The sequence below is a fragment of the Mycobacterium sp. MS1601 genome, from assembly GCF_001984215.1.
In the GTDB taxonomy this organism is placed as follows: Bacteria; Actinomycetota; Actinomycetes; order Mycobacteriales; family Mycobacteriaceae; genus Mycobacterium.
Map to the genome: position 1 here is coordinate 5,182,721 of NZ_CP019420.1, position 57,671 is coordinate 5,240,391.

Genomic DNA, 57,671 nt, shown 5'->3' on the forward strand with positions numbered 1-57,671 from the left:
ACAACGGATGCCCCCAGGACACCGAGTGGGCGATCAGCAACGGACAGACCTACCTGGTGCAGGCTCGTCCCATCACCACACTGCGCCAGGCGTCCACCCTGACACCCGACGATCACGCCGTACTGGTACGCGGACTGGCGGCCGCACCGGGGCTCGGTTCTGGACCGGTCACAGTGCTCGCGGATCCCGGCGAGGGCGACCGCCTTCGTGACGGGGACGTCCTGGTTGCCCAGATGACCAATCCGGACTGGCTCCCGACCATCCGCCGGGCCGCGGGACTGGTGACCGACACCGGCGGCATGACCTGCCACGCCGCCATCGTGGCCAGGGAGCTGGGGGTGCCGTGCGTGGTAGGCGCACGTAGTGCGACCACTGACCTGCATGACGGCCTGACGGTGACTGTCGACGGCACCCGGGGACGCGTCCTCGCGGGGAAGATCGAGGTGGCGGACCCGGCCGGCGTCGGTGCGGTGGTGGATCGGTACGGGCCGCAACCACATGTCGCGGAGGTGACGGCCACCAGGGTGTACGTCAACCTGGCGATGCCGGACACCGCTGAGGCTGCCGCGGCGCTGGACTGTGACGGCGTGGGGCTGCTGCGTGCGGAATTCATGCTGACGCAGGCTTTGAGCGGCAGGCACCCCCGTGCTCTGATCGCGAGCGGCAAGCAGGCTTCACTGGTGGACGCGATGGTCGCGTCACTGAGTCGGATCGCCGCGGCCTTCTCGCCCCGCCCGGTGATATACCGCGCCACCGACTTTCGTACCAACGAGTTCCGCAATCTCGCCGGTGGCGACTCCTACGAGCCGCTGGAACACAATCCGATGATTGGCTACCGGGGGTGTTACCGCTATGTCAGCGACCCGAGCTTGTTCGATCTGGAGCTGCAGGTCCTGGCGCGGGTTCGAGAACAGTTCCCGAATCTTCAACTCATGATTCCGTTTGTGCGGACCAAATGGGAGTTGGAACGGTGCTTGGATCTGGTGGACGCCAGTCCGCTCGGCCGACAGCGCGGTCTGCACCGCTGGGTGATGGCCGAAGTGCCCTCGGTGGTGCACTGGTTGCCGGAATACATCGGCCTCGGTATCGACGGCGTGTCGATCGGCAGCAACGACCTGACGCAGCTGCTGTTGGGCGTAGACCGGGATTCCGAGATCTGTGCGGAGTTGTTCGACGAATCCGATCCGGCGGTTCTCCATGCTATCCGCCGGATCATCCACACCGCCAACAAGTTCGGGATCACGTCCTCCTTGTGCGGGCAGGCGCCGTCGACCGATCCCGCCTTTGCCGAGTACCTCGTGCGAATGGGCATCACTTCGGTATCTGTCAATCCGGACGCCGTGGATGGCGCTCGACGCGCGATCGGCGCCGCGGAACGGCGGGTGCTCCTGGATGCGGCCCGGTGAACCCAGCGTGACGACGCAGGTCCTGCCACACAAGGTGAGCCCGGAGCAGGTGTGCGTCGCTTCGATCCCGGAGTTGCTGACGTCATTGAACGCGTCGAGGGCGGGCTTGTCCGGCCGAGAGGCTGCCGACCGACGAGCGAAGTGGGGGCCGAACGCCGTTCGCACACACGGCGTCAGTGCCCTGCGGGTTCTTCTCCGTCAACTCGACAACGCTGTCTTGGGTTTGCTGGCCGCTACCGCGGTGGTCTCGTACTTCCTCGGGGATCGCACTCAAGCGTTGATCATCGGCGTCATCCTGGCCGTCAGTGTCGGACTGGGTTTTGTCAACGAATACCGGGCCGAGCGCGCCACTGCGGCACTCCATTCGCGGATCCGCCATACCGCAACAGCGCTGCGCGACAACATGATGACGGAAGTCGATGTGGTCGACCTGGTGCCCGGTGACGTGATACGACTGGAACTCGGGGAGTTGGTTCCCGCCGATGTTCGGCTGCTGGAAGTCAACGGTTTCGAGTGCAACGAGAGCATTCTCACCGGTGAATCCGGTAGCACCGAGAAAACCGTGGGCACGGTGGCGGGGGCCGCCCTGGCTGATGCGGCGAACCTGGCGTTCATGGGCACCGTGGTGACTGCCGGTGATGCCACTGCCCTGGTGTACGCCACCGGCGCCGACGCGCAATTCGGGCGCATCGCGGCCGGGCTCGGCGAGCGCGAACCGGAAACCGAGTTCCAGCTGGGCCTGCGTCGATTCTCGTATCTTCTGCTGTGGGTCGCGCTGACGCTCACGGGCGTCATCATCGTCATCAACCTCCTGTTACGCCGGCCGGTGATCGAGTCCGCGTTGTTCGGCCTCGCCATTGCCGTGGGCATCACGCCTCAATTGCTGCCCGCTGTCGTCAGCACCAGTCTGGCGGCCGGCTCTCGCCGGCTGGCCAGCCTGAAGGTGCTGGTCAAGCGGCTCATATGCATCGAAGATCTCGGTGACATCGACATACTGGTCACGGACAAGACGGGCACATTGACCGAGGGTCGTATCGAACTCGTCGACGCCGTCGATCCCGGGGGCGTCCACGCTGACCCGGTGTTGCGTCTCGGCATGCTGGCAACCGAGATCGACCCGGCAGTCGGCGGCAGGTGCGCCAATGAACTCGACGCCGCTCTGTGGAGCGGTAGGCCACCGGTCACCGGTGTCACACGCGTTGCTTTGCTGCCTTTTGACCATTCCCGCAGATCCACCACCGCACTGGTGGACGACGGCACCGATCGCGTTCTCGTGTGCAAGGGTGCCCCCGAACAGATCATGGACAGATGTGTGCGGGTGCCGGACACCGCGCGCAGGACGCTGGCCGCTCTCTTCGCCGAAGGTCGGCGCGTGGTCGCCGTGGCCACCAGAGCCGCCGACGGGATGTCCACCGTGACGGTCTCCGATGAAGCGGGCTTGTCGCTGCGGGGCTTCCTGGTGTTCGCTGACAGGCCGAAAGCCGCTGCCCGTCAGTCGCTTCGCGAGCTTGCCGCGTTGGGCATCGAGGTCAAGGTGGCCACCGGCGACAATGCCGCTGTCGCCGAGAAGGTCTGTACCGAGCTCGGTTTGGTGTCCAAGGGGTCGGTTACCGGTGCGGACCTCGCGGACATGACTGCCGAGCAACTCGACACCGCTGTCGCCGAGCTCACGATCTTCGCCCGTGTCTCGCCCGAACAGAAGGCCCGGGTGATCTCGAGCTTGCGGCGGCACGGCCGCTCGGTGGCTTTCCTCGGTGATGGAGTCAACGACGCACTGGCATTGCATTCGGCCGATGTCGGTATCTCGGTCGACAGCGCCACCGACGTGGCCAAGGACGCCGCCGACGTGGTGCTCATGGACAAGGACCTGGGTGTGCTTGCCGCAGGTGTCAGCGAAGGGCGCCGGATATTCGCGAACACGATCAAGTACGTGCTGATGGGTACGTCGAGCAACTTCGGGAACATGTTCAGCGCAGCGGCAGCTTCGGCCGTACTCAGCTTTCTGCCGATGTTGCCAAGCCAGATCCTGCTCAACAACCTGCTCTACGACACGTCGCAACTGGCCATTCCATCAGACCGAGTGGACGACGAACAGCTACACGCCCCGTCACACTGGAACATCGGCTTCATCAGGCGCTTCATGCTGACTTTCGGCCCCATCAGTTCGCTTTTCGACTTCATGACCTTCGGTCTGATGTTGGGTGTCCTGCACGCCGGTGCCACCGAATTCCGCACGGGCTGGTTCGTGGAATCTCTGGCCACCCAGACGCTGATCATTTTCGCGGTGCGGACCAGACGGGTGCCCTTTCTGCGCAGCAGACCGAGTGTGCCATTGATCTTGGCGACGCTGGCCGTCATCATGGTTGGCGTCGCGGTGACCGTCACACCCCTGAACCGTCACCTCGGATTCACTCCATTGCCGTGGCAGTTCTTCGCTGCTCTGGTGGCGTTGACCGCTGTTTATCTCATCCTTGTCGAAGTAACCAAGTCGGTCTTCTACGCCGAACCCCTCGGTGCCCCCTCCGTGCGTCGCACCCGCGGCCATGTTCATCGCATCCATCGGCGTGCCGCGCGGTTCAGCTCGCGGGGCCGTGCCAGATGGACGAACTGAGCGTTCAGGGGGGACTGCCCACCGGGTAGCGATGGTCTCGTTGGTCATCTGCTCATGCTGAGGCGCCGTGCCCGCGGTCACCCAGGGTCCAGTGAACCTGGAAGCCAACGGCTTAGGGCACGTTCGAGCCGCCGGTTGCCGGGTGGTGTCCCGATACCGGTTCGCACAGTACCCATCGGGGTATCGCTTGGCCGACGCCGGGCGGGTGACCACCGGCACCCGCCAGACGGGACCAACGACCCTGACCGCGCCGGCGCTCGCCCCATAACGTCTTACTCATCAAAACCGGCAGTGACGCCAGGCAGGTGTTGTCGTGGTAGACCCACGACGACGGTGGTGTTGAGAGTTTTCGTCACCACTTGCGAGTCGTCGTGCCATCCCGAGTGATCGGAGACAGATGATGACAAGAGCAGACACTCGCTACGGCATTCTCGTCGGAGTCGACGGTTCTGAAGAGTCCGATGCCGCCGTCCGCTGGGCCGCCACGGAGGCTGCGAAACTCGGTGTCGCGATCACTTTGATGCATGCAGTCGAACCGATCGTGATCAGTTGGCCCATGGCTTCATTTCCCGAGACGATCGCCGAAGCCCAACGTGAAGCTGCAGCGACCGTGATCGGCCGGGCCACCGAGGTTCTCTCGGCTACCGGTGAGAACGTGGAGGTCCGCACCGACATGCAATTCTCCGGCGCGGTTCCGGCCCTGGCCGATGCGTCGAAGGATGCTCTGATGGTCGTCGTCGGCAGCCGGGGGATGGGCGCCATCGGGCGAGCGGTGCTCGGATCGGTCAGCGCCGGGTTGGTGCACTATGGGTTCGGTCCCGTTGTGGTGGTGCACGTCCAGGACGGGCACTTGCCAGACGAAGCAGCCCCGATAGTCCTGGGCATTGACGGATCGCCGGCCTCCGAAGCGGCCACCGAGATTGCCTTTGCCGAAGCGGACCGACGCAGGGCGGAGTTGGTGGCTGTACATGTCTGGAGCGATGTCGGAGTGCTGCCGGTGATCGGTTTGGACTGGCGGGAGTTCGAACAGCGCGGGGAAGAGGTGCTGGGTGAGCGGCTGGCGGGCTGGCAAGAGCAGTACCCCGACGTCACGGTCAGGAGGCGGGTCCTGTGCGACAAGCCCGCTCACTGGCTGCTCGAGGAGGGGCGAGACGCGCAGCTGATCGTCGTCGGCAGCCATGGCAGGGGAGGCTTCTCCGGAATGCTGCTGGGATCTGTGAGTTCAGCGGTGGCGCATTCTGCGCACGTTCCGGTGATGGTGGTGCGACCTCGATGACTCGGGACGTCAAGATGACCACGCCCCACGACGCCGACGACATGGCGATGTGCCCCAACGGTCATGTAAATCCCGCAGACTGGGATGTCTGTGGCGAGTGCGGGGAATCGCTGGAGCCAACTCGGGGTCTGCTCGGCTGGTTGCACAGTCCTGCGTTCTGGGTCGCGTTGGTGGCCTCGGCGGTGGCCCTAGTCGGCGCGGGGGTATTACTGGGGCACAGCGCTTCTGGCCCCGGTCAGCACGTCGATGACGCGGCCGCCAAACGAGCGGCCGTCCAACAGTGGTGGACCTCGGCCCGTTCGGATGTCGACGAACTGGAGTCTGCGCTGGACGACTCGCAGCGTGCGGTGCGGCAGTGGGACTCTTCTGCGTTCAACGACGCCTGTCAGCGCATGCACGATGCGGCGGCAGTGGGTGTGCCGCAACACCTCCCCACCCCTGACCCCCAAATCTCTGCCGAACTCGACGCAGCTGCCGAGGATGCCCACAGTGCGTCACACATGTGTCTGGCTGCCCTGGCTCAGACCCGCAACAACTATGACGGCGAATTCATCGCTGCGACCGAGCAAGCCGAGACACACGTCAAAGAGGCAAAGGCGCTCATCGACCTCGGCTTGACGGCATAGAGCACACACGGAGGTCACATGGTCACCATGAAGATACTCGATTCGATCAAACGAATCATCGCTGCGGACACCTACATTCGTCGCCGCGAGGAGACGGCGAAGGATTCAGAGCCCCGAGTTCTGCCGCGGGAGACCGGCCAGGGTCCGCAGCCCACCCTGGGCCCCTGAAAGGGGCGAGTGCTGGTCGCCGGACCCTCACCGGCCCCGCCGACGGCACCCACCGTGATGCGGGCAGAGTGCGAACGTCGACCGGCCTTGCGCGTCGGTGGCCACCGCCGTCGTGTTCCGCCTTGTGCCGTAGAGCCACGTCCACAATGTGCTCGAACACCTCCCCGAGGATGTTCGAGCGTTGTCGAGACCAGAACCTGTGTGCCCCGCATGGTCGGACGGTATGTGCGCAGGACCTAAGGCTCCGCCACGTCGAGCCGTCTTCCCCTACCGTCGATTTCCCTCTTGCTGGTGTCATCTGAGTGGGCGGCGGCATCAGGCCGCAGCCGACATTCGCGGACAGAACGTGGAGGCAAAGACCGTGAAACACATAGCGAGGACAACTGATCGCACGCGAGTGATTGCCCGAGTGCTCGGACCATATCTGATAGTGGTGACGCTGGCGGCGGTGGCGAGAAGCCAACAGATGCCGGCGCTGATGTCGGACTTGACGACGAGCTCTGCCTTGTTGTGGGTGACAGGCGCGTTCGTTCTGCTCATCGGTCTGACTGTGATTGCCGCACACACCAGTTGGCGCGGTGCGCCGGCCGCCATAGTCTCGGCCATCGGTTGGCTCACCGTCGTCAAGGGGGCGCTCCTCGTGACGTTTCCCCAGGTGTCGGTGTCCATAACGGAGACGTTGATGGGGCGTAACGGTTGGTGGCAGGCATCGATGCTGGTGACGGCGGCGGTTGGGGTTTATCTGACATACATCGGGTGGGTGCCACGCGGCGCCGGATTGCCGGCGTCGGAGGCCAAGACAGCTCCGAGGGATCTGCCTCGTGCGGCATGAACCGCCATCGGATCGAGCCAGGATCGGGGAGACCGATGTAGTGAGTCACCACCGGATGGGCATCCAGCGATGAGTGGCTGCACTTCATCTCCGTGACGGTGCGAGGGTCGTCACCCCCAGTAGTTGGCCCCGCTTCGAACGCGCCGATGGCGACGTCTGCATCTCCGCTTTCGGTCACGTTTCGATGCCCAATCATCGAGATGGCAGGGATGTGCGGTGAAGAATCACAAGTACCGCTCGCGCTCGCTGAGTTCCCCGGTCAGCCGCGTCACCGCCGTACGATCTCGGAGCGGGAGATGCCATACCTCGTTCCAGGTGACCTTTGGCGCCACTGCGTACGGCGATCGTGCAGGGCCAATGCCCCGCACAGCAGTGACTTTGGCCCCTCCGCCCGAGCGGGCGGTCTCATTCATCATCGACGTGTAGACAGACGAACGTCGCTCTCGCTCCTCGGAGGGGCTGCCATGGACACCGTGCATTTCACCGTCAAGAACACGTTGCTGCTGCGAGCTTGCGGTCGTAATCCGCTGGTGCGGAACAGTGATCGCGTGGAAGCGATCTCCACCCTATTCCTGGTGGCCATCCTGGTTCTGTTTGTGCCTGTTGCCGGCGCGATCGGCACCGCCGTACACGACAGCCAGACGACATATCGCACCGATGCCCTGGCGACACGGCAGGAGAGGTCTGCGTTGGTCACGGACAACAGCGTCAATGTGACAGCTCCTTCCGACACGGGATCGTTGACGCCGGTGCGTTGGTCGGTGGGAGACGAGATCCACGAAGACGTGGTGCGGTCCAAAGAGTGGTATCAGCGCGGCGACGAGATGACGATCTGGGTGGACCACCGCGGCGTCCGCGTGCCGGCGCCGCCCACTCCGGCGGACGCCGCTCTGGCTGCGGTGATGGCGGCTGTCGCCACGTGGCTGGGCGTCGCAGCGGCAGCAGCGCTGGGACGCGCGATGATGCAACGTCGCCTGGACCACAAGCGATACACGGAGTGGGACAACGAGCTTCACCAACTCGCCGACGGCGACGGGAAGCACCCGCGGCACACATGATCGCCGCCGAGAGACCTCATCGCTTCCTTGAGCGCTCCACTCGAATTGGCTGCCAGGTCATGCGACCAGGCGACGGCAGGCGAATCCGTTGGGGTGGGACCAGTGTCACGCATCAGACAGGACCAACGCCTCTGCCCGGGTCAGCTGCGCCGCAATAACGTCAGTACATCGACAGGTGAAGTGAGCCGGAGGCTACAGAGATGACCAGAGAAACTCGCTACGGCATTCTCGTCGGTGTCGACGGCTCCGAGGAGTCCGACGCAGCCGTTTGTTGGGCGGCCGCCGAAGCTACCCGTCTCGACCTGCCCATCACCTTGATGCATGCGGTGGTTCCGATCGTCATGAGTTGGCCGGTGGCTCCTCTTCCCCCGACACGCTGATCGACGCTGAACGCGAGGCGGCGGAGCAGGTCATCGCGCGGGCGCGCGCCGTCGTGGCAGCCGCCGACGAGACACTGAAAGTGCGTTCGGAAGTGGTGTTCGCGGCGGCCGTGCCGGTGTTGGCCGATGCGTCCAAGGACGCATCGATGGTGGTGGTCGGAAGCCGCGGGATGGGAGCGTTCGGGCGGGCCGTGCTGGGTTCGGTCAGTTCGGGACTGGTGCATCTCGGGCACGGCCCGATTGCGGTGGTCCACGCGCCGGATGGTCGCGTGCCGGATCCGGCCGCTCCGGTCATCCTCGGCGTCGACGGGTCACCCGCCTCCGAGGCGGCTATCCCGCTGGCCTTCGCTGAAGCCGACCGGCGCAGAACAGAACTGGTGGCGGTGCATTCGTGGAGCGATGGGGGTTGCTGCCCATGCTCGGCCTCGATTGGCGAGAGTACGAGCAGCGCGGCGAGGAGTTGTTGGGGGAAAGACTCGCCGGTTGGCAGGAGCAGTTCCCCGATGTCTCGGTTCGGCGCCGTGTGGTGCGCGACAAGCCCGCGCGGTGGCTGATGGAGGAGGCGCAATACGCGCAACTCATCGTTGTGGGAAGCCATGGCCGCGGCGGCTTCTCCGGGATGTTGCTGGGTTCGGTCAGTTCGGCGGTGGTGCATTCGGCACAGATCCCGGTGATCGTGGTCCGTCCGTGAGAGCGCGAGAGCGCGGGGTGTCACGCGATTCCGCCATGCGGCAGAACGCGTTTCAAGGACGGCAAAGCGACTGGCCGCCGCGGGATCGGCGAACGCGGCATGCCCCCAACCGCCCACGGACAGCGCTGTAATGCGGCGCCAAGCCCAACGCTGCGCGTAGCCTTCGCAGAATCGCGGCTGCCAACAGGTGGAATGTGGCCGTGACTACCCACAGCGCAGTCGGCCGGAAGGTGCTCGATCGGTAGCGGCCACGTAGACCCGCCACCATGTCGTCACGCTGATCGCTTACATGGGGTCCGGCTGCTCGGTTGTCTGCTGCTCGGGCTCAGGCCGGGTCTCGCTGGGGGCCCGCCATCCCGGTGGAGGCGCGCCGTAGGGGGAGTGACGGTGATGCAGATACACGCGTGGTCGATCATCACCGTGGTCACGGGATGGATTCATCACGTTCCTTGTCTCAATGGGTGAGCGGGGCTCCGTTCGGGCCCGCTTTGCCTGCCACACAGGCGATATCTCTGAAGTTACGCCGTGGGGAGCCCGAGCGCTGGAGGCTTTGGTCCCGAAGTTGGTTACTGCAGGCCGGCCGGGCACCCGGCGAGCGCCGCGATCACCTCTTCTGGAACTCAGAATCGTTTGGCGGCCGGGCAGATGAGGACAGGAACGGGACTGTGGTGCAAGAGATTGAGTGCGGTCGACCCCAGGAGCGTGGCCGCCAGGGCGTTGCTGCGATGAGTGGCGACCACCAGCAGTTGGCAGTCGGCGGCGTGGTCGAGCAACAGTTGACTCGGCTTGGCGCGCTCTACGACACAGTGGACATCGACTTCGGGAAACCGGACGGACCATGGGCGCAGAGCGGCGCAGAGTGCCTCGGTTTCGCTGCGTTGCAGGGCGTCCCAGTCGATCAGATAGGGCACTTCGACGCTATCGGCAGGCAGGCGAGGGTTCCAGGCATGGACTGCGGTCACCGGGGCGCCGAAGTCGTGCGCGTACTCGAAGGCGGCCCCGAGCGCGGCATCGTCGGCGCCACCGAGAGCGACACCCACCACCACTTCAGCAGTGGTCGGGGTCGCGACATTGCGCCACGCCACCACGGGGCAGTCCGACCGGGTCGCTGCGGTCAAAGTGGTGGAGCCGAGCAGCAGCGCTGCGGAACGACCGACGTCTTCGCTGCCCACCACGACCAACCGGGCGTGTCGACTGCGCCGGATCAACGCGACGTCGGCCGGCTCGGACACCTCCTCGGTGTCGACCGCCACATCGGGAAACTCCCGCACCACAGCCTGAGCTGCCGTGTCCAGGATCGTCGTCGCAACAGCGCACCGGTCTAGGTCTGCCGGCTCGGCCTGGGAGTACACCAGGTGCAATGAGGTCTGGTGGGCACGCGCGAGGTGCGCCGCCCACCGTGCTGCCCCGCCGCTGCTCTCCGATCCGTTGACGCCCACCACGACCGGCAGTGATTCGTGTGTGCCTGCGTCCGGTGATCCGGAATCCTGTGTCACGAGGCGCTCTCCACGAGTCAGCCTTCGGCGTGGTGCGTGGGGGCCAGCAGCACCTTCAACGCACCGGTGTCGGCTGACTGGCTGAACACGTCATAGGCGAGGTCGAACTCGTCGAAGCCGAACCGATGGGTGATCATCGGGGTGGTGTCAATCTGGTGTGCTGCTACCAGCCCGACCAACGTCGGCGTCGAGTGTGTGTCGACCAGCCCGGTGGTGATGGTCAGATTCTTGCTCCAGATGTCCTCCAGGTGCAGGGTGCCCGGTGCTCCGTGCACGCCGATATTTGCGACGTGGCCGTTCGGGCGAACCAGCCGCACCGCTTGTTCGAAGGTCTCAGGGACGCCGACGGCTTCCATCGCGACGTCGGCGCCGAGACCGGCGGTGAGACCGTCGATGACCGAGCGGGCATCCTGTGCCGTGGCATCGACGACGATGTCGGCGCCCAGCTTGAGGGCAGCGTCCAAACGTGCTGCGGCGACGTCGATCACCACGACATGTGCGGGGCTGTACAGGCGGGAGGTGAGGATGGCTGCCAGTCCGATGGGGCCTGCTCCGATGATCGCCACCACGTCGCCGGGGCGGACCGTACCGTTGAGCACTCCCACCTCGTAGGACGTGGGCAGGATATCGGCGAGCATGACCATCTGTTCGTCGCTGACTCCTGGCGGGATCTTGTGAGTGCTGTTGTCGGCGAACGGAACACGGACGAACTCCGCCTGGGTTCCGTCGATCAGGTGGCCGAGGATCCAGCCGCCGCCGCCGAGACACTGGCCGTAGTGACCGTCGCGGCAATAGCGGCAGCTGCCGCAGGCACTGATGCAGGACACCAGCACACGGTCACCCACGGCCAGATTCTCCACCGCTGCTCCGATTTCGGTCACGGTGCCCACCGCCTCGTGACCGAGCACCCGACCCGGCTGCACCTCGGGAACGTCTCCTTTGAGGATGTGCAGGTCGGTTCCGCAGATGGTGACGGCATCCACGCGGACAACAGCGTCGGTGGCGCGTTGGATCACCGGGTCGGGTACCTCTTCCCAGGACCGCCGGCCGGGACCGTGATAGACGAGTGCGTGCATGAATCCTCTCCTCTCGAAATGTATCTTCAGAAAGCCGCAGAGCAGATGCTCTGAGCGTGGGTCACTGATTCGGCCACTGGGCGTCCCGTATCGACAACGTGCGCACCAGGCCAAGGTTGGTTGGTGATCTGCTCGGCGACACGAGCTGTCGCATCGGAGTCTGTCGGCCCGCGTGCGGTGAGTCTCGACTGGGCCTCGGAAAGGTTGGTCGTGCAACACAGTTGAACCAGTGCCGCGGATGCGCGTTGGGCGAGGTCGAAGGCTCTGCGCCGCTGCCGGGCATCGCGCCAGGTCCCGTCGAGGATCACAGATCTCCCCAGCCCCAGAGCTTGGCCTGCACGCTCGAGGACTTCGGCGTAGACGGCCGAGACATTGGCGGGATCATAGAGTCCCCGATCCACATCGCCCACTTCGCCGGTGATGCGGCCCCGGTGTTGGAGTTCTCGCCGCACCAGGTCGGTCGAGATCACCTGGGCGCCCAGCACATCGCGTAATGCGGAGGCCAAGGTGGACTTGCCGGTGCCGGGACCACCACCGATGAGCACGAGTCTCACGGTGCCCGATCGAAGATGCCTCTGAGCGACATCGATATGCCGATACACGTCGGCGCGGGCAGCGCGCTGACCCTGGGTGACTTTGATGCAGTCCACTTTCGCGCGGACCACTGCTCGGTAGGCGATGTAGAAGTGGGCCAGTGTTGTGGGGGCCGGGTCGGCGGCTGCGCGGCGGTAGCTGTCGAGAAACAGCGCAGCCAACTCGGGCCGGCCGAGGAACTCCAGGTCCATCGCCAGAAACGCGGCGTCGTCGATGCCGTCGACATAACGCAACTGGTCATCGAACTCCAGGCAGTCCAGCGGTACCGGACCGTCCTCGGTGCAGAAGATGTCGTCGGTCGTCAGGTCGCCGTGTCCGTCGATCACCCGATGCTCCGCAACACGAGATGCGAACAGGGGGGCCCGTCCGGCCAGGAACCTCATGGCGAGTCGCCGCAGTTCGCAGATCTGCTCTGCCGTGACGAGTTCTCCGGCAAAGCGGTCCAGGGCTGACAGGTTCTCCTGCCAGCGTCCGGCGATGCCCGTGACCGACGCACAGTTGTCGATCACCGGTGAACGCGCCGCGCCGGCGTGGAACCGAGCCAGTGTTCGTGCCAGCGCGGTGAGATGACGTTCGGTGGGCTCGCCGCGTTCCAGCATGGGGCGCAACCGAATATCCTCGGAGTAGCGTTTCATCACCACCACCGGTTCCGGGGCTGCGCCGTCGGGAGTGTGAAAGTGCCCTACGCCGAGGTAGCTGGTGGGGGCGAGCCGACGGTTGAGGTCCACCTCTCGGGCGCACGCCCGCTCACGTGTCTCCCGCGTGCGGAAATCGAGGAAGTCGGTGACCACTGCCTTCTTCGACTTGTAGGCGCGATCGCCCACGAGAACGACGATGCCGGTGTGCGTCTCGCGCACCTCGACGTCGGCCGACCCGGTTGCCGCGCTGACTGTTGCGCTGACGACTGGCGGCCTGGTCATAAAGAGAATCCTGGTGCTGGCGCCCCCGGCTTCGCTGCGGCCGAACGTCGTGCCGTACGGCCAAAAGGTCCTGCCCCGCACGGGTAGAAAGTCATCAATGTGGATCGAGTGACCAAAGACTCTTTCCGCCTGTTGGCACTCGTGCCGATGCTGCTTGACACAACACGGCTACGCCGAGCAACAACGTCAGAGAGGAGGCCGCCGTGAAGGATCATTCGATACCTTCACCCGCCGTTGTGGTGGGCATCGACGGTTCACGCTCGGCGTTGGCGGCCGCGCTGTGGGCGGTGGACGAGGCGCTGGATCGTGACGTTCCGCTGCGGCTGCTGTATGCCGTCGCGCCTCGCCCGGTCCCGATGAACGCCGATGTGGCTGCGCGCGACCTGGCTACCGCGGAGATCGCGATCCGCGAGGCGTTCATGGCCGTCGAGTCTCTCGACAAGCCGGTCAAGATCGAGGTGGAAATCGTTCAGGATGATCCGATTCACGCTCTGTTGAATGCATCTCGATCGGCAACGATGCTGTGCGTCGGAGATCTCGGCATTGGGCGATCCACCGGACGGCATTACGGTTCTGTCGCCGCAGCGGTGTCGCGATCGACGCACTGCCCCGTGGCCGTCATCCGGCGAGACGACGCCGATCACCGCGGATGCGTGATTGCCGAAGTTGACGAATCCACGTCCTTCGCGGCAGTTTTGGACTTGGCCGTGAGCGAGGCGCGGATGCGGAAGTGCCCGTTGCGTGTTCTCACCGGGTCGCAACCCCGCTTCACCGACGTCGCCGATGCTCCAGATGCGGCCGAAGCCACCAGAGACGCCCAGACCCGACTCGACAAGCAACTCGACTGGTGGCGGCGACGCTACCCGGACCTCGACGCCGTGGCGGTCGCCACCCGCGGTTCCACATTGAACTACCTGGCTCAGCAAGACGATTCAATTCAATTGCTGGTAGTCGGGCCGGGGAATGGCCACCGACGGCCGGAAGCTGCGAAAGCCGATGCGCACAGTGCTTTGCGAGATGGCCGATGTTCGGTTCTCATCTCTGGTCGCCATGGCGCGCTGTGAGTGATACTGACTTCAGGGTTCGGCCTGCGACCGGAAATCGCGACGTCCACGAAAGGCCCGATATGGTGACCGTATTCCTTGTCGACGATCACGAAGTGGTGCGACGCGGACTCGTCGATCTCCTCAGCATGGAGCCCGACCTCGAAGTGATCGGACAGGCCGGCTCGGTGTCCGAAGCGCTGAGGCGGATTCCGGCACTCAAACCTGATGTTGCCGTGCTCGATGTGCGACTGCCCGACGGCAACGGTATCGAGTTGTGCCGCGAGCTGTTGTCGCGGATGCCGAATCTGCATTGCCTGATGCTGACATCGTTCACCTCCGACGAGGCGATGCTGGATGCGATCCTGGCGGGTGCCAGCGGATATGTGGTCAAGGACATCAAGGGTATGGAGCTGGCACATGCGGTCAAGGAGGTCGGCGCCGGGAAATCCTTGCTCGACACCAGGGCCGCCGCGGCCCTGATGGCCAAGTTGCGCGGAGCCGCCGAGCAGGCGGACCCACTGTCCGGGCTCAGCGATCAGGAGCGGGTGTTGCTCGACCTGCTCGGTGAAGGCTTGACCAACAAGCAGATTGCTGCCCGGATGTTCCTCGCCGAGAAGACGGTGAAGAACTACGTGTCCCGGCTGCTCACGAAACTCGGAATGGAGCGGCGCACCCAAGCCGCGGTATTCGTATCCAAACTGCACCGCGACGATGGGCCGGACTACACCTGAAGCTTCCTTTCGTTTCTGGGCTGATCAGAGCAGAATAAAGAGCGTGACCGGCACGGGGACCGGGGGTGCAGAACATCTACGCCCGATGGCAGCGACTCTGTCGCAGCTGCGGCTGCGGGAACTGTTGGGCGAAGTGCGCGATCGCATCGACGAGATCGCCGAGAGCCGGGACCGACTCGACGGACTCGTCGACGCCATGCTGACGGTGACATCGGGTCTGGACCTCGACGCAACCTTGCGGACCATCGTCCACACCGCCATCGAACTGATCGACGCCCGATTCGGAGCGCTGGGAGTGCGGGGCCACGACCACGAACTCGTGGAGTTCATCTACGAGGGAATCGGCGAGGATACCCGACGGATGATCGGGCCGCTGCCACAGGGACAGGGCGTCCTCGGCGCCCTCATCAGCGATCCTCGGCCCATCCGGCTCACCAACATCGGTGACCACCCGGCCTCCGTCGGCTTCCCCGCCCATCATCCGCCTATGAGGACTTTCCTGGGCGTTCCGATCCGCATACGGGATGAGGTCTTCGGCAACCTGTACTTGACCGAGAAGGCTTCCGGTCAGCCGTTCAGCGAGGACGACGAGGTGCTCACGCAAGCACTGGCTGCGGCGGCCGGTATCGCGATCGACAACGCGCGCCTGTTCGAACAGTCGCGCAGCCGCCTGGCATGGATCGGGGCCACCCGTGACATCGCCACGCAGTTGCTCGGTGGCGCCGATCCCGCCGGGGTGTTTCGCTTGGTGGCCGACGAGGCACTCAAACTGACCAACGCCGACGTCGTTCTGGTGGCCATACCTGCCGACCCGGAGGCGCCCGCGGCCGACGTCACCGAACTCGTGGTGGTGGAGGCGGTGGGCGACGTGCGTCGTGACGTCACCACTGCGCCCCCCATCCCTGTCGACGGGACTGTCTTCGGCCAGGTATATCGAGAGCGCGCACCACGACTCGTCGACGCGGAACAGGTTACGACGGACGTGTTCGAGGCGGAGGGGCCCGTGCTGTTGCTCCCGATGCGCACCACTGAGACCGTCGCCGGGGTGGCCGCAATCATGCGAGGGCCGGATACCGCCCCGTTCTCAGCAGAACAGCTCGACATGGCAGCCTCGTTCGTCGACCAGGCAGCATTGGCATGGCAACTGGCCAATTCACAGCTCCGGATCCGCGAACTCGACGTGTTGTCCGATCGCGACCGTATTGCCCGGGACCTCCATGACCATGTGATCCAACGCTTGTTCGGGGTCGGGCTCGCTCTGCAGGGCACGATTGCGCGCACCCGTTCTCAGGAAGCCCAGCGTCGCCTCGCCGACTGTGTCGACGACCTGCAAAACGTGATCCAGGAAATTCGCACCACCATCTTCGACCTGCACGGTGGATCGGCGGAGGTGACGCGGCTCCGGCAGCGGCTCGATGAGGCCGTCGCCCAATTCGCCGATGCGGACCTTCGTACGGTTGTCCAGTACACCGGTCCGCTGTCGGTGCTCGATGTCACGCTGGCAGAGCATGCCGAGGCCGTCATCCGTGAGGCCGTCAGCAACGCGGCGCGGCACGCCCGCGCGACCGAGTTGTCCGTTTCGGTGAAGGTCGCAGATGACCTGGTGATCGAGGTCGTCGACAACGGCGTTGGTGTGCCCGCATTGGAAACACTGACCGAGAGTGGCCTAGGCAACCTTCGTCGTCGAGCCGAGATGTGCGGCGGCACGTTCTCGATCTCGGCAGGCAGTGGCGGTGGCACCGTGTTGCGGTGGTCTGCGCCGTTGCCGTGAATACGGGGACGCCGAGCGTCGATTGAGCACGGGTCGCACCGCAAATGACGGTGAGATGCCCTTCTAGTCGTGACTTTCGCCCCTGTCGGCGTGGGCCACTGCCGAGGCAGCGTGATGGTATGAACAGCCGCCGGCCCTCACACCATGTTCTCGACACCCTGTGGCCCGAGTACCGGGCACTGCGACAGCTGAACCCCACGGTCCATCAGGCGCTCGACGAACTACGCGAGCAGGTGATGCTCGAGGGGGCTCTCACGGTGAAGGACAAGGAACTGATTGCGCTGGCCATCGCAGTGGTGCAGGGTGGCGACGCAGTGATCGCGGCGAATGCCAGGAATGCCGTTGCGGCGGGCGTGACCGAAGCAGAGGCTGCCGAGGCGATTGGTGTCGCTGTGATGATGCAGAGCGAACTCGCCACCATGAACGGCGCACGTGCTGTCAGCGCCTTCTCGGAATTCGAGAAGGCCGTGACCCGCGAATGAGGGCCACACGTGGAGACCTCCCAGCATCTCGAGGTGACATGAACGTCCATTTTCCCGACCACGCCACCGTGACCGCTGCCCTGGAGATGGCGAATCGCGCGCCATCGCTGCACAATTCACAACCCTGGCAGTGGCGAGTGGGATTGCGCAGCATCCATCTTCACGCGCAACCGTCGCGACAGCTACCCCATACCGATCCCGACGGTCGTGACCTGCTGGTCAGCTGCGGTGCGACACTTCATCATTGCCAGATCGCGTTTGCCGCACTGGGATGGCGTGCGGTGGTGCACCGGCTACCTGACCCTGGGCAACATCACCATCTGGCTGCCATAGAGCTGCACCGTGCGCTGCCCTCCAACGCCGAGATCGCCCTGGCCGCCGCCATTCAGCAGCGCTACACCGACCGGCGTTCCTACGCCGCCACGACCGTCCGCGCAGCCGATATTGCCCTCATGGGTGCGCGCGCTGCGCGTGTCGGGGTGACGATGCGACGGATGGAACCGACTACGGAATTCCGCGCCCTTCTTGCGCAGGCGGTATGGGCGCATGCCGGCGATTCCGACTACCTCGACGAATTGGCCGCGTGGTCCGGGCGCCACGCTGCGGATGACGGTGTACCCGCGCGCAATGTGCCGCCGTCGAACCCGCGCGCCGCGATCCCCGGACGACTCTTCGCCGACCCACAGCTGAGCTCGGGGGACGGTGAGGACTCGACTCGCGACAGTGGAGTGCTGCTGGCGCTCGGAACCGCCGAGGATGACACCATGGCGCGATTGCGCGCTGGAGAGGCCACCAGCGCCGTCCTGCTCACCGCTACCTCGCAAGGGCTGGTCAGTTGCCTCATCTCCGAACCACTCGAAGTTGCCGAAACGCGACAAGGCGTGCGGCAGTGGGCATTCGACGATCGCGAGTATCCGCAGATGATGATCCGCGTCGGCTGGTTGCCGGCGGGGCTCAGACGATTGCCACCCACCCCACGACGACCGCTGTCCGATGTCGTGGTACGCCTCGACGGTGGCGCGTTCGTGCATCGCTGAGCCGTGCTCTGAGGTCGGACCCTTCGCAGATCCATCGGCGTGCCAAAGCCTCTGCACAGCTGTGACTTTGGGCCCTTCGAAGTCGGGCCGGTTAAGTCCACCATGAATGTGCACCGACAGCAGGATCGAACGTCGCCTGGAGGACCGCCGTGGACACCCTTCACTTCACCCTCCGGAACCCGTGGATGTTGCGTGCGCTCGGCCGAAATCAGCTGGTGTGTGGCAGTGACCGCATTCCAGTGAGCTGGTCAGCCAATGGCCGCCGCCACCAGGGCTCAGTGCGTTCCCAGAACTGGCACCGTACCGGTGGCACAGAGGTAACCGCAGACGGTATACGACGTGGGATCGCGAGTTTGGGCACCTCGCCGGCGACGACAAACGCCCGCATCACCACTGATGCTCACGCCGTCAACGGATCCCCTGATGCTCGGAAAAAAGAAAGGCATGACATGGCTTCGAACACTGCCGGAAGCGAGATCGTGGTCGGGTATGACGGCACGCGAGCATCCCGGTCGGCTCTCGAGTGGGCCACGCGTGAAGCGGGCCTGTGCAACCGCAAGATCACCGTTGTCCACGTGATCCTGACACCCGAGATGGGCGAGTGGATCGATACGGCCATGTCGGAGCGGTACAACGCCGCGCGGCAGGAGCGCGCGAACGCCCTGCTGCAGGAGGCAACTGCACTGGTATCCAGGACGGCGAGCACCGATCGTCCGGTCTCGGTCGGCACTCGGGTAGCAACCGGCTCTGTGCTGGCGACACTTGTCGAGACATCCAAGGACGCCTACATGATTGTCGTCGGCCGTCGTGGTCTGGGCGCGTTGGCTGGGGTAGTCCTGGGCTCGGTTAGTCGAGGCCTGGTCGAACACGCACACTGCCCGGTGGTCGTGGTGCGCAACGAAGAGCAGCCGCCACCCGAAGCGCCGGTGGTGCTGGGAGTGGACGGTTCGCCTACATCGCAGGCTGCCACCGCCTTGGCCTTCGACCAGGCCTCCCGGCGAGGTGTTGATCTGGTTGCCGTGCACACCTGCAGCGACGACAACGTAGACATCGTCGATGTCGGTTGGGCAGATCTGGAGAAGCTGGGAGCTGAGGTGGTTTCGGAGCAGCTGGCAGGCTGGGTCGACCGATATCCCGATGTGTCGGTTCGTCGAATCGTGGCGCGAAACAGCCCTGCGCGATGGATTGTCGAACAAGCGGATTCGGGTCAGCTCGTTGTGGTGGGAAGCCATGGTCGTGGAGGGTTCGCCGGCATGTTGCTCGGATCGGTGAGCAACGCGGTGGTGCAGGCCTCCCGAGTGCCCGTGATTGTCGTCCGGCAATGCTGATCGAGAACGTCCCCGTTCAGCCGGGCGGTTCGTCGACGGTGGTGTTCGACAATGAGATCGACGAGATCATCACCGCGGTCTGCGCCAAATTCCCCGCATGTTCCCGCGCTGAAGTCGAGTCGGTGGTCGTGCAGGCCTACCGGCATCTGGCGGATCGGGCCACCGTGACCGCTCACTTGATTCCACTGACGTTGAACCGCAGCGTGCGGGTGCTGCGCAGAGCGCACCCGTCGCCTCGCTGCACTGATCGCTGAGCGATGCACGTCCGGCCGCAATCACTCTTCCCGGGCTTGATGAATTCCGCGCCCTACCAACGCCGCTGGTTACGTGGGGATCTGATTGCCGGCACGAGTGTGGCCGCGTATCTGATACCTCAAGCGCTCGCATACGCCACCCTGGCGGGATTGAGTCCCGTTGCGGGGTTGTGGGCCGCGTTGCCTCCGCTGCTGATCTATGCCGCGCTGGGTTCGTCGAGGCAACTCTCAGTCGGCCCGGAGTCCACCACGGCGCTCATGACGGCTGCAGTGGTTGCCCCGCTGGCGGCCGGGGATGACGTCCGTTACGCCAGCTGTGCTGCGGTGCTGGCTGTGCTCGTCGGCGCGCTGTGCCTCGGCGCAGCGTTGCTCAGGCTCGGTTTCCTGGCCAACCTCCTGTCGGAACCCGTGCTCGTGGGGTATCTGACTGGTATCGCTGTGATGATGGTGACCAGTCAGCTGGGCCGTCTCACCGGTTCGCAATCACAGGGATTGCACTGGCCCACAGTGGCTCTCAGTGCCACATCTCTAGCGGTCGTGTTTGCCCTCGAGCGCTGGGCCCCGCGTGTTCCGGGTCCGCTGACGGCAGTCGTGGTATCCATACTTCTGGTGGGCGTCCTGTCGTTGACGAGTAGCGGGATTTCGGTGGTCGGTGAACTGCCCATGGAGTGGCCGACAGTGACCTTTCCGGTCCTGGAACGCCAGGACATCGAGGCTCTGGTATTGCCCGCGGTAGGTATCACCATTGTCGCCTTCTCGGACAACGTGCTGACTGCTCGGGCATTCGCCGCCAAGACCGGAGACGAGATCGATACCAACGCCGAGTTGCGCGCACTCGGCGCCTGCAACGTCATTGTCGGTCTGACACAAGGATTCCCGGTGAGTTCCAGCGGCAGCCGGACCGCGCTCGGCGTCGCCTCCGGGTCCGCGACACAACTTTACTCCCTGGTGATGCTCGCGGTTGTGGCCGTGGCAGTGACCATCGGCGGCCAGTTCATCGCGATGATTCCTTCAGCGGCACTTGGCGCGATCGTCGTCTTCGCCGCGATCAAGCTCATCGATATCGACCAGTTTCGCAGGCTGGCCCGATTTCGCCGCAGTGAACTCATCCTTGCAGTGGCCACCACCGTCAGCGTCGCGTCGCTGGGAGTTCTCCAGGGCGTCCTCGTCGCGGTGGCGTTGACCGTACTCGATCTGTTGCGTCGACTGGCCCGTGCACACGACAGTGTGCAGGGCTTTGTGCCTGGGCTGGCCGGAATGCACGACATCGACGACTACCCCGATGCCCGGCAAATCGCGGGGCTAATGGTGTATCGCTACGACGCTCCGCTGTGCTTTGCGAATGCCGAGAACTTCAGGAAGCGGGCCTTGGCGGCCCTGAACACAGGTCCTGAACCGGTGCGATGGTTTGTGCTGAATGCCGAGGCCAATGTCGATGTCGATTTGACCGCGTTGGAGGCGCTGGATCGTGTTCGGGCCGAATGCGAACGCCGCGGCGTCGTCTTCGCGATGGCCCGGGTCAAACAGGACCTGCGGGACGCCCTCACGGCTGCCGGGCTGCTCGACGTGATCGGCGAGGACCGCCTTTTCATGACACTGCCGACTGCGGTCGCGGCATACGAACGCGCACGAGACGGGAACGCTCCGCAGTGACCGGGGCGGACCAGGGTGACCTTCGGCCCGTGATCGGTGGCATCGGCCTCTGTCCCGCTTGCGCACCTCCCGCGAAACTCGGTGTCTGGAACTACCGGAGGAGTTTGTCATGCAGACGCGCGCCGCAGATGTACCGTGCGATTGGCGACCACGGATCTCGTCGCAGCGGAGAGAATCAGCACGGGGCAACACGGCTGTGGTGGTGGGAGTCGACGGCTCCGCCGGTTCCATGGCAGCGGTGCGGTGGGCAGCTGGGGAGGCGGCCGGCCTGAGGCTGCCACTTCGACTCGTCTACGCGATCGATCCGGACGATGCCACCACCGCTCTGCCGACCGGGACCGCCCGATTGCGGAGTTCGGCACAGTCAACCCTCGAGCAGGCAGAGAACGAGGCGCAGCGAGTGGCCCCGCAACTCGATGTCGAATGTTTGATGGTGAACGGTCGGCCCGCGGTCACGCTGGCGGGGCTGGGGCGTCCGGCCATGATCTGTGTCGGGGCGTCGGCTCCCGCGGTTCCCCATCCAGGACATCACGCAAACGTGGTCACCGAGCTGATTCTTGCTGCCGACTGCCCGGTGGTGGTGTTTCAGGATGAGCCGCCCGGTTGCGGTTGGGTGGTAGCCGAGGTGGGCGCCGATCCTGACGCCGACAACATTCTGCGGTTTGCGGTGGGGGAGTCGCTCCGGCGGGGATTTCCCTTGAAGGTGGTGGCTGGTCCATACCGTGAGGGCGAGCTCACCAGCGTCGAGCTGCGCCGGCGAATCGAGCGGAGTCTGTCTCGCTGGCAGACAGCGCATCCCGAGCTGGACGCGCTGGTTGTCACCGAAACCTGGGAACTGGAACAGTATCTGAAGTGGTTTGCACCCACCATTGCGCTATTCATTGCCCCACGCCTGCAGGTCCACCAGATCGGTACCGTACTTCACCCGACCGCGGCAAGGGCGCTCGCTGTGCTGGACTGTCCGGTCGTGATCTACACACCCGGGCCCTAGGGGCACCGACCTGGGAGGTCGAGTATGCGGACGGGGTCGTGACCCCCCCCAGATGTGCAGGCCGTCACAGACACCGCAAGAACTCCGTTAAGGAGCCCGACAGTGGTGTCAAGAAACCGTCAAGGCGCGATTGCGCCGTCCTGGAGCGGGGTTGACTCCTGATGCGCTCACTCGGAAGTGAGCCTTGAAACGGAGTCGGATAGTCATGTCTGTAGTCGTCTACGTCGTGCTGACCATCGCGCTGTTCGCGTTGTTCGGCGGAGCCGTGAGGTTGCTCGAGCGATGAATCTCGCCAACAGCGTCGGCCTGGTGCTGGCTGTCGCAATCGCCCTGTTCCTGATCGCCACCTTGCTGTTCCCGGAGAGGTTCTAGTGAGCGCCACAACCGCCGGGGTGTTGTTCCTTCTCGTCCTGATCGTCGCGCTGGCCGTCGTGCACGTGCCGCTGGGTGACTACATGTACCGCGTTTACACCACCACCAAGGACTTGCGTATCGAAGGCCTGATCTACAGAGTGATCGGCGCTGATCCCAAAGCCGAGCAGACGTGGGCTGCCTACGCGCGCAGCGTGCTCGCGTTCTCGGCAGTGTCCATCTTGTTCCTGTTCTTCTTCCAGCTGCTGCAGGGCAGACTCCCGCTGCACCTCAACGATCCCGCTACGGAGATGACGCCGGGGCTGGCGTGGAACACCGCGGTGAGCTTCGTGACGAACACCAACTGGCAGGCCTACTCCGGTGAGTCCACCCAGGGGCACCTGGTCCAGATGGCCGGCCTGACGGTGCAGAACTTCGTCTCCGCCGCTGTGGGTATGGCCGTGGCCATCACCCTGGTTCGTGGCTTCGCCCGTACCAGAAGTGGTGAGCTGGGCAACTTCTGGGTGGACCTGGTGCGCGGCACGTTGCGTATTCTGTTGCCCCTCTCGTTCATCGCCGCGATCATCCTCATCGCCGGCGGCGCCATCCAGAATTTCGCCCTGCACAGTCAGGTGATCGACACCCTCGCCGGTGCGCAGCAGACCATCCCCGGCGGCCCGGTTGCCAGCCAGGAAGCTATCAAGGAACTCGGTACCAACGGCGGCGGCTTTTTCAACGCCAACTCCGCGCATCCGTTCGAGAACCCCACGGCCTGGACGAACTTTGTCGAGATCTTCCTGCTGTGCCTGATCGCGTTCGCCCTGCCGCGCACCTTCGGCAAGATGGTGGGCAACACCAAGCAGGGCCTGGCGATCGTCGCTGTGATGGCCGTTATCGCCACCCTGAGCGTGACCTTGACGATGCTCTTCCAACTGCAGGCCCACGGCACCGTTCCCACAGCGGTGGGGGCCGCTACCGAAGGCGTGGAAACCCGCTTCGGCGTCGGCAATTCGGCGGTGTTCGCCGCGATGACCACACTGACGTCCACCGGCGCGGTGAACTCGTTCCACGACTCCTACACCAGCCTCGGCGGGTTGATGACGATGTTCAACATGCAGCTCGGTGAAATCGCCCCCGGCGGTGTGGGATCGGGACTGTACGGCATGCTGGTACTGGCGGTCATCACGGTGTTCGTCGCCGGCCTGATGGTGGGGCGCACCCCGGAGTACCTGGGTAAGAAGATCACCCCGCGTGAGATCAAGCTGGCAGCAAGCTATTTCCTGGTCACCCCGCTGCTGGTGCTCACCGGCACCTCGATCGCGTTGGCTTTGCCCGCGCAGCGCGACAGCATGCTCAACACCGGGCCACACGGCCTCTCGGAGGTGCTGTACGCGTTCACCTCGGCATCGAACAACAACGGGTCGGCATTCGCCGGCATCAGTGTGAACACGCAGTGGTTCAACACCGCACTGGGGCTGGCGATGGTCGTCGGTCGATTCCTGCCGTTGGTGCTGGTGCTCGCGCTGGCGGGTTCCCTTGCCAAGCAAGGTCACACGCCGGCTTCGGTGGGCACCCTGCCCACTCACCGTCCGCAGTTCGTCGGCATGGTCACCGGCGTGACCGTAGTCCTGGTCGCCCTGACCTTCCTGCCCATGCTCGCGTTGGGCCCGCTCGCTGAAGGAATACACGTATGACCGTCACCATGGTGACTACGGCGGCTGAAGCCGCCAAGCACAACTCCACCACGAAGTCCGTCAAGGGCGGGTTGCTCGAACCGAAGATGCTGTTGAGCTCGCTACCCGATGCGCTGCGCAAGCTCGACCCCCGCACCATGTGGCGCAATCCGGTGATGTTCATCGTCGAGGTGGGCGCCGTCTGGTCAACCGTCCTTGCGATCCTGGATCCGTCCTGGTTCTCCTGGCTGATCGTCATCTGGCTGTGGCTGACAGTGGTTTTCGCCAACCTCGCCGAAGCCGTGGCTGAAGGTCGCGGAAAGGCGCAGGCGGAGTCGCTGCGCAAGGCCAAGTCCGACACCATGGCGCGCAAGCTGAATCCGGACGGTTCCGAGCAGGCTGTTCCCGCCCCGATGCTCAAGCAGGGCGACTACGTAGTGGTCGAACCCGGTGACGTCATCCCTGGCGACGGGGACGTCGTGGAAGGCATTGCGTCGGTGGATGAATCGGCGATCACCGGTGAGTCCGCGCCTGTCATCCGCGAGTCCGGCGGCGACCGCTCCGCGGTGACCGGCGGTACCACGGTGCTGTCCGATCGGATCGTCGTCAAGATCACCCAGAAGCCCGGTGACAGCTTTGTCGACCGGATGATCGCCCTGGTCGAGGGTGCCAACCGGCAGAAGACACCCAACGAGATTGCCCTGAACATCCTGTTGAGCGCATTGACCATCATCTTCGTCTTCGCCGTCGCAACCCTGCAGCCGCTGGCCATCTTCTCCAAAGCCAACAATCCCGGTGTGCCGGACAGTCTGGCGCTCGACGGCAACGGTGTGACAGGGATCGTCATGGTGGCGCTGCTGGTGTGCCTGATCCCGACCACCATTGGTGCGCTGCTGAGCGCCATCGGCATCGCGGGCATGGACCGACTGGTGCAGCGTAACGTGCTGGCCATGTCCGGCAGGGCCGTCGAGGCGGCCGGTGACGTCAACACCCTACTGCTCGACAAGACCGGCACTATCACCATGGGCAACCGTCAGGCCAGCGATTTCCTGCCGCTTCCCGGCGTCGACCTGGCAACCCTGGCCGACGCTGCACAACTGTCCAGTCTCGCCGACGAGACGCCCGAGGGACGCTCTATCGTGGTGCACGCCAAAGAAGCTCACGGTCTTCGGGCACGCACCCCGGGTGAGTTGTCCGGTGCGCAGTGGGTCGAGTTCACCGCCACCACCCGGATGTCGGGCGTCGATCTGGAGGACGGCCAGTCCCTGCGTAAAGGTGCTGCAGGTTCGGTCGCGGAATGGGTGCGTAGCCTGGGCGGCACGGTGCCAGCTGAGCTCACCGACATCGTCAACGACGTCTCCAATTCCGGTGGCACGCCTCTGGTGGTCGGCCGGGCGCGCAACGGCGGAGCTGATGTGCTTGGTGTCGTCCATCTCAAAGACGTGGTGAAACACGGGATGCGGCAACGCTTCGACGAGATGCGCCGCATGGGCATCCGCACGGTGATGATCACCGGCGACAACCCGATGACCGCCAAGGCCATTGCCGACGAGGCAGGGGTGGACGACTTCCTGGCCGAAGCCACACCGGAGGACAAGCTGGCGCTGATCAAGAAAGAACAAGCCGGCGGCCGACTGGTCGCGATGACCGGTGACGGCACCAATGACGCGCCTGCGCTGGCGCAAGCTGATGTGGGTGTGGCGATGAACACCGGCACCTCGGCAGCCAAAGAGGCGGGCAACATGGTGGATCTGGATTCCGACCCCACCAAGCTGATCGAGATCGTCGAGATCGGCAAGCAGCTACTGATCACCCGTGGCGCGCTGACCACGTTCTCCATCGCCAACGACATCGCCAAGTACTTCGCCATCATTCCGGCGCTGTTCGTGACGCTGTTCCCCGGCCTGGACCTGCTCAACATCATGCGGTTGCACAGCCCGCAGTCGGCGATTCTGTCGGCGGTGATCTTCAACGCGATCGTAATCGTGTTCCTCATCCCGTTGGCACTCAAAGGTGTTCGCTACACCCCGGCCAGTGCGTCCAAGTTGCTGAGCCGCAACCTCCTGGTTTACGGCCTCGGCGGCATCGTCGCACCGTTCGTCGGTATCAAACTCATCGACCTCGTGATCCAGCTCTTCCCCGGGATGTCCTGACATGTCTATCACCAACATCATCCGTCAACACTGGGCGGCGTTACGCGCGCTGCTCCTGCTCACCGTCCTGCTCGGACTGGTGTACCCGCTCCTGGTCTGGGCCGTTGCCCAGGTCCCCGGGCTGAAGGACAACGCCGACGGATCCCTCGTCGAGGTCAACGGCCAGGTGGTCGGCAGCAGTCGCATCGGTCAGATGTTCACTGATGCCAGTGGCAACCCGCTGCCGCAATACTTCCAGTCGCGGCCCTCGGCGTCAGGTGGCGGTTACGACCCGATGGCGACCAGCGCGTCGAACCTCGGACCTGAGGACATGATCGACACCGAGGACCGTTCCAGTTTGCTCACCCTGGTGTGCAGTCGAAGCCTCGCCATCGGAGAGCTCGAGGGGGTCGACGGGACACGGCCGTTCTGCACCAATGACGGTGTGGGCGCGGTGCTCTCGGTGATCGCCCCCCGCGACGCCTCGGGACAGGTGGCCAACCCCACCCAGGTGGTCAGCGTCAACCAGTGGTGCGGCACTACCGCCACCCCGTTCATCACCACCTATGAGGGTGTGCGGGTGGAGTGCAACGACGGCACCCAGGACATCGCGGCGGGTCAGATCGTTCCGGTAGAAGGCACCACGCTCCAGCCGAAGATTCCCGCGGACGCGGTGACAGCCAGCGGCAGCGGCTTGGACCCGGACATCTCACCGGCCTATGCCGAACTACAGGTGCAGCGGGTTGCGCAGGAACGCGGGATGAGCGCCGACGAGGTGCGACAGATCGTCGCGGCGCACACCACCGGCCGATCACTCGGATTCATGGGGGAGCCCGCGGTCAACGTGCTTGGGGTCAATCTGGCCCTCGACGGGCGTGATGGTTAGGCCCGTTGTCATGTCTGCCAGGCGCGCACTCGGTATCTACCGGGTGCGCGTCTTGGTCGGCGAGGTGCCCACCACGTGAGTATCAGCGGACACCGGTCGAAGCGCGGTGAGTTGCGTATTTATTTGGGTGCGGCTCCTGGTGTGGGTAAGACGTTCGCGATGCTCGGTGAAGCGCATCGACGGCTGGAGCGTGGCACTGATGTGGTGGCCCAGATCACCGGCATCGAGCAGAAGGAAACCGTGCCCGATGCGGTGGTGCGCAGCCGCGAAACCTACCTGCAGCAGTCGGTCTCGCTGTTGCGCGACGCCCTGGTCGGTGAGCCTGCTCTCGTCGCGTGTGTCGGCGAAACACCCTGTGTGGATGTCGAATCCGCTGACACCGCCGTCGAGGTCGGCGACGACGAATTCTGGCTGCTGATGTCCGGCCGTAAGCTGGCGGCCCGGGACCTGCGCACACCACTGGCTGCCGCCAAGGCCGCCGTGTCCAGCCTGCGCAGCGAGGAGGTCGACTTCTCCCCGGGCGACACCGCCGAACTGTTGGCCCCGGCGGCGGGCTGACCGTGATCGTCGATCTAGCCGCCGCAGGTGCGCAATGACCCGCACACGGGTACTGGTGATCGACGACGAACCACAGATCCTGCGGGCACTGCGGATCAACCTGTCCGTGCGCGGCTACGACGTCCACACCGCCGCCACCGGAGCCCAAGCCCTACACACCGCCGCCGCGCACCCACCTGACGTGGTGATCCTCGATCTCGGGCTGCCCGACATCTCCGGCATCGACGTCCTAGCCGGACTGCGCGGGTGGCTCACGGCACCGGTGATCGTGCTCTCGGCACGCACCGACTCCTCAGACAAAGTACAAGCACTCGACGCCGGAGCCGACGACTACGTCACCAAACCCTTCGGCATGGACGAATTCCTGGCCCGGTTACGGGCCGCCGTGCGACGGGCCACCACAACCCCGGAGACCGACGAACCAATCATCGAAACCTCCTCCTTCACCGTCGATCTGGCCACCAAAAAAGTCACCCGCAACGGCACCGAAGTCCACCTGACCCCCACCGAATGGGGCATCCTCGAAATGCTGGTACGCCACCGCGGCAAGCTCGTCAGCCGCCAAGAACTCCTCAAAGAAGTCTGGGGCCCGGCCTACGCCACCGAAACCCACTACCTACGCGTCTACCTCGCCCAACTACGCCGCAAACTCGAACCCCACCCCTCACACCCCCAACACCTACTCACCGAACCCGGCATGGGATACCGCTTCCAGCAATAACCCGTCCAATGACCCGTCGCGTCGTCAATATCGCGCAAGGATCCGTGAACTGTCCGTCAGGGGAGCGTATGAACGCTCGCATCGCGCCTCTGGCGGCCGTAGACCGGAGACATGACACTTGCTTTGGACCGAACCGATGGTGAACCCCTCCCCACTGCGGCGCCGACGTCCCGCGTCGGCGTCAACGCCGGCTGCAGCATCCCCGCTGCAGCGCTGGACAACCGGGAGTTGGCCGCGTGGATCCGTTCTCACGGCGTCTCGGTGACCGCACGCGACGATCACGACCTCGACCTGGTGCAGTTCCACAACATCAAGGCGGTCCAGGTGGTGTTCCGCTGCGGCTACGGCACCGATGTCCTTCGTCGAGCGGTGGCGGTCGGTGCGTCACGATTCATCGTCAGTTCAGCCCATCACATGGCGAGGATCTCGGAATGTGCACACGCCACCAAGTACCTTCACCTCGATGAGGCGGCACCACTGATGCTGGGGGACAGGCGGTTGCGGGTCGTCGGCCTGCACACCGACGTGACGGAACACAGCGACGTGGCCGGCTGGAGTTCGGCGGTGCAGCGTCTGCTGGCTCGGGCGGCGGTGCTGAATGCGTGCGGGGCGACCGTCAAGCGCATCACCCTGAGCGGTGGACCAACACACATGTGGCTGGGCGCCGACCATCCGGGCGCGCGCGCCATCGCCGATGCAGTGGACCGAGCACTGTCCGACGAGTGCCGCAACTGGGCGCTGCCCAGGCCGGCGGTAACGCTCGCGGCACTGACGAACTGACCATGGACGGCACGTATGCCGCCGGAACCTACCGGCTGCGTCGTGGAAAACCTGATGCAGCTCGTCACCGGGCTGGCGGCCGAAGGTCAGCCGCACCGATCATCTGCAACGCCATCTCCGAGTAACGGGTGGCCACGTCGAACGCCGAGGTGGGACCGGAGATGTCGAACCACTGCGGCAGGGACGTGCACATGGTGACGATGGCCCGGCCGGTTTCCAGCGGTCGCGGGCAGTGCGCCGAACCCTCGGTGATCGCCGCGCGGATCTCGCGGTCGATGAGGTGCTGAATGGCGCTGCGGCGTGCGGCGATTCGAGAGCGGTCGGGTTCATCGAGGCTACGCATCTCGCTGGAACCGATGAACGCCAGGTCGGCGCGCAGCGTGTGAAACAGGGCTAGCGCCTCCACTTCCAGCCGCAGGCGGCGCAGTGGGTCCTCGGCGTCGGCGGCGGCGCCGTGGGTGCGCCACTCCACCTCGTCCATCGTCAGGTCGAGGATGGTGACCAGGATCAGCTGCTTGCTGGGGTAGTAGTGGTACACACCGGCCAGGCTCATCCCTGCGCGCTGGGCGATGGCACGCATGGTCGAGCCGTGATAACCGGTGTTGACGAAGGTGGCGATGGCGGCGTCGGTGACAGCGTCGAGGTCCAGTGTCGGGAACGAGCGCCAGTGTGTCTGAGGCGCCGCGGCAGCCGGACCGGCAGATTCCGGAATCCTACTGGGCTGCAACAGCTCTGCTGGTGTGATTCCGAATGCGTCGGCGAACTGGGCCAGACGGGTCAGCGAAAGCCCGGTGCTGCCGTTCTCCACGGCGCAGACCGTCCCCGGACTGACCTCGAGCCGGCGCGCGAGTTCGCGCATGGACCAGCCGTGATCAACCCGCAGCGCCCGGATCCGGTCCCCGACAGATATCACGCGTTCAGCTTAGCTGAACGCCCTCCAAGCCTCTGAACTGTAACTATGGACACAGGCCCGGTCGTTCGATCTAGCATCGCTGACATGACCGACGACCTGGTTGCGCGCACGGCAGCGTTCATCGAGACCCACGTTCAACACGTCGACGACCAGCACGACGGTGACATCGAGGCAGCGGGCGGCGATCAGCTGCGGGTGCGCCTCCAGGATGCTGCGCGGGCGGCCGGTGTGTTCGCGCCTCAGGCGCCGCCGGACTGCGGTGGTCTGGGGCTGGGCATGGTCGCTCGCGCAGCGGTGTTCGAGGAGGCCGGCTACTCGTTGTTCGGACCTCTCGCCACCGGGATCGCCGCACCTGACGAGGGCAACATCCATCTTCTGGATGCGGTCGCCACGCAGAAGCAACGGGCGCAGTATCTGCAGCCGCTGGCCCGCGGCGAGGTCCGGTCGGGGTTCGCGATGACAGAGCCTGCACCGGGAGCGGGCAGCGACCCGGCCGCGCTGAACACCCGCGCCACCAAGGTCGACGGTGGCTGGATCATCAACGGCCGCAAATGGTTCATCACCGGTGCCGACGGCGCCGCGTTCTTCATCACCATGGCCCGCTCCAGTGGCGAACCAGGCGAGGCTGGCGGGGCGACGATGTTTCTGATGCCCGCCCACACCGAGGGACTCGACGTCGTGCGCCACGTCGGCACCGTCGACAAATCGATGATCGGGGGCCACTGCGAGATCACCTTCACCGACGCCTTTGTCCCGGACTCCGAGGTGCTCGGCGGCGTCGACGAAGGATTCCAGTACGCCCAGGTGCGGTTGGGGCCGGCGCGTATGACCCACGTCATGCGCTGGACCGGCGCCGCCCGCCGCGCTCACGAAGTAGCCGTACGACATGTGGTGGGTCGCCAGGCGTTCGGGGCAAGGTTGGCCGACCAGGGGATGATCCAGCAGATGATCGCCGACAATGAAATCGACTTGGCGGCAACCAGAGCGCTGCTGTTGGTGGCGTGCCAGGAGCTCGACAGCGGCGCACGGGCCTCGGCCAGCACCTCGATCGCCAAGACCTTCGCCGCGGAAGCCCTGCACCGCGTAGCTGACCGCGCCACCCAGATGTGCGGCGGCATGGGGGTTTCCACCGAGCTGCCGATCGCACGCATCGCCCGTGAATTGCGGCCCTTCCGCATCTACGACGGTCCCTCGGAGGTACATCGCTGGTCACTGGCCAAGCGCGCCATCCGCAGGATCACCGAGACCGCGCAGTGAGCTCAGCCCTGACGATCGCGGACCTCGAGGCGGTGGCCACCTGCATGCAACAGGCAGGGGAGCCCCCGTCGGGCCCGCTGCGCGCCACCGAGTTCACCGGCGGGCGTTCCAATCTCACCTACCGACTCGACGACGGACACTCGAGCTGGGTGCTGCGAACGCCACCCCGGCACGGCCGCACGCCGTCGGCTCACGATGTTGCCCGCGAGTTCATCGTCACCCGGGCGCTGGTAGCCACCGACGTCCCGGTGCCATATCCGGTGGTGTTGTGCGAGGACGATGCCGTCCTCGGTGTGCCGTTCGTGGTGACCCGCTTCGTGCCTGGCGCGTGCATCCAGTCGCGGGCCGATCTGGAGGCGGTGGATGAGGAGACGTTGCCCGGCATCGTCTCCGCGCTCGTAGACGCACTGGCCGCCCTGCATGCCGTCGACCACACTGCGGTCGGGCTCGCCGAATTCGGCCGCGCCGCGGGATACGCCGAACGACAGATCCGGCGCTGGACCAAGCAGTGGGCATTGGTCGGCGACCCTGCCCTCACCCCACTGGCCCAGCGGTTGTCCAACCGGCTGGCTGCTGTTGATTTCGTGCAGGATTCGACTGCCGTGGTGCACGGTGACTACCGCATCGACAACACACTGCTCAACCTCTCGGGGGGAGTCATAGTCACGGCCGTGGTGGACTGGGAACTGTCCACCATCGGAGACCCCACCGCCGATGTGGCGATGATGTGCGTGTACCGGCATCCCGCGCTGGACCTGGTGCTCGGCGCACCCAGCGCCTGGGCTGACCCGCGGCTGCCGGACGCTGACCACCTCGCTGGCGCCTACGAGCGAGTCAGCGGTAAACCGCTGCAGCAGTGGGAATCGCACATGGCACTCGGCTACTTCAAACTGGCAGTGATCGCCGCGGGCATCGATCACCGGTACCGGTCCGGCGCGGCTCACGGCTCCGGGTTCGCCGACGCGGCGCGTGCGGTGCCCGAGCTGCTTGCGGCGGGGCTGGACTGCTCTGCCGGCTGAGGCTCGAGATCGGTCAGTGTGCGGGACACCGCGACCACGCCCACGAGCACCAACCAGACGGCGAAGACGGCGACGCCCGCGGCCACCGCCGAGCCGTACTCGGCAACCACGGCGGCCAGCGCGATACCTGCAGGCGCCGCGATCTGAAGGCACGCGTTCTGCACGCTGAGCACCCTGCCGCGTACGGCGTCGGCGATCCGCTCGGCCTGCAGCACTCCCACCACCGCACCCAGCGACGCGTTGGCGATGCCGAACAATCCGGCTCCGGCGAACACGACCGGGGGCGAAGCCAGCGTGGCCATCGCCAGGAACCCGGCGGTGGTGCCGATCAGCGCGGAACTGACCCAGAATCGCCGGGACATCCTGGTACCGGTCAGCGCGAAGACACTGGTGCCGATCAGCATGCCGACGGCCAGCGCTGTCAGGACGAAGCCCAGGAGATCAGGCCGCGCGAGGTCGCTGAAATACAGCGGCAGCACCAAGCCCTGCAATCCGCCGATGGCGACGGCCAGCCCCACCGTCAGGGTCACGGTACCGGTGAGGAACCGACTGCGGCGCAACTCCACTGCCCCGGCGCCCAGTTGGCGCAGCAGCGACTGGCGATGTTGACGGTCGGACTCCACTGCGCCGAGACGGTGCGGCAGTGCGGCGGTCAGCAGAACTGCGGCCGCCGAGGTGGCGGCGGTCACCCACAGCACCGTGGTGCCGTCGAACAGCGCCAACAACGTCCCCGCGGCGCCGGGACCGATCACCAGAGCCATGGACGTCATCGACTGCCGCAGTCCGACAAGGCGTTCCAGCGGTACCCCGGCGTGCCGGGCCACGGCGGGCACCATCACCTGCCGGGCCGTCAACCCCGGGACGTCGCCGAAGGCGCCGATGATCGCCAGCGCCACCAGCCAAGTGAGATCGAGGCCCCACACCAGGTCCACCACCGGGATGGCGGCCACCGCCGCCGCCGACACCACATCCGAGAGCATCGAACAGGTCCGGCGGTTCACCCGGTCGATCACCACCCCGGCGGCCAGGCCCACCAGCAGCGCCGGCACGGCGGTGGCCGCCGAGATGACACCCACGCTGGCCGGACTGCCGGTGGCCTGCAGCACGATCAGCGGCAGCGCCACCGCCAGGATCCCGTTCCCGAGGAAGCTCAGGAAATGCGAGCCCAGGTAGGCGGCGGCGATGGGAGTCACTCTGCAGCAAGGGGTTTGAGCTGTCGATCCGAACGCCGGATGGCCCAGACGATCACCACGAACGCCAGCGCGGTCAACGGATACCCCATGCCGATGCGCGCGACGGCCAGCCAGCCCGTCGAATCCGCGTCGTAGAGCCAGTTCTGCACCACGAACCGGGCCGCGAACACCGCGGCCACGAAAACCGTCGCGACGTCATAGCGGAAGCGGGACGGTTTGTGGGTGCGCCACTGAGGCCCGCGGCCGGACAGTGCCGCCCAGATGACGCCGACCAACGGTCGGCGCAACACAACCGACAGCGCGAAGATCACCATCAGCACGAAGCTCATCCAGATACCCACCAGGAAGTAGTCTTTCGCGTCTCCGGTGGTGTAGGCGATGAACGCGGCGATCCCCACCCCGAGCAGACCGGACAGCGCCGGTTGGAGTGGCTCTCGGCGCAGCAACCGCAGCACCGCGATACCTGCGCCGGAACCCACCGCCAGTACCACCGCCACGTGCAGTCCAGCCATGGCATCCGCGGCGACGAAGACGATGCTCGGCACGCTGGCGTAGATCAGGCCGGAGACCCCACCCATCTGCTGCAGCAGTGTCGGCTTGTGTCCTGTCTCAGCGGTGTTCATCCGCGACCACCCACGTACTTGCCGAGGAACCGCACGATGCCGTCCCACATCTCGATCACATTCTCGGGGTTCACCGCCCCGTGCCCCTCATCACCCTGGATCAGGTATTCGACATCCACACCGCGTGCCCGCAGCCCCTCGACCAGGTTGTCGGACTCGGCCTTGACCACACGGACGTCGTTGGCGCCCTGGACCACCATCAAGGGGGTGCGGATCTGGTCGACCCTGGTGATGGGGGAGCGCGCCATCATGTCGGCCAACTGAGCCGGATCGTCGGGGTCGCCGACGTACAGGTGCCAGTTGTTGGCCAGGTGCGGCCGGGCGACCACGGGCAGTGTCCTCATGAAATTGGCCAGATCGGAGATACCCACGTAGTCCACGGCGGCGGCGAAGACATCCGGGGTGAACGTAACGCCCACCAGTGCGGCGTACCCGCCGTAGGAACCACCTACGATGGCCACGCGGTCAGGGTCGGCGTACCCCTGCTCGACAGCCCAGTTCACCCCGTCGATCAGGTCGTCGTGCATCTTGCCCGCGAACTCACCGATCGCGGCCTTCATGTGTGCCTTCCCGTAACCCGTGGAGCCGCGGAAGTTGACCTGCAGCACCGCATATCCGCGATTGGCGAGGAGCTGGACGCCTGTGGCGTACTCCCAGCTGTCGCGATGCCACGGGCCACCGTGTACGGCCAGTACCAGCGGCAGGTTGGTCGGCTCCACACCCCGCGGCAGAGTTAGATAGCCGTGCAACGGCAACCCGTCCCGTGCGCCGAACGTGACCGGCCGCATCGGCGCCAGCTGTTCGGGATCAAGGTGCGGATAGGGCCGGAACAGCAGCCGGCTCTCGCCCGTGCCGTGGTCATAGAGGTAGGTGACGCCGGGGTCCCGGTCATGGCTGAAACTGACCACCCAACGCCGTCCGCCGATGTCGGATGAGAGGTGGGACAGGTCCCCCTCGGAGAGCTTGGACACACTGTCCAGCACCTCGGCGAATTGAGCGTCGAAAGCGTGGACCACCTGGCGTTCCCGGATGTACCGCGCGCCCAACAACTCACCGGTGCGACGCGCCAGGATCAGCGCCTGCGGCATGGTCGTGATGACCGTGCCGCGCGGGTCGAGGTCGTATTCGGGATGCCCGCCGACCTCGGTCTCCTCGCCGGTGGCCAGGTCGAGCCGGACCAGGCGGGTGCGGTCGGTTCCGCGGTTGGAGCCGATCCAGACCCCGGTTCCGTCTGGAGTGAGCACCAGCGGCTGGACTCCCATCGGGTAGTCAGTGCCGTCCCAGCGGATGATCGGCGTTGCCGTGGAGGTCTGGCGGTCCCACCGCGAGAGTTCGAGGTCGCCGTCGGCCGTGAGTGCGGTGGCGAAGATCGCCCCGTCGTCACTGCACAGCCAGCCACTCAGATAGCCGGGGTTCTCCGCGAGCATGGTGATGGTGCCGGTCACGATGTCGAGTTCGAGCAGATCCATGCGGTTGGGAATCCGACTGTTGCTGACGATGAACGTCTTGCCGTTCTTCACTTCACGCAGCGGAACGGCGATGGCGCCGGGGAACGGCGTGAGGTCGACGGCCTCGGCGTCCGGATCAGCGAGATCAACACGATAGGTGTGCCAGTTCTCGTCACCGCCGGTGTCCTGCAAGTAGATCATCCAGCGTGGATCGTCGGTCCACTCGTAGTGGTGCACACTGCGGTTCTCGTCGGCGGTGACGCAGCGCGGCTCGTTGTTGCCGTCGATGTCTTGGACCCAGACGTTGAGCCGGTTCTTCCACGGTGCCAGGAACGCCAGGTGGGTGCCGTCGGGGGAGATGGTGGCCCCGGTGCGGGTGGGGGGATTGAAGAAGTCCGCTACGGAGATCGGTGCGGGCAGTGCCATGGAAAGCCTTTCCGGGTTCGGGCGTGCAACACTGTGCGGCCCGGGCTCTTGCTCTTCGGACTGCTCTGTGTATGTGGTTGTAGTGCAATGGATCTGGTTATGGAACGGGACCACCGAGGCGTCCGTTGGTGGCGTCGAGGATGGCCCGGTCGACCAGGTCGAGGGCTTCCTTCTGGGACACCTTCTCCTTCTCGACGATGACGCGACGGCCGACGTCCTCGTCGACCACGCGCAACGCTCCTGTGACTGCTGCGGCGCAGAGTCGGACGGTCAGGTGATCCAGGGGTAGAGCGAGTCGCCTGGCGACGACGGGGAGGAAGTCGCGCTCGAGCTGGTCGTGCACCAGCAGCAGTGCGGTCCGCAACGACGGTTCGTCGAGTGACAGCACCGTGATCTGCAGTGCGCTCACCTCATCGGCCAGTTCGTCCGGCGTCAGCGGGTTGTCGCGCATGTTCGCGGCCATGTGCTCGGCGAGTGACAAATGTTCCGGCCAGCGGTTGGCCAGTTCGATGAAGCGGTGCGCCGACTGCGCCAGCATGGGCTCGACACAACTCTCCTTGGTTCGGAAGTAACGCCAGATGGTGCGTGTGGAAAGTCCCGCGGCAGCGGCAATGTCAGCGCCGCTGGTGGCTGATACGCCGCGTTCCCAGAACAGGTTGCACGCGTGCCGGGACACCTTCAGTCGTGCTTGGGCATGCCGTTTGGTGCTGATGTGGACCACCTCCCTGTCACTTAGTGACAGCTCCACTCTGTCACTTAGTGACAATGTGGTCAAGGGGGCGTGGTTGTTGCCCGGTTCTCGCGGTTCCACATACTGTTGCGGCAATGGAGCCTGAGCCCGGTGCCGAGGAACCGCCCGCCGAGGTCGGCTCCCGTGGTGCCTCGCAGGGGTTGGCTGCCTGGCTCAAAGGCACCAACTCCAACCCCGGTTTCGTCGGCTTCATCCGTCGGGCGCGCCGGGCGCTTCCGGGAGACCCCGACTTCGGTGACCCGTTGTCCATGGCCGGCGATGGTGGGCCACGCGCCGCTGCGCGGGCCGCCGACCGGCTACTGGGTGCTCGTGACGCGGCCACCCGCGAAGTGAGCCTGGCCGGGCTTCAGGTGTGGCAGGCGCTGACCGAGCGCGTCTCGCGCAAGCCGGCAAATCCCGAGGTGACCATCGTGTTCACCGACCTCGTGGGCTTCTCCGAATGGTCACTGCGTGCCGGTGATGGTGCGACGTTACGTATGTTGCGCCAGGTCTCCGCCGCGGTGGAGCCGCCGCTGCTGGACCGTGGTGGGCACATCGTCAAACGAATGGGCGACGGACTGATGGCGGTGTTCCGGGACCCCCTGACGGCGGTGGCGGCCGTGCTGGCTGCCCGCGATGCGGTGAAAACCGTTGAGGTGGAAGGTTATACGCCTCGAATTCGGTGTGGCCTACACACCGGCCGGCCACAGCGCCTCGGTGCGGACTGGCTGGGCGTCGATGTCAACATTGCCGCGCGTGTCATGGAGCGCGCGGTGCGTGGTGGCGTGATGATCTCGGGGCCGACGCTGGATTTGATCGACGTGGACCAACTCGACGCACTGAATGTGGCCGCCAAGCGTGTGCGCAAGCAGGTGTTCGCCCCCAAACCGTCGGGTGTCCCAGCAGATCTGGTGATGTACCAGCTGCGCTCCAAGCGTGAGGTCGACGACGAGCTCGATCAGTAACCTGCGTCACACTCGATGCGTTCAAAAGTGCTGGGGTGTAGCGAATCTCATACTCCGAAACTTGCGTTACACAGAATTAACATGGAGCATTTGAGCGTTCGCATTGGTGGTGACACCAGTCGCCGGACGCAACGTATCAAGGAGCAGAACAACCATGTCCATCTCGCAGTACCGTGCCTCGTTCAAGCGGAACCGGCAGGTACGCCGCCTCTACGCGCGGATCAACGAACTTCCCGACTCGACTGTCCGTGAAGAGCTGCTCGCCATCGCGCAGCGTCACGAATTCGGCGATCGCTGACCTTCAGCGAAACTCGTCGGCGCTGGCTTCGATCCAGTCCGACCGCCATGACTCCGGTGGGTCCTCCAGCAACTCACCGGGCATGAGCCACTCATAGATCTCGGCGTAGGTGCGGGTGCGCTGGCCCTCGATGCGGCGGTTGAGCATCGCGGGGGACAGCTCCTGGAAACCGTCCAGACCCATCGACGCGACGATCTGTGCGGCGCTGGCCACGGTGGCACGCTGGAAGTTGAACACCCGCTGGGTCTTGTCGGGCACCGACAGTGCCCTCGTCCGCGCCGGGTCCTGTGTGGCCACCCCGGTGGGACAGTGATTGGTGTGGCACTTCAGCGCCTGGATGCAGCCGACGGCGAACATCATCGCCCGCGCCGAGAGCGTGAAATCGGCGCCCTGGATGATGCGGCTCACAATGTCGACGCCGCTGGCGACCTTGCCGGACGCGCCGATGCGCACCCGGTCCCGTAGGCCGGCGCCCACCAGGGCGTTGTGCACCAGCATCAGCCCCTCGGTCAGCGGCATGCCCACGTGGTCCTCGAACTCCTGCGGCGCGGCGCCGGTGCCGCCTTCGGAGCCGTCGACGATCACGAAATCCGGGGTGATGCCGGTGGCCAGCATGGCCTTGCAGATCGACAGGAACTCGGTGCGGGCACCCACACAGAGCTTGAAACCGACAGGTTTGCCCCCGGCCAGCCGGCGCAGCGTGGCCACGAACTCCAGCAGGCCGACCGGGGTGTCGAAGGCGGTGTGCGCCGGGGGTGAAACCACCGTGCGTCCCACTGGAACACCGCGGGTGGCAGCAATCTCGGGGCTGACCTTCGCCCCGGGTAGAACTCCGCCGAGTCCGGGTTTGGCGCCTTGCGACAACTTGATCGAGATCACCTTCACCGCAGTCAATTTCGCCTTGTCGGCGAACTTCGCGGCGTCGAAGTTGCCCTCGGCGTCGCGGCAGCCGAAGTAACCGGAGCCGATCTCCCAGATCAGGTCGCCGCCCGGACGCAGGTGGTATGGGCTGATACCGCCCTCTCCGGTGTCATGCGCGAACCCGCCCCGTGCCGCACCGCCGTTGAGTGCCTCGATCGCGTTGGCCGAAAGCGCGCCGAAACTCATCGCCGAGACGTTGAGCACGGCGATGTCGTACGGCTGTGTGCACTGCGGCCCGCCCAAACGGACCCGCGGAGCGATGTCGGGGGCGACCTTGGCCCGCAGCGAGTGCCGCAGGAACTCATACCCCAGCGCGTTGACGTCGCGCAGCGTGCCGAACGGCTCGTCGCCCTTGGTGCCCTTGGACCGCTGGTAGACCAGATCCCGCGTCTCGCGATCGAACGGGGTTGCCTCGGTGTCCGATTCCACGAAGTACTGCCGGATCTCCGGCCGGATCTTCTCGGCCACGAATCTGGCGTGCCCGAGGATGGGGTAGCTGCGCAGGATGGTGTGCCGTGTCTGCAGCAGGTCCCAGGTGCCCAGCGCCGCCAGTCCGGCGATCGCCCCGGCCGGCAGCCACCACCACGGGTTGACAGCGAACGCGAGCAATACCGACAAGGCTGTAAGCAGCCAGACCGAGACGACGAAGGCCCCTCTGAGCAAGACTCCTCTGAGCACGGCGCGAGGGTATCGCGAGGCCATCACCTATGATCGGCACTTGCGTTTATGCCGGATACCGACATCGAGGAGCCGCGTCGCGTGGGTGAAGAGGCCCAGGTCCCAGACCTCTCTGACGAGACCCTGACCAAAGCCGTCAGCGCGGCGGGTCATGCCTTCAGCCTGGCCGGTGACCTCGACGCACTGGCCCGTGCCAAAACCGAACACCTGGGCGACAAGTCCCCGCTGGCGCTGGCTCGCCAGGCGCTGGGGGCCCTGCCCAAGGCCGACCGTGCCGACGCGGGCAAGCGCGTCAACGTCGCGCGGAGCGCCGCTCAGAAGCTCTATGACGACCGCCTGGCGGTCCTGCGCGCCGAGCGCGACGCCGCGGTCCTGGTGGCCGAACGCATCGACGTGACGTTGCCCTCCACTCGCCAACCGACCGGCGCCCGGCACCCGATCACCATCCTGGCCGAGCACATCGCGGACACCTTCATCGCGATGGGCTGGGAGCTGGCTGAGGGGCCCGAGGTGGAAACAGAACAGTTCAACTTCGACGCGTTGAACTTCCCGCCGGACCACCCGGCGCGCAGCGAATCGGACACCTTCCACATCGCACCGGTCGGTTCGCGGCAATTGCTGCGCACCCACACCTCGCCCGTCCAGGTCCGTGCATTGCTGTCCCGGGAGCTGCCGGTCTACATCATCTCGATCGGCCGGACGTTTCGCACCGACGAGCTGGATGCCACCCATACCCCGGTGTTCCACCAGGTCGAAGGCCTTGCGGTGGACCGCGGCCTGACCATGGCCAACTTGAAGGGCACGCTGGACGCGTTGGCCCGCGCCGAGTTCGGTCCCGAGGCCCGCACCCGTATTCGCCCGCACTTCTTCCCCTTCACCGAGCCGTCCGCCGAGGTGGACGTCTGGTTCGCCGGCAAGAAGGGCGGTGCCGGCTGGGTCGAATGGGGCGGCTGCGGCATGGTGAACCCGAACGTGCTGCGTGCCGCGGGAATCAACCCCGAGGTCTACAGCGGCTTCGCTTTCGGCATGGGATTGGAGCGCACCCTGCAGTTCCGCAACGGCATCCCCGACATGCGCGACATGGTCGAAGGTGACGTCCGCTTTTCGCTGCCGTTCGGAGTGGGTGCCTGATGAAGCTGCCCTACAGCTGGTTGCGTGAGGTCGTGCGCGCAGGAGCCCCGGACTGGGACGTTTCCGCCGAAGTGCTGGAACAGGCGTTGATCCGGGTGGGCCACGAGGTCGAAGACGTGATCACCCTTGGCCCGGTGACCGGGCCGCTGGTTGTGGGCACGGTCGCCGAGATCGAGGAACTCACCGAGTTCAAGAAGCCCATCCGTGCCTGCAAGGTGGATGTCGGCGAACCCGGGCTGCGCGATATCGTCTGCGGTGCACGCAATTTTGCGGTCGGTGACACCGTGGTGGTGGCGCTGCCCGGGTCCGTGCTGCCGGGAGATTTCGCCATTGCGACGCGCAAGACCTACGGCCGGGTATCCGACGGCATGATCTGCTCGGCCGCCGAATTGCGGCTGGGCGCAGACCATTCCGGCATTCTGGTGCTGCCCCCGGGCACTGCGACGCCAGGGGATTCGGCCTACGACATCCTGGGCCTGGACGACGTGGTGTTCGACCTCGCGATCACCCCTGACCGTGGCTACGGGCTGTCGGTGCGCGGTATCGCCCGCGAGATCGCCTGTGCCTTCGACCTGCCGTTCGTCGACCCTGCCGACGTCGAGCCGCTGCCGGCCGACGGTGAGGCGTGGCCGCTGACCATCCAGCCCGGTACCGGCGTCAGCCGATTCGCGCTGCGTCCGGTCACCGGCATCGATCCGCACGCGCTGACGCCGTGGTGGATGCGCCGACGGCTGCTGCTGTCGGGTATCCGGCCCATCTCGCCTGCTGTGGACGTCACCAACTATGTGATGCTCGAACTCGGTCATCCGATGCACGCCCACGACCGCAGCCGGATCCACGGTGGGTTCGACGTGCGATTCGCCCGGGCGGGGGAGACCGTGGTGACCCTTGACGACGTGAAAAGGGTCCTCGATCCCGGCGACGTGCTGATCGTCGACGATGAGGCCACCGCGGCCATCGGTGGTGTGATGGGCGCCGGCACCACCGAGATCGACGACCAGTCCACCGACATCCTGCTGGAAGCCGCGGTGTGGGATCCGGCCACGATCTCGCGCACACAGCGGCGACTGCATCTGGTCAGCGAGGCCAGCCGGCGCTACGAGCGCTCTGTGGATCCGGCCATCTCGGTGGCGGCCATCGACCGTTGTTCGCGGCTGCTGGCCGAGATCTCCGGTGGCACAATCGAACCCACACTCACCGACTGGCGTGGCGATCCGCCGCGCGATGACTGGTCGCCGGCGCCGGTGCGCATGCCGGCCGACCTGCCCGACCGGACGGCGGGCGTCGGCTATCCCGAGGGCGCGGCGGTGTCGCGGCTCGAGCAGATCGGCGCAGTAGTCACCGTCGATGAACGCAACGTACTGACCGTCACGCCGCCGAGCTGGCGTCCGGACCTCAAACAGCCCGCCGACCTGGTCGAAGAGGTGCTGCGCCTCGAAGGTCTCGACATCATCCCTTCGGTGCTGCCCACCGCCCCCGCGGGTCGCGGACTCACCCGGGAACAGCAGCGTCGGCGCGCGGTCGGCAAGTCGCTGGCCCTGTCGGGATATGTCGAGATCCTGCCGACGCCGTTCCTGCCCGCCGGGGTGTTCGACACGTGGGGCCTGCCCGCCGACGATCCCCGGCGTGCCACCACCCGCGTGCTGAACCCGTTGGAATCCGACCGTCCGCACCTGGCCACCACGCTGCTGCCCGGGCTGCTAGAAGCGTTGTCCCGCAACGTTTCCCGCGGAGCGGTGGACGTTGCGCTGTTCGCCGTCGCCCAGGTGGTGCACCCCACCGAGCAGACCAGGGCCGTCGACCTGATCCCGACCGACCGGCGTCCCAGCGATGAGGAGATCGCGGCACTGAACGCCTCGCTGCCGCTGCAACCCCAGCACGTCGGTGTGGTGCTCGCCGGGCTGCGTGAGCCGCGCGGTCCCTGGGGCCCTGGGCGTCCCGTCGAAGCCGCGGACGCGTTCGAAGCGGTCCGGGTGATCGCCCGTGCTGCGGGCGTCGACGTGACATTCCAGGCCGCTGAGAAACTGCCGTGGCATCCCGGCCGCTGTGCCGAGGTGCTGGTCGACGGTGTATCGGTCGGGTACGCCGGGCAGTTGCACCCCGCGGTGATCGAACGTGCCGGCCTACCCAAGGGCACCTGTGCCGCCGAGCTGGATCTCACGGCGTTGCCGATCGACGAGCGACTTCCCGCACCGCGGGTATCGCCGTTCCCGGCGGTGTTCCAGGACGTCAGCCTGGTGGTCGGCGCGGACATCGCGGCGCAGACCGTGATCGACGCCGTGCGTGGTGGGGCGGGAGAACTCTTGGAGGCCGTGCAGCTGTTCGACGTGTACACCGGCCCGCAGGTCGGTGAGGGCCGCAAGTCGCTGACCTTGGCGTTGCGGTTCCGGGCGCCGGATCGCACGCTCACCGAAGACGAGGCCAGCGCCGCCCGCGATGCCGCGGTGGCCGCCGCATCGGCCAGCATCGGCGCCGTCCTCCGGGGCTGAGTTCTCTTTGTCGAGCAGACGCAAACTCGAGTGATGTGCGACCAAACAACTCGAGTTTGCGACTGCTCGCGTTAATGAGTTTGCAACTGGCTGCATAAAAATGCAAGGATGCGTGTATGCCCAAGACAGTGGCGTTGGCCGGTGCCAGCGGATATGCCGGTGGTGAGATTCTGAGACTGCTGCTCGGCCATCCGGCCGTGGCAGACGGGCGTCTGACCATCGGAGCACTGACTGCCGCCGCGTCCGCGGGGACCACCCTCGGTGAGCACCACCCGCACCTGCTGCCGCTGGCCGACCGGGTGCTGCTGCCCACCGACATCGACGTGTTGACCGGGCACGACATCGTGTTCCTGGCGCTGCCGCACGGCCACTCGGGTGCCATCGCCGAGCAGCTGGGTCCCGACACCGTGGTGATCGACTGCGGCGCCGACTTTCGGCTCACCGACGCGGCGGCCTGGACGCGGTTCTACGGCTCCGAGCACGCCGGCAGTTGGCCCTACGGTCTGCCGGAACTGCCCGGTGGGCGTGAGGCACTCAACGGCGCCACCCGCATCGCCGTGCCCGGCTGCTATCCCACCGCCGCCCTGCTGGCCCTGCTGCCCGCCGTCGCCGCCGACCTGGTCGAGGCGCAAGTCACCGTGGTTGCCGTCAGCGGCACCTCGGGTGCGGGCCGAGCTGCCAAGGTGGACCTGCTGGGTTCTGAGGTGATGGGCTCGGCGCGGGCCTACAACATCGGCGGTGCGCACCGGCACACCCCGGAGATCGCGCAGGGGCTCAGAAAGGTCACCGACAAGCCTGTGACCGTATCGTTCACCCCGGTGCTGATCCCGACCTCGCGCGGCATCCTGGCCACCTGCACCGCCCGTACCGCGGCATCGGTTGCCGAGCTACGCGCCGCCTATGAAAAGGCTTACGCCAGCGAACCTTTTGTCCACCTGCTGCCGGAAGGTCAACTGCCCAAGACCGGATCTGTGATCGGCAGCAACGCCGCCCAGCTGCAGATCGCCGTGGACTCCGACGCCGGCACATTCGTTGCTGTCTGTGCCATCGACAACCTGACCAAAGGCACCGGCGGGGCCGCTGTTCAGTCGATGAACCTGGCACTGGGCTGGACTGAAACCGAAGGATTGTCGACCGTGGGAGTGGCACCGTGACGGAAGCCTTGAACATCGCACCTGGCAGCCGGATCTTGCGGACCCAAGGCGTCACCGCACCCGCCGGATTCCGTGCCGCCGGAATCTCCGCTGGTATCAAGGCATCCGGCAAGCTGGACCTCGCGCTGGTGTTCAACGAAGGTCCCGACTACGCCGCCGCGGGCGTGTTCACCCGCAACCAGGTCAAGGCGGCACCCGTGCTGTGGAGCCAGCAGGTGCTCACCACCGGCCGGCTGCGCTCGGTGATCCTCAACTCCGGTGGCGCCAACGCCTGCACCGGCCCCGGCGGGTTCCAGGACACCCACGCCACCGCCGAAGCCGTAGCTGCCGCCCTGTCTGCCTGGGGGACCGAGACCGGCGCCGTCGAGGTCGCCGTCTGCTCCACCGGCCTGATCGGTGACCGGCTGCCCATGGACAAGGTGTTGGCCGGTGTGCGGGAGATCGTGCACGAGATGGCAGGTGGGCTGTCCGGTGGCGACGAAGCGGCCCGCGCCATCATGACTACCGACACTGTGCCCAAACAGGTTTCGCTGCATCACGCGGACAACTGGACCGTCGGCGGCATGGCCAAGGGTGCGGGCATGCTGGCGCCCTCGCTGGCGACCATGCTCGTGGTGATCACCACCGACGCCGTTGCCACACCCGACGCGCTGAACACGGCACTGCGGAACGCGACAGCAAAGACCTTCGACCGTCTGGACGTCGACGGCAGCTGCTCCACCAATGACACCGTGCTGCTGCTGAGCTCCGGAGCCAGCGAGATCACGCCCACCCAGGAGCAGCTGAACGACGCAGTGATGAAGGTGTGCGACGACCTGTGCGCGCAACTGCAGGCCGATGCCGAGGGTGTCACCAAGCGCATCGTCATCACCGTCGCCGGTGCGCATACCGAGGACGACGCCGTGGTGGCGGCCCGGGTGATCGCCCGCGACAGCCTGGTCAAGACCGCGCTGTTCGGCTCCGACCCCAACTGGGGCCGGGTGCTGGCTGCCGTGGGCATGGCTCCTGTCACGCTGGACCCCAACCGGATCTCGGTGTCGTTCAACGGCTCTGATGTGTGCATCGACGGTGCGGGCGCTCCTGGCGCGCGGGACGTCGATCTGTCCGGCGAAGAGATCGTGGTGCGCGTCGACCTGGGCGCAGGCGATGCCGAGGCCTCGATCCGCACCACCGACCTGTCTCACGCGTACGTCGAAGAGAACTCGGCCTACAGCTCATGACCGCCATCACCACCAAGGCCGAAGTTCTTGCCGGGGCTCTACCGTGGCTCAAACAGCTGCACGGCAAGATCGTCGTGGTCAAGTACGGCGGCAACGCCATGACCGACGACACTCTCAAGAAGGCCTTCGCCGACGACATGGTGTTCCTGCGCAACTGCGGCATCCGGCCCGTGGTGGTGCACGGCGGCGGCCCGCAGATCTCGGCGATGCTCAAGAAGCTGGGCATTGCAGGCGATTTCAAAGGCGGCTTCCGGGTCACCACCCCTGAGGTGCTCGACGTCGCGCGCATGGTCCTCTTCGGTCAGGTCGGCCGCGAGCTGGTGGGCCTGATCAACGCCCACGGACCGTACGCCGTCGGTGTCACCGGTGAGGACGCCCAGCTGTTCACCGCGGTACGCCGCAGCGTCACCGTCGACGGGGTGGCCACCGACATCGGCCTGGTGGGCGACGTGCAGAAGGTCAACGCCGACTCGCTGCTGGATCTGATCGAGGCCGGCCGGATCCCGGTGGTGTCCACCATTGCTCCCGATGTCGTGGGCATCGTGCACAACATCAACGCCGACACCGCCGCCGCCGCACTGGCTGAGGCGCTGGGTGCCGAGAAGCTGCTGATGCTCACTGATGTCGAAGGTCTCTACACCGACTGGCCGGATCGGACCTCCCTGGTCAGCGAGATCGACACCGACAGCTTGACCGCGCTGCTGCCCAAGCTCGAATCCGGCATGGTACCCAAGATCGAGGCCTGCTTGCGTGCTGTCAACGGCGGGGTGCCCAGCGCACACGTCATCGACGGCCGTGTGCAGCACTGCGTGATCGCCGAACTGTTCACCGATGAGGGGGCGGGTACGAAAGTGGTTCCGTCATGACGAACACCGAAGCGCTGCAACACCGTTGGCAATCGGTGATGATGAACAACTACGGCACTCCCGCCATGGCTCTGGCCAGCGGTGACGGCGCCGTGGTCACCGACCCCGACGGCAAGACCTACCTGGACATGCTCGGCGGCATCGCGGTGAACCTGCTTGGACACCGGCATCCGGCGATCGTCGAGGCGGTCACCGCTCAGCTGAACACCCTGGGGCACGTCTCGAACTTCTATGCCACCGAGCCCGGAATCGCGTTGGCCGAAGGGCTTGTCGACCACTTGGGCGCACCGGCCAAGGTGTTCTTCTGCAACTCGGGCACCGAAGCCAACGAGGTGGCATTCAAGATCACCCGACTCACCGGCCGTATCAAAGTAGTTGCCGCCGAGGGTGGTTTCCATGGACGCACCATGGGCTCGCTGGCTCTGACCGGGCAGCCGTCCAAGCGCGAACCCTTCGAACCGTTGCCCGCCGGAGTCACCCACGTGCCCTACGGCGATGTCGAGGCGCTGAAAGCAGCCGTCGACGACGAGACTGCCGCGGTGTTTCTCGAACCGATCATGGGGAGGGCGGCGTCGTCGTCCCGCCCGCCGGCTACCTGGCCGCCGCTCGCGAGATCACCAGCGCGCACGGCGCCCTCCTCGTTCTGGACGAGGTGCAGACAGGGGTGGGGCGCACCGGCGCCTTCTACGCACACCTTCACGATGGCATCACCCCGGACGTGGTGACCCTGGCCAAGGGGCTGGGCGGCGGTCTACCGATCGGTGCCTGCCTGGCCATCGGACCCACCGCCGACCTGCTGACCCCCGGCCTGCACGGCAGCACCTTCGGCGGCAACCCGGTGTGCACCGCGGCGGCGCTGGCTGTGCTGCGCACCTTGGCCGCCGAGGATCTGGTGGCCCGCGCCGGGGTGGCGGGCAAACACCTGAGCGCCGGCATCGAAGCACTGAATCACCCGCTGGTGAGCCATGTTCGGGGCAAGGGCCTGCTGCTGGGTGTGGTGCTCACCGAGGCCAGGGCCAAGGCCGTCGAGACCGCTGCCCGCGACGCCGGATTTCTGGTGAATGCGCCGGCCGCCGAGGTCGTGCGGCTGGCGCCGCCGATGATCATCACCGACGAGCAGATCGACACGTTCCTGACCGCCCTGCCCGCCATACTCGATACCGCCAAGGACACGCAATGAGCCGCCATTTCCTGCGCGACGACGATCTGACACCGGCCGAGCAGGCCGAGGTACTGGCACTGGCCGCCGAACTCAAGCAGGCCCCGATGAGTCGGCGACCGCTGGAAGGCCCGCGAGGCGTAGCGGTGATCTTCGAGAAGAACTCCACCCGCACTCGGTTCTCGTTCGAGATGGGTATCGCTCAACTCGGTGGGCATGCCGTGGTGGTGGACGGCCGCTCCACCCAGCTGGGCCGCGAGGAGACCCTGGAGGACACCGGAAAGGTGTTGTCCCGCTACGTCGATGCCATCGTCTGGCGCACCTTCGCCCAGGAGCGGTTGACGGCCATGGCCTCGGGCTCGACAGTACCGATCGTCAACGCGCTGTCCGACGAGTTCCACCCCTGCCAGGTGTTGGCCGATCTGCAGACCCTGGCTGAGCGCAAGGGCTCGCTGAAGGGCTTGAAGCTGACCTACTTCGGCGACGGCGCCAACAACATGGCGCACTCGCTGATGCTCGGGGGTGTCACCGCCGGCATCGATGTCACCATCGCCGCACCCACGGGCTTCGAACCGCACCCGGCGTTCGTCGCTGCGGCCCGGGCCCGTGCCGAACAGACCGGTGCCACCGTCACTCTCACCGGAGACGCGTCCGAAGGTGCGCGCGGCGCCGACGTCCTGGTGACCGACACCTGGACCTCGATGGGACAGGAGAACGACGGCCTGGACCGGGTGCGTCCGTTTCGGCCGTTCCAGGTGAACGCCGAGCTGCTGACCAAAGCGGACTCCGACGCCCTTGTGCTGCACTGCCTTCCAGCTCATCGTGGGCACGAGATCACCGACGACGTGCTCGACGGCCCCCAGAGTGCGGTCTGGGACGAGGCAGAGAACCGGCTGCACGCCCAGAAAGCGCTCCTGGTGTGGTTGCTAGAGAACAGATGACAGCGACCACCCGTGCCGGACGGCAGGCCCGTATCGTGGCACTGCTGTCGGAGCAGTCGGTGCGCAGCCAGAGCGAACTCGCGGGCCTGCTGGCCGCCGAGGGCATCGACGTCACCCAGGCAACCTTGTCGCGTGACCTCGAGGAACTGGGTGCGGTGAAACTGCGTGGCGCCGACGGCGGCGTCGGTGCCTACGTCGTCCCCGAAGACGGCAGCCCGGTACGCGGGGTCACCGGCGGCACCGAACGGGTGACCCGGCTGCTGTCCGATCTGCTGGTGTCCACAGATGCCAGCGGTAATCTCGCGGTGCTGCGCACCCCGCCGGGCGCAGCGCACTACCTGGCCAGTGCCATCGACCGGGCGTCGCTGCCGTATGTCGTCGGCACCATCGCCGGAGACGACACCATCCTGGTGGTGGCCAGGGAGCCGATGACCGGCGCCGAACTTGCTTCGACCTTCGAAAACCTGCAGTAACTACAAAGGAGAACAACAACATGTCCGATCGCGTCATCTTGGCGTACTCCGGCGGGCTGGACACTTCGGTGGCCATCAGCTGGATCGGCAAGGAGACCGGCCGTGAGGTCGTCGCCGTCGCCATCGACCTGGGCCAGGGCGGTGAGGACATGGAGGTCGTCCGGCAGCGCGCACTGGACTGCGGGGCCGTCGAAGCCGTCGTTGTCGACGCCCGCGACGAGTTCGCCAACGAGTACTGCCTGCCGACCATCCAGTCCAACGCGCTCTACATGGACCGCTACCCGCTGGTGTCAGCCATCAGCCGTCCGCTGATCGTGAAGCATCTCGTGGCTGCCGCCCGCGAGCACAACGGCGGCATCGTCGCCCACGGCTGCACCGGCAAGGGCAACGACCAGGTGCGCTTCGAGGTCGGTTTCGCGTCGCTGGCCCCCGATCTGGAGGTCCTCGCCCCGGTCCGCGACTACGCCTGGACTCGCGAGAAGGCCATTGCGTTCGCCGAGGAGAACGCCATCCCGATCAACGTCACCAAGCGCTCGCCGTTCTCCATCGACCAGAACGTGTGGGGCCGGGCGGTGGAAACCGGCTTCCTGGAACACCTCTGGAACGCCCCCACCAAAGACGTCTACGACTACACCGAAGACCCGACCCTCAACTGGAGTAGCCCCGACGAGGTGATCGTGGGCTTCGACAAGGGTGTCCCCGTCTCGATCGACGGCCGTCCCGTGAGCGTGCTGGAGGCCATCGTCGAGCTCAACCGCCGCGCCGGCGCGCAGGGCGTCGGTCGTCTGGACGTGGTGGAAGACCGCCTGGTCGGCATCAAGAGCCGGGAGATCTACGAAGCCCCTGGCGCGATGGTGCTGATCACCGCACACACCGAGCTCGAACACGTCACCCTCGAGCGCGAGCTGGGTCGCTACAAGCGCGGCACCGACCAGAAGTGGGGCGAGCTGGTGTACGACGGCCTCTGGTATTCGCCGCTGAAGCGCGCGCTGGAGTCGTTCGTCGCGCACACCCAGGAACACGTCACCGGCGAGATCCGGATGGTGCTGCACGGCGGGCACATCGCGGTCAACGGCCGTCGCAGCCCCACCTCGCTCTACGACTTCAACCTGGCCACCTACGACGAGGGCGACAGCTTCGACCAGTCGTCGGCCAAGGGCTTTGTGCACGTGCACGGCCTGTCGTCGAAGATCTCGGCCAAGCGCGACCTCAGCCTGTAACTGCCATGGCGAGCGTGCGTGTGTGTTGCGTACAGACACGCACGCTCGCGCCTGACAAGGGAGCGATATGAGCACCAATGAAGGCGCGCTGTGGGGTGGCCGATTCGCCGACGGGCCATCGGCGGCACTGGCGGCGCTGAGCAAGTCCACCCACTTCGACTGGGTGCTGGCGCCCTACGACGTCACCGCATCCAAGGCCCACGCCCGGGTGCTGTTCAACGCGGGCCTGCTCACCGAAGAACAGCGTGACGGGCTGCTCGCGGGCCTGGACTCCCTGGGTGAGGACGTCGCCGACGGCAGCTTCGGACCCATCATCACCGACGAGGACGTGCACGGCGCGCTGGAGCGCGGCCTCATCGATCGGGTGGGTCCGGACCTGGGCGGCCGGCTGAGGGCAGGCCGGTCCCGCAACGACCAGGTAGCCACCCTGTTCCGGATGTGGCTGCGCGACGCGCTGCGCCGCGTCGCAGACGGAGCGCTCGAGGTGGTGGCTGCACTGGCCACCCAGGCCGCCGCGCACCCGACGGCGATCATGCCCGGCAAGACCCACCTGCAGAGCGCGCAGCCCGTGTTGCTGGCACATCACCTGCTGGCGCACGCTCATCCGTTGCTGCGTGACGTCGACCGGATCGCCGACTTCGACGACCGCACCGCGGTGTCGCCCTACGGATCCGGCGCGCTGGCGGGCTCGTCGCTGGGGCTGGACCCCGACGCCATCGCCGCCGATCTCGGCTTCGCCACGGCCGCCGACAACTCTATCGACGCCACCGCCGCACGGGACTTCGCCGCCGAGGCAGCCTTCGTCCTGGCCATGATCGCCGTTGACCTGTCGCGGCTCGCCGAGGACATCATCCTCTGGAGTTCAACGGAATTCGGATACGTCACGCTGCACGACTCATGGTCCACCGGTAGCTCGATCATGCCGCAGAAGAAGAACCCCGACATCGCCGAGTTGGCCCGCGGCAAATCCGGGCGGCTGATCGGCAACCTCGCCGGACTGCTGGCCACCCTGAAAGCCCAACCGCTGGCCTATAACCGGGACCTGCAGGAAGACAAGGAACCCGTCTTCGACTCGGTGGCACAGCTGGAACTGCTGCTACCCGCGATGGCAGGGCTGGTCGGCACCTTGACCTTCGACGAGCAGCGGATGGCCGAACTGGCGCCCGCGGGCTTCACCCTGGCGACAGATATCGCCGAATGGCTTGTCCGGCAAGGAGTTCCCTTCCGAGTTGCCCACGAGGCAGCAGGTGCGGCCGTCAAGACGGCAGAAGGCCGCGGCGTCGGCCTCGACGAACTCACCGACGACGAGCTCGCCGGCATCAGCCCCGCCCTGACTCCCGAGGTGCGCGACGTCCTGACCGTCGAGGGCTCGGTGGCTGCGCGCGACGCCCGCGGCGGCACTGCTCCCATCCAGGTGGCCAAACAGCTGGGCACGGTCCGCGACACCACCGATGCATTGCGGCTCCGGTTGCGTCGCTGAACCTGCCAAGATGGCCTCATGAACATCGCGGGATCGGTGGCGTTGGTCACCGGAGCAAACCGGGGTATGGGTCGCGTCTACGCTGAAGCGCTGCTGGGACGTGGGGCGAGCAAGGTATACGCCGCTGCGCGCAACCCCGAGGCCGTCGACATCGACGGCGTCGTACCTATCGCCCTCGACATCACCGACGCGGATTCGGCGGCGGCTGCTGCCGCGGCGGCCACCGACGTCACGCTGTTGATCAACAACGCCGGCGTCTCCGCGGGCCAGAACCTGGTCACCGGTGACCTCGACAAGATCCGTATGGAGATGGACACCAACTTCTTCGGCACGCTCAACGTGATTCGGGCGTTCCCCCCGGTGCTGGGCGGCAACGGCGGCGGAGCGATCCTCAACATGCTCTCGGTGCTGTCCTGGCTGTCGCTGCCGAGGTCCACGTCGTACTCGGCGGCCAAAGCTGCGGCCTGGTCTCTCACCAACGGCATCCGCATCGAACTCGCGGCGCAGGGCACCCAGGTCACCGGATTGCACGTCGGCGCCGTCGACACCGATATGACGTCAGGACTTGACGTCCCGAAGTCCGCGCCGGCCGACGTCGTCGCCATGGCACTCGACGGTATCGAGGCAGGCAGCCTCGAAGTGCTGGCCGACGACACCAGCAGGTACGTCAAGAGCCGACTGTCTGAGCCTCCGGTCACACCGTAGAGTTCGCTGGATGGGCGCTGGAGTCATCGCGAGCTCGCCCGGCCGGATACGACGATGGTTTGCCGGGCTGGGTTTCGCGCAGATGTGGCGGCTGGTGGTGCTGCTGGTGCTGGCGGCGACGGCCGCGTTCGGCGGGCTCGACGGCGTGAACACCGCGGTGACGGTGTTCGAGCCCGGACAGCAGTTCAGCGACGGCCAGTACACGCTGACCGTCGACCGTGCTTCAGTGGTCGAACAGATCGACGGCGTCCTCTACGACAACCCAGGATCGCAGTACCTGGGCGTGGTGGTGCAGATCCGCAACGACGGCAACACTCCAGGCAACCTGCTGCGCACGCTCAAGCTGCAGGGCTTCCCCAACCAGCGTCTTGTGGGTGCCTATCGGATGGCCGACAGTACTTACAACACCAATCTCGGACCGGGGCTCTCGCAGGAGACGGCGTTCTTCTGGGAACTTCCCGACGGAAGTTTCGAACCCGGTGCGACGGTGACGCTGAAGGTTCCGAAGAAGAAGTTCACCGAGCTCATGGTCAGCTACGGCGAAGCGTGGATCGACGACGCCACCGATTACGGCCAGGTGACGGTACCGGTGAAGCTCAGCTCATGACCTGGCGCAGCACCGTTCACGTACTCGCCGTGGCCGTGGTGATCGCCGCCGCGGCCTTCCTCTGGCACAACCTGCCGCGCAACAGCCAGATCTATGCCCCGTTCGATGTGACCACCGACGCAGGCACACCCGCCACCGGACGCAATGTCACCGCTACCGTGCTGGGCACCCAGATCACCCGGGTGGTGGAACCGGAGTCCGGGCGCCCGTCACGTTTGGAGGCCGCGGGCGTGTGGGTGGTGGTGAACGCGGAGGTGGCTGCCCTGGACGAACCCGGTCGGCTGTGGGTGCAACTGGAGGTCGGACCCGACACCTACACCTCGACCGATCGATTGCCTCCGACGGCGACTCCGGGCGGCACCATGCAACCGTCGATGAACTACCGGGCCGACTGGGTATTCGACGTCGCACCGGACATGTTGGCCAGGGTCGACGACGTGCGATTGCGGGTGTGGCTCGACGACGGACGGCTGGATTCGCGTCTGGTGATCCGCATTCCACTGGAGGGGCCCGGTGTCAGCAATCTCGATCGAGTCCGCCTGCCGCGACCGGCGGTGAGCGCATGATTGCACGGCAATGGCAACGCAACGTGCTCGGAGCCGCGGTGTCGGTGGGCGCCCTCGCCGCGATCACCACGACGATGTTGTCGCCCGGCTGGTCCGACTATCACGATATGACGCATCCCGAACACGTTGTGCCCGCGGGGGAGTCGGGTGAGGCGGCCGGCCAGACCTGGCGGGTGAAGACCAACCGCTTCTACACCGCCTCGCAGAACCGGCTGAATCCCGAACTGCCCGAGGGCACGCTGGTGCACGTCGTGACCGTTGAGATCGACGGCTCCGATCCCACCGGGTGCGCGCGAGCGGTGATCACCGACGGCCAACAGCGTTGGGCCACGGAGTCGGTGGGGGATACGCTGCGCTGCCGCCCGAGGGCATCAACGTCAGCTGCGGGCGTCCGGGAGTGGCGCAATTCAGTTTCCTGTTGCCTGCCGGAGTCAAGCCGACGGCGGTGGATCTCACGGATTGGATGGGACGGATTCTGGTTCGTTTGATGCTGTAGTCGCCTGGGCCACGCGTTCCACGCAGTAGACATAGGTGCTGGCGACCAGGCAGATTCGCAGCGGTTCGATGATCAGGTGTGAAGCCAGGCTCACGGTGCCCAGGTAGTTGTTCCAGAACGGCCACGGCTGTGGACCGGCCAGCCACGCCAAACCTCGCACCAGGTAGCCGTCGCCCATCTGGGCGCGGTAGAAACTGCCCGCCATGTCCAGCCATGCCAGGCCCAGGTACGCCAGCACGTACAGCGACAGCGCCAGTATCCCGCCGTGCAGGATCAACCTCAACGAGTCGACGATCGGCCGGAATTTCCCCAGCTGTCCGGTGGCGTGCTCGCGTGCCTTGTCCCGCAGGGATTTCGGCACCATGCTCCATCGGGTGTTCAGTCGCTTCTGTGCCGGGGCGGCGCGGTCGAACACCGACCAGGCCCGTCCGCCGCCGATGCGGCGGACGGTGTCGCGCCAGTTCACCGTCGAGGCCACGCCGTAGACTACGCCGGCGACCGCCAGCCAGATCAGTGGCACCGCCGCGCCGCCGAACACTGTCCGCAGCGCCCACATCAGGGTGTCCCAGGCCGTGTCGAGCGGCTGGAAATGTGAGAACAGCTCCTCTCGGGTCTTGCTGAACCACACCACAATCCGGCGTTCGGAGATCCAGCCGGCGGGATTGAGCAGCAACGTCAACCCCTGGTTCACCGAGAAGCTCAAGGCCAGGAACACCCAGAGGGTGTCCACATACACCCGGACTGCCACCATCCACTTCGGCAGCCGGTCCTTCATCCAGCTCAGCAGGTAGCGCAGCAACAGTGCTGCACCGATGAGCGCCAGGGTGTTGGTACCCACTGGAATGGACGATGGATCCAGCACCGTCGGATCCGGGTTGACCGCCGAGTCGTCCACCCGGTACATCAGCGCGCGAGCCTCGAAAGCCAGCCAGTCCTCCCGGAACATCTGCCAGGCCATGTAGATCGCGAAGAACGGCAGGACGATTGTCGAGAACACATCGACGTCACGAAGCCGCCGCGGTGAGAACCCCGCCAGCACCGGGAACGCGGGGCGCAGCACCAGGAACATGCCGATGAATGAGGCCAGCCGGGCCAGGCCGGCCAGCGGCATGATCACCGACGCCCACCACTTGTTGTCCCAGCCGGCCCACGCGGCCAGTTCGATGGCGCCGCGCCGCCCCAGGAAACCCAGCAGATAGCAGGCTGCCAGTTGCGGGAAGTACCGAACCCAGAGGGTCAGGGGCCGCAGGAGGTAGCGCACGAGGTCAACCTACTACCCAGCCCGGTCGACGATGCGGCGATGAGGGAGCGCGGCGCTACCTCTACTCGGCGGCTTCCGAGAGCTCCAACCAGCGCTCCTCGAGGTCGGCGTTCTCGGCTTCCAGTGCCCGTAGCCGCGCGGTGAGGTCGGCCAGAGCCGTGTAGTCACTCTGGTCGTGGCCGGCCATGGTGGAGTGCAGCGCGGTGATCTGTTCGCCCAAGCGCGTCAGCTTGCGCTCGACCGCGCCCAGTTCCTTGCGGGCGTTGTACTGTGCTGCACCAGAGGTGGTCTGCGAGCTCGGCACGGGTGCCGCCGCTGCTGGGGCCGGGTGCTTGTCGGCCAGCTGCAGATATTGCTCGACGCCGCCGGGAAGATGCCGCAGGGTGCCGTTGAGCACCGCGTACTGCTGGTCGGTTACGCGCTCCAACAGGTACCGGTCATGGGAGACGACGATCAGGGTGCCCGGCCACGAGTCCAGCAGATCCTCGGTGGCTGTCAGCATCTCGGTGTCAACGTCATTGGTGGGCTCGTCGAGCACCAGCACGTTCGGCTCACTGAGCAGCGTCAGCATCAGCTGCAGCCGGCGGCGCTGGCCACCGGAGAGCTCGGACACCCGGGTGGACAGTTGGTCGCGGGCGAAGCCCAGCCGCTCCAAGAGCTGAGTGGGGGTAAGTTCACGACCGTCGACCTGGTACCCCTCGCGGAGGCGGCCGATCACCTCGCGGACCATGTCTCCTTCGACGTCGGCGAGGATGCCGGCCTGCTGGTCCAGCATCGCCAGCTGAACGGTCTTGCCGCGCTTTACCCGTCCCGAGCTCGGGGTGACTGTCCCGGCTATCAACCCGAGCAGGGTCGACTTGCCCGCACCGTTGGCGCCCAGGATCCCGGTGCGCTCACCGGGGGCGATTCGCCATTCGATGTCGTGCAGGATCTCCCGCTCACCGAACCGGACCGAGACGTCGAGCAGGTCGATGACGTCCTTGCCGAGCCGCGCCGTGGCAAGTTTGGCCAGCTCGATGTTGTTGCGGATCGGGGGCACGTCGGCGATCAACGCGTTGGCTGCGTCGATGCGGAACTTCGGCTTGGAGGTGCGGGCCGGAGCACCTCGGCGCAGCCAGGCCAGCTCCTTGCGCATCAGGTTCTGCCGCTTGGCCTCCGACGCTGCGGCCATCCGGTCCCGCTCCACCCGCTGCAGGATGTAGGCGGCGTACCCGCCTTCGAACGGCTCGACGATGCCATCGTGGACCTCCCAGGTGGTGGTGGCGACCTCGTCGAGGAACCACCGGTCGTGTGTCACCAGCAGCAGTCCGCCGGTGTTGCGTGCCCAGCGTTGCTTGAGGTGTGCGGCCAGCCAGGTGATCCCCTCGACATCGAGGTGGTTGGTGGGCTCATCGAGCGCGATGACATCCCAGTCGCCCATCAACAGGGCAGCCAGTTGTACGCGGCGTCGCTGGCCACCGGACAAGGTGCCCACCTGGGCATTCCAGTCCAGGTCGGTAACCAGACCGCCCACCACGTCGCGCACCCGCGCATCACCGGCCCACTCGTGCTCGGCCATGTCGCCGACGAGGCTGAACCCCACCGTCGCCCGGTCGTCGAGGATGTCGGCCTGATCGAGAGCACCTACCCGCAGGCCGCCCACCCGGGTCACGCGCCCCGCGTCGGGGACGATCTGTCCGGTCAGCATGCCCATCAGGCTGGATTTACCGTCGCCGTTGCGTCCGACGATGCCGATGCGGTCGCCGTCGTTGACGCCGACAGTCACCGAACTGAAAACGACCCTGGTCGGGTACTCGAGGCGCAACGATTCGGCGCCGAGCAGATGTGCCACTGGGCCGACCCTATCGTGTGTGGGCACTGTGGTTGCCCACGTGACCAAAGGTGACGGGCGTGACAATGGTGTG

50 protein-coding genes and 3 pseudogenes (1 of these 53 cut by a window edge) are annotated in these 57,671 nt (G+C 66.0%); 42 read left to right on the forward strand and 11 right to left on the reverse strand.

What is annotated here, in order from left to right; genetic code table 11:
- The 8 genes and pseudogenes from ppsA to BVC93_RS25010 all read left to right on the forward strand — a co-directional run.
- Positions 1–1,406, forward strand: the 3' portion of a protein-coding gene (ppsA, locus tag BVC93_RS24980) for a phosphoenolpyruvate synthase (protein WP_083739791.1). The gene continues 874 nt to the left of window position 1, outside the view; only the last 1,406 of its 2,280 coding nucleotides appear in the window; the start codon falls outside the window, past its left edge; it ends in the stop codon at positions 1,404–1,406.
- A gap of 7 nt (positions 1,407–1,413) precedes the next feature.
- Entirely contained in the window at positions 1,414–4,017 is a 2,604-nt protein-coding gene (gene mgtA, locus BVC93_RS24985; RefSeq protein WP_442928973.1) for a magnesium-translocating P-type ATPase, read from the forward strand.
- A gap of 400 nt (positions 4,018–4,417) precedes the next feature.
- The gene (locus BVC93_RS24990) at positions 4,418–5,293 is read left to right on the forward strand and encodes a universal stress protein (RefSeq protein WP_083741318.1); all 876 of its coding nucleotides are present in this window, start codon (positions 4,418–4,420) and stop codon (positions 5,291–5,293) included.
- Positions 5,290–5,919 carry a zinc ribbon domain-containing protein gene (locus BVC93_RS24995; protein WP_083739793.1) on the forward strand — a complete coding sequence of 210 codons (630 nt, stop codon included), beginning with the start codon at positions 5,290–5,292 and terminating at the stop codon, positions 5,917–5,919. The genes BVC93_RS24990 and BVC93_RS24995 overlap by 4 nt, the downstream gene beginning before the upstream one ends.
- Before the next feature lie 18 nt (positions 5,920–5,937).
- Positions 5,938–6,087, forward strand: a complete 150-nt coding sequence (locus tag BVC93_RS33255) for a hypothetical protein (protein ID WP_157517068.1) — start codon at positions 5,938–5,940, stop codon at positions 6,085–6,087.
- A 409-nt stretch (positions 6,088–6,496) separates the two neighbouring features.
- The gene (locus BVC93_RS25000; protein WP_083739794.1) at positions 6,497–6,919 is read left to right on the forward strand and encodes a hypothetical protein; all 423 of its coding nucleotides are present in this window, start codon (positions 6,497–6,499) and stop codon (positions 6,917–6,919) included.
- A gap of 464 nt (positions 6,920–7,383) precedes the next feature.
- Positions 7,384–7,977: an Rv1733c family protein gene (locus tag BVC93_RS25005; RefSeq protein ID WP_083739795.1), complete on the forward strand. Its 594-nt coding sequence runs from the start codon at positions 7,384–7,386 to the stop codon at positions 7,975–7,977.
- A gap of 200 nt (positions 7,978–8,177) precedes the next feature.
- Positions 8,178–9,048 (forward strand): annotated as a pseudogene (locus BVC93_RS25010) (universal stress protein).
- Positions 9,049–9,668: 620 nt separating this feature from the next.
- Here BVC93_RS25010 and BVC93_RS25015 read toward each other — a convergent pair.
- From BVC93_RS25015 to BVC93_RS25025, 3 genes are read right to left on the reverse strand one after another with little or no spacing between them, the layout of a single operon-like run.
- Complete coding sequence (locus BVC93_RS25015) at positions 9,669–10,544, reverse strand: universal stress protein (protein ID WP_083739796.1); 876 nt, start codon at positions 10,542–10,544, stop codon at positions 9,669–9,671.
- A 17-nt stretch (positions 10,545–10,561) separates the two neighbouring features.
- Complete coding sequence (locus BVC93_RS25020) at positions 10,562–11,620, reverse strand: zinc-dependent alcohol dehydrogenase family protein (protein WP_083739797.1); 1,059 nt, start codon at positions 11,618–11,620, stop codon at positions 10,562–10,564.
- Between the two features lie 26 nt (positions 11,621–11,646).
- On the reverse strand, positions 11,647–13,134 hold the full coding sequence (locus BVC93_RS25025; protein ID WP_083739798.1) for a bifunctional aminoglycoside phosphotransferase/ATP-binding protein: 1,488 nt from the start codon (positions 13,132–13,134) through the stop codon (positions 11,647–11,649).
- 203 nt (positions 13,135–13,337) lie between these two features.
- Between BVC93_RS25025 and BVC93_RS25030 the strand changes: the two genes are divergently transcribed.
- The 16 genes and pseudogenes from BVC93_RS25030 to BVC93_RS25105 all read left to right on the forward strand — a co-directional run bounded on the left by BVC93_RS25030 (position 13,338) and on the right by BVC93_RS25105 (position 29,528).
- Entirely contained in the window at positions 13,338–14,198 is an 861-nt protein-coding gene (locus BVC93_RS25030) for a universal stress protein (RefSeq protein ID WP_083739799.1), read from the forward strand.
- Positions 14,199–14,260: 62 nt separating this feature from the next.
- Complete coding sequence (gene dosR, locus BVC93_RS25035) at positions 14,261–14,911, forward strand: hypoxia response regulator transcription factor DosR/DevR (protein ID WP_083739800.1); 651 nt, start codon at positions 14,261–14,263, stop codon at positions 14,909–14,911.
- A gap of 85 nt (positions 14,912–14,996) precedes the next feature.
- Positions 14,997–16,682, forward strand: a complete 1,686-nt coding sequence (locus BVC93_RS25040) for a sensor histidine kinase (RefSeq protein WP_083739801.1) — start codon at positions 14,997–14,999, stop codon at positions 16,680–16,682.
- 119 nt (positions 16,683–16,801) lie between these two features.
- Positions 16,802–17,164: a carboxymuconolactone decarboxylase family protein gene (locus BVC93_RS25045; protein WP_083739802.1), complete on the forward strand. Its 363-nt coding sequence runs from the start codon at positions 16,802–16,804 to the stop codon at positions 17,162–17,164.
- A 38-nt stretch (positions 17,165–17,202) separates the two neighbouring features.
- Complete coding sequence (locus BVC93_RS25050) at positions 17,203–18,201, forward strand: Acg family FMN-binding oxidoreductase (protein WP_083739803.1); 999 nt, start codon at positions 17,203–17,205, stop codon at positions 18,199–18,201.
- A gap of 449 nt (positions 18,202–18,650) precedes the next feature.
- A complete protein-coding gene (locus BVC93_RS25055) occupies positions 18,651–19,529 on the forward strand; it encodes a universal stress protein (protein ID WP_083739804.1) in 879 nt (292 codons plus the stop codon).
- The gene (locus BVC93_RS25060; RefSeq protein ID WP_083739805.1) at positions 19,523–19,783 is read left to right on the forward strand and encodes a three-helix bundle dimerization domain-containing protein; all 261 of its coding nucleotides are present in this window, start codon (positions 19,523–19,525) and stop codon (positions 19,781–19,783) included. Before BVC93_RS25055 ends, BVC93_RS25060 begins: the two co-directional genes overlap by 7 nt.
- A gap of 3 nt (positions 19,784–19,786) precedes the next feature.
- Positions 19,787–21,436, forward strand: a complete 1,650-nt coding sequence (locus BVC93_RS25065; RefSeq protein ID WP_083739806.1) for a SulP family inorganic anion transporter — start codon at positions 19,787–19,789, stop codon at positions 21,434–21,436.
- Positions 21,437–21,545: 109 nt separating this feature from the next.
- Positions 21,546–22,427, forward strand: a complete 882-nt coding sequence (locus BVC93_RS25070) for a universal stress protein (RefSeq protein ID WP_083739807.1) — start codon at positions 21,546–21,548, stop codon at positions 22,425–22,427.
- Positions 22,428–22,709: 282 nt separating this feature from the next.
- Entirely contained in the window at positions 22,710–22,799 is a 90-nt protein-coding gene (locus BVC93_RS25075; protein ID WP_083739808.1) for a potassium-transporting ATPase subunit F, read from the forward strand.
- Positions 22,799–24,472 carry a potassium-transporting ATPase subunit KdpA gene (gene kdpA / locus BVC93_RS25080; RefSeq protein WP_083739809.1) on the forward strand — a complete coding sequence of 558 codons (1,674 nt, stop codon included), beginning with the start codon at positions 22,799–22,801 and terminating at the stop codon, positions 24,470–24,472. The genes BVC93_RS25075 and kdpA overlap by 1 nt, the downstream gene beginning before the upstream one ends.
- On the forward strand, positions 24,469–26,604 hold the full coding sequence (gene kdpB, locus BVC93_RS25085) for a potassium-transporting ATPase subunit KdpB (protein WP_083739810.1): 2,136 nt from the start codon (positions 24,469–24,471) through the stop codon (positions 26,602–26,604). Before kdpA ends, kdpB begins: the two co-directional genes overlap by 4 nt.
- 1 nt (position 26,605) lies before the next feature.
- Positions 26,606–27,469, forward strand: coding sequence for a potassium-transporting ATPase subunit C (locus tag BVC93_RS25090; protein ID WP_083739811.1), 864 nt, complete (start codon positions 26,606–26,608; stop codon positions 27,467–27,469).
- A 75-nt stretch (positions 27,470–27,544) separates the two neighbouring features.
- Positions 27,545–27,685: pseudogene (locus tag BVC93_RS34825) on the forward strand (hypothetical protein); the annotation flags it as partial.
- Between the two features lie 376 nt (positions 27,686–28,061).
- The gene (locus BVC93_RS25100; protein ID WP_083739813.1) at positions 28,062–28,748 is read left to right on the forward strand and encodes a response regulator; all 687 of its coding nucleotides are present in this window, start codon (positions 28,062–28,064) and stop codon (positions 28,746–28,748) included.
- 111 nt (positions 28,749–28,859) lie between these two features.
- The gene (locus BVC93_RS25105) at positions 28,860–29,528 is read left to right on the forward strand and encodes a hypothetical protein (RefSeq protein ID WP_083739814.1); all 669 of its coding nucleotides are present in this window, start codon (positions 28,860–28,862) and stop codon (positions 29,526–29,528) included.
- Positions 29,529–29,592: 64 nt separating this feature from the next.
- Here the strand turns inward: BVC93_RS25105 and BVC93_RS25110 are convergent, their stop codons facing one another.
- On the reverse strand, positions 29,593–30,441 hold the full coding sequence (locus BVC93_RS25110; RefSeq protein WP_236950112.1) for a TetR family transcriptional regulator: 849 nt from the start codon (positions 30,439–30,441) through the stop codon (positions 29,593–29,595).
- Between the two features lie 84 nt (positions 30,442–30,525).
- Here BVC93_RS25110 and BVC93_RS25115 point away from each other — a divergent pair, with 84 nt between their 5' ends.
- Both BVC93_RS25115 and BVC93_RS25120 read left to right on the forward strand, forming a co-directional pair.
- Positions 30,526–31,698 (forward strand): acyl-CoA dehydrogenase family protein, encoded by a 1,173-nt coding sequence (locus BVC93_RS25115; protein ID WP_157517069.1) that lies wholly within the window; start codon positions 30,526–30,528, stop codon positions 31,696–31,698.
- Between the two features lie 44 nt (positions 31,699–31,742).
- The gene (locus BVC93_RS25120) at positions 31,743–32,717 is read left to right on the forward strand and encodes a phosphotransferase family protein (RefSeq protein WP_083741319.1); all 975 of its coding nucleotides are present in this window, start codon (positions 31,743–31,745) and stop codon (positions 32,715–32,717) included.
- On the opposite strand, the gene BVC93_RS25125 is transcribed toward BVC93_RS25120, so the two are convergent.
- The 4 genes from BVC93_RS25125 to BVC93_RS25140 form a co-directional block, all read right to left on the reverse strand.
- On the reverse strand, positions 32,639–33,910 hold the full coding sequence (locus tag BVC93_RS25125) for an MFS transporter (RefSeq protein ID WP_083739817.1): 1,272 nt from the start codon (positions 33,908–33,910) through the stop codon (positions 32,639–32,641). The two genes, BVC93_RS25120 and BVC93_RS25125, sit on opposite strands and share 79 nt — an antisense overlap.
- Positions 33,907–34,533: a DUF3159 domain-containing protein gene (locus tag BVC93_RS25130; RefSeq protein ID WP_083739818.1), complete on the reverse strand. Its 627-nt coding sequence runs from the start codon at positions 34,531–34,533 to the stop codon at positions 33,907–33,909. The genes BVC93_RS25125 and BVC93_RS25130 overlap by 4 nt, the downstream gene beginning before the upstream one ends.
- Positions 34,530–36,407: a S9 family peptidase gene (locus BVC93_RS25135; protein ID WP_083739819.1), complete on the reverse strand. Its 1,878-nt coding sequence runs from the start codon at positions 36,405–36,407 to the stop codon at positions 34,530–34,532. The genes BVC93_RS25130 and BVC93_RS25135 overlap by 4 nt, the downstream gene beginning before the upstream one ends.
- 97 nt (positions 36,408–36,504) lie before the next feature.
- A complete protein-coding gene (locus BVC93_RS25140; RefSeq protein ID WP_236950113.1) occupies positions 36,505–37,128 on the reverse strand; it encodes a TetR/AcrR family transcriptional regulator in 624 nt (207 codons plus the stop codon).
- A gap of 104 nt (positions 37,129–37,232) precedes the next feature.
- Here BVC93_RS25140 and BVC93_RS25145 point away from each other — a divergent pair, with 104 nt between their 5' ends.
- Positions 37,233–38,102 (forward strand): adenylate/guanylate cyclase domain-containing protein, encoded by an 870-nt coding sequence (locus BVC93_RS25145; protein ID WP_083739820.1) that lies wholly within the window; start codon positions 37,233–37,235, stop codon positions 38,100–38,102.
- A gap of 154 nt (positions 38,103–38,256) precedes the next feature.
- Entirely contained in the window at positions 38,257–38,400 is a 144-nt protein-coding gene (locus BVC93_RS33655; protein ID WP_192860098.1) for a hypothetical protein, read from the forward strand.
- 3 nt (positions 38,401–38,403) lie between these two features.
- Here BVC93_RS33655 and BVC93_RS25150 read toward each other — a convergent pair whose 3' ends face one another.
- Complete coding sequence (locus BVC93_RS25150; protein ID WP_236950498.1) at positions 38,404–39,930, reverse strand: FMN-binding glutamate synthase family protein; 1,527 nt, start codon at positions 39,928–39,930, stop codon at positions 38,404–38,406.
- Between the two features lie 117 nt (positions 39,931–40,047).
- Here BVC93_RS25150 and pheS point away from each other — a divergent pair, with 117 nt between their 5' ends.
- From pheS to BVC93_RS25220, 14 genes and pseudogenes are all read left to right on the forward strand, one after another.
- A complete protein-coding gene (gene pheS / locus BVC93_RS25155; RefSeq protein ID WP_083739822.1) occupies positions 40,048–41,130 on the forward strand; it encodes a phenylalanine--tRNA ligase subunit alpha in 1,083 nt (360 codons plus the stop codon).
- Positions 41,130–43,619 carry a phenylalanine--tRNA ligase subunit beta gene (pheT, locus tag BVC93_RS25160; protein WP_083739823.1) on the forward strand — a complete coding sequence of 830 codons (2,490 nt, stop codon included), beginning with the start codon at positions 41,130–41,132 and terminating at the stop codon, positions 43,617–43,619. The genes pheS and pheT overlap by 1 nt, the downstream gene beginning before the upstream one ends.
- A gap of 116 nt (positions 43,620–43,735) precedes the next feature.
- The gene (gene argC, locus BVC93_RS25165) at positions 43,736–44,773 is read left to right on the forward strand and encodes an N-acetyl-gamma-glutamyl-phosphate reductase (RefSeq protein ID WP_083739824.1); all 1,038 of its coding nucleotides are present in this window, start codon (positions 43,736–43,738) and stop codon (positions 44,771–44,773) included.
- Positions 44,774–44,781: 8 nt separating this feature from the next.
- The gene (argJ, locus tag BVC93_RS25170; protein ID WP_083741321.1) at positions 44,782–45,993 is read left to right on the forward strand and encodes a bifunctional glutamate N-acetyltransferase/amino-acid acetyltransferase ArgJ; all 1,212 of its coding nucleotides are present in this window, start codon (positions 44,782–44,784) and stop codon (positions 45,991–45,993) included.
- Positions 45,990–46,859 carry an acetylglutamate kinase gene (gene argB / locus BVC93_RS25175; protein ID WP_083739825.1) on the forward strand — a complete coding sequence of 290 codons (870 nt, stop codon included), beginning with the start codon at positions 45,990–45,992 and terminating at the stop codon, positions 46,857–46,859. Before argJ ends, argB begins: the two co-directional genes overlap by 4 nt.
- Positions 46,856–48,039 (forward strand): annotated as a pseudogene (locus BVC93_RS25180) (acetylornithine transaminase). The gene argB and the pseudogene BVC93_RS25180 overlap by 4 nt, the downstream one beginning before the upstream one ends.
- Positions 48,036–48,959 carry an ornithine carbamoyltransferase gene (argF, locus tag BVC93_RS25185; RefSeq protein WP_083739826.1) on the forward strand — a complete coding sequence of 308 codons (924 nt, stop codon included), beginning with the start codon at positions 48,036–48,038 and terminating at the stop codon, positions 48,957–48,959. The pseudogene BVC93_RS25180 and the gene argF overlap by 4 nt, the downstream one beginning before the upstream one ends.
- Positions 48,956–49,432 (forward strand): arginine repressor, encoded by a 477-nt coding sequence (locus tag BVC93_RS25190; RefSeq protein ID WP_083739827.1) that lies wholly within the window; start codon positions 48,956–48,958, stop codon positions 49,430–49,432. Before argF ends, BVC93_RS25190 begins: the two co-directional genes overlap by 4 nt.
- Positions 49,433–49,452: 20 nt before the next feature.
- Positions 49,453–50,652, forward strand: a complete 1,200-nt coding sequence (locus BVC93_RS25195; protein ID WP_083739828.1) for an argininosuccinate synthase — start codon at positions 49,453–49,455, stop codon at positions 50,650–50,652.
- A 67-nt stretch (positions 50,653–50,719) separates the two neighbouring features.
- Complete coding sequence (gene argH / locus BVC93_RS25200; RefSeq protein ID WP_083739829.1) at positions 50,720–52,132, forward strand: argininosuccinate lyase; 1,413 nt, start codon at positions 50,720–50,722, stop codon at positions 52,130–52,132.
- Positions 52,133–52,150: 18 nt separating this feature from the next.
- On the forward strand, positions 52,151–52,837 hold the full coding sequence (locus BVC93_RS25205; protein ID WP_083739830.1) for an SDR family oxidoreductase: 687 nt from the start codon (positions 52,151–52,153) through the stop codon (positions 52,835–52,837).
- 10 nt (positions 52,838–52,847) lie between these two features.
- The gene (locus BVC93_RS25210) at positions 52,848–53,444 is read left to right on the forward strand and encodes a hypothetical protein (RefSeq protein ID WP_083739831.1); all 597 of its coding nucleotides are present in this window, start codon (positions 52,848–52,850) and stop codon (positions 53,442–53,444) included.
- Positions 53,441–54,010: a hypothetical protein gene (locus BVC93_RS25215; protein ID WP_083739832.1), complete on the forward strand. Its 570-nt coding sequence runs from the start codon at positions 53,441–53,443 to the stop codon at positions 54,008–54,010. Before BVC93_RS25210 ends, BVC93_RS25215 begins: the two co-directional genes overlap by 4 nt.
- On the forward strand, positions 54,007–54,498 hold the full coding sequence (locus tag BVC93_RS25220) for a hypothetical protein (RefSeq protein ID WP_083739833.1): 492 nt from the start codon (positions 54,007–54,009) through the stop codon (positions 54,496–54,498). Before BVC93_RS25215 ends, BVC93_RS25220 begins: the two co-directional genes overlap by 4 nt.
- Here BVC93_RS25220 and BVC93_RS25225 read toward each other — a convergent pair.
- The gene (locus BVC93_RS25225; RefSeq protein WP_083739834.1) at positions 54,463–55,767 is read right to left on the reverse strand and encodes a hypothetical protein; all 1,305 of its coding nucleotides are present in this window, start codon (positions 55,765–55,767) and stop codon (positions 54,463–54,465) included. The genes BVC93_RS25220 and BVC93_RS25225 overlap by 36 nt on opposite strands.
- A 61-nt stretch (positions 55,768–55,828) precedes the next feature.
- The gene (locus tag BVC93_RS25230) at positions 55,829–57,598 is read right to left on the reverse strand and encodes an ABC-F family ATP-binding cassette domain-containing protein (RefSeq protein WP_083739835.1); all 1,770 of its coding nucleotides are present in this window, start codon (positions 57,596–57,598) and stop codon (positions 55,829–55,831) included.
- Positions 57,599–57,671 lie beyond the last annotated feature (73 nt).

What these genes read in the sequence shown, in the direction of transcription:
- BVC93_RS24990 (WP_083741318.1), top strand. Translation starts at nt 4,418, where the DNA reads ATGACAAGAGCAGACACTCGCTACGGCATTCTCGTCGGAGTCGACGGT.
- BVC93_RS24995 (WP_083739793.1), top strand. Translation starts at nt 5,290, where the DNA reads ATGACTCGGGACGTCAAGATGACCACGCCCCACGACGCCGACGACATG.
- BVC93_RS33255 (WP_157517068.1), top strand. Translation starts at nt 5,938, where the DNA reads ATGGTCACCATGAAGATACTCGATTCGATCAAACGAATCATCGCTGCG.
- BVC93_RS25005 (WP_083739795.1), top strand. Translation starts at nt 7,384, where the DNA reads ATGGACACCGTGCATTTCACCGTCAAGAACACGTTGCTGCTGCGAGCT.
- BVC93_RS25020 (WP_083739797.1), bottom strand. Translation starts at nt 11,620, where the DNA reads ATGCACGCACTCGTCTATCACGGTCCCGGCCGGCGGTCCTGGGAAGAG.
- BVC93_RS25025 (WP_083739798.1), bottom strand. Translation starts at nt 13,134, where the DNA reads ATGACCAGGCCGCCAGTCGTCAGCGCAACAGTCAGCGCGGCAACCGGG.
- dosR (WP_083739800.1), top strand. Translation starts at nt 14,261, where the DNA reads ATGGTGACCGTATTCCTTGTCGACGATCACGAAGTGGTGCGACGCGGA.
- BVC93_RS25040 (WP_083739801.1), top strand. Translation starts at nt 14,997, where the DNA reads ATGGCAGCGACTCTGTCGCAGCTGCGGCTGCGGGAACTGTTGGGCGAA.
- BVC93_RS25045 (WP_083739802.1), top strand. Translation starts at nt 16,802, where the DNA reads ATGAACAGCCGCCGGCCCTCACACCATGTTCTCGACACCCTGTGGCCC.
- BVC93_RS25050 (WP_083739803.1), top strand. Translation starts at nt 17,203, where the DNA reads ATGAACGTCCATTTTCCCGACCACGCCACCGTGACCGCTGCCCTGGAG.
- BVC93_RS25055 (WP_083739804.1), top strand. Translation starts at nt 18,651, where the DNA reads ATGGCTTCGAACACTGCCGGAAGCGAGATCGTGGTCGGGTATGACGGC.
- BVC93_RS25060 (WP_083739805.1), top strand. Translation starts at nt 19,523, where the DNA reads ATGCTGATCGAGAACGTCCCCGTTCAGCCGGGCGGTTCGTCGACGGTG.
- BVC93_RS25065 (WP_083739806.1), top strand. Translation starts at nt 19,787, where the DNA reads ATGCACGTCCGGCCGCAATCACTCTTCCCGGGCTTGATGAATTCCGCG.
- BVC93_RS25070 (WP_083739807.1), top strand. Translation starts at nt 21,546, where the DNA reads ATGCAGACGCGCGCCGCAGATGTACCGTGCGATTGGCGACCACGGATC.
- BVC93_RS25075 (WP_083739808.1), top strand. Translation starts at nt 22,710, where the DNA reads ATGAATCTCGCCAACAGCGTCGGCCTGGTGCTGGCTGTCGCAATCGCC.
- kdpB (WP_083739810.1), top strand. Translation starts at nt 24,469, where the DNA reads ATGACCGTCACCATGGTGACTACGGCGGCTGAAGCCGCCAAGCACAAC.
- BVC93_RS25090 (WP_083739811.1), top strand. Translation starts at nt 26,606, where the DNA reads ATGTCTATCACCAACATCATCCGTCAACACTGGGCGGCGTTACGCGCG.
- BVC93_RS25100 (WP_083739813.1), top strand. Translation starts at nt 28,062, where the DNA reads ATGACCCGCACACGGGTACTGGTGATCGACGACGAACCACAGATCCTG.
- BVC93_RS25105 (WP_083739814.1), top strand. Translation starts at nt 28,860, where the DNA reads ATGACACTTGCTTTGGACCGAACCGATGGTGAACCCCTCCCCACTGCG.
- BVC93_RS25115 (WP_157517069.1), top strand. Translation starts at nt 30,526, where the DNA reads ATGACCGACGACCTGGTTGCGCGCACGGCAGCGTTCATCGAGACCCAC.
- BVC93_RS25120 (WP_083741319.1), top strand. Translation starts at nt 31,743, where the DNA reads ATGCAACAGGCAGGGGAGCCCCCGTCGGGCCCGCTGCGCGCCACCGAG.
- BVC93_RS25130 (WP_083739818.1), bottom strand. Translation starts at nt 34,533, where the DNA reads ATGAACACCGCTGAGACAGGACACAAGCCGACACTGCTGCAGCAGATG.
- BVC93_RS25135 (WP_083739819.1), bottom strand. Translation starts at nt 36,407, where the DNA reads ATGGCACTGCCCGCACCGATCTCCGTAGCGGACTTCTTCAATCCCCCC.
- BVC93_RS25145 (WP_083739820.1), top strand. Translation starts at nt 37,233, where the DNA reads ATGGAGCCTGAGCCCGGTGCCGAGGAACCGCCCGCCGAGGTCGGCTCC.
- BVC93_RS33655 (WP_192860098.1), top strand. Translation starts at nt 38,257, where the DNA reads ATGTCCATCTCGCAGTACCGTGCCTCGTTCAAGCGGAACCGGCAGGTA.
- pheS (WP_083739822.1), top strand. Translation starts at nt 40,048, where the DNA reads ATGCCGGATACCGACATCGAGGAGCCGCGTCGCGTGGGTGAAGAGGCC.
- pheT (WP_083739823.1), top strand. Translation starts at nt 41,130, where the DNA reads ATGAAGCTGCCCTACAGCTGGTTGCGTGAGGTCGTGCGCGCAGGAGCC.
- argC (WP_083739824.1), top strand. Translation starts at nt 43,736, where the DNA reads ATGCCCAAGACAGTGGCGTTGGCCGGTGCCAGCGGATATGCCGGTGGT.
- argB (WP_083739825.1), top strand. Translation starts at nt 45,990, where the DNA reads ATGACCGCCATCACCACCAAGGCCGAAGTTCTTGCCGGGGCTCTACCG.
- argF (WP_083739826.1), top strand. Translation starts at nt 48,036, where the DNA reads ATGAGCCGCCATTTCCTGCGCGACGACGATCTGACACCGGCCGAGCAG.
- BVC93_RS25190 (WP_083739827.1), top strand. Translation starts at nt 48,956, where the DNA reads ATGACAGCGACCACCCGTGCCGGACGGCAGGCCCGTATCGTGGCACTG.
- BVC93_RS25195 (WP_083739828.1), top strand. Translation starts at nt 49,453, where the DNA reads ATGTCCGATCGCGTCATCTTGGCGTACTCCGGCGGGCTGGACACTTCG.
- argH (WP_083739829.1), top strand. Translation starts at nt 50,720, where the DNA reads ATGAGCACCAATGAAGGCGCGCTGTGGGGTGGCCGATTCGCCGACGGG.
- BVC93_RS25205 (WP_083739830.1), top strand. Translation starts at nt 52,151, where the DNA reads ATGAACATCGCGGGATCGGTGGCGTTGGTCACCGGAGCAAACCGGGGT.
- BVC93_RS25210 (WP_083739831.1), top strand. Translation starts at nt 52,848, where the DNA reads ATGGGCGCTGGAGTCATCGCGAGCTCGCCCGGCCGGATACGACGATGG.
- BVC93_RS25215 (WP_083739832.1), top strand. Translation starts at nt 53,441, where the DNA reads ATGACCTGGCGCAGCACCGTTCACGTACTCGCCGTGGCCGTGGTGATC.
- BVC93_RS25220 (WP_083739833.1), top strand. Translation starts at nt 54,007, where the DNA reads ATGATTGCACGGCAATGGCAACGCAACGTGCTCGGAGCCGCGGTGTCG.